The sequence below is a fragment of the Phaeobacter sp. CC-HEC084 genome, assembly GCF_059429255.1.
Window position 1 is genome coordinate 2,154,821 of sequence record NZ_JCAIJQ010000002.1, and the last position, 55,535, is coordinate 2,210,355.

The window sequence follows — 55,535 nt, forward strand, 5'->3', positions numbered from 1 at the left end:
GATTTCCTAAACACCGCTCACCGAATGGCAGCGCGGGCGTAGCTCAGGGGTAGAGCATAACCTTGCCAAGGTTAGGGTCGGGCGTTCGAATCGCCTCGCCCGCTCCATTTGGATACAAGAGACCGCCCTTCGGGGCGGTTTTTGTGTTTTTGGCCCCTTCCTCCCTACCCCTATCTCATAGGCCAATCCCCCCGCCGCCACCTTTTGATCAAATTCCTTTTGACGCCACCTGTAAAACGCGCCAATGCTTGCCGCATCCCTGCCCCGTGCAGTCCGCCGTTCCAGCCCGCCCCGCGCGTTTTTCTTCAAAGGAGTTCAGTCATGGCACCTGTCATCTATCCCACCACCAACCTGACCGCGACCGAGCAGATGTGCATTGACCACGCCCAGGGGATCTATGTCTACGACACCGACGGCAAGGAATATATCGAAGGTTTGGCAGGTCTGTGGTGCACCTCGCTGGGCTATGGCAACACCGAGCTGATCGAGGCGATCACCGAACAGCTGACCAAGCTGTCCTTTTCCCACACTTTTGGCGGCAAGACCCACGCGCCGATCCAGGAACTGGCGGAAAAACTGAAGACCATGGTGCCAATCGAGGATGCCTATTTCTTCTTCGGCAACTCCGGCTCGGATGCCAATGACACCCATTACAAGATGCTGCGTTACTACTTCAATGCCATCGGCAAACCGGAAAAACGCAAGATCATCACCCGCGAGCGTGGCTATCATGGTGTGACCGTCGCCGCCGGATCGCTGACCTCCCTGCCCGCAAACCTGGCGCATTTCGACGCGCCCGTTGAGGCTCTGCACATCCTGCGCTCGGACGCACCGCATTACTACACGGGCCGCAAGGGGAACGAGACCGAAGCACAATTTGTCGACCGTATCATCGACAATCTGGAGCAGCAGATCCTTGCCGAGGATCCCGACACCATCGCCGCCATGATCATGGAGCCGATCACCGGCGCCTCTGGCGTGATCGTGCCGCCCGAAGGCTATTACGAAAAACTGCAGGCGGTTCTGCGCAAATATGGCATCCTGGTCTGGGCGGATGAAGTCATCACCGGCTTTGGCCGCACCGGCGCCGATTTCGGCTGCACCACCATGGGCATCAAACCCGACCTGATGACCTTCGCCAAACAGCTCTCCTCGGCCTATTTCCCGATCTCCGCCTCCGTGATCCCCGGCTGGATGTACAAGGAAATGGTTGCGCCCTCGAACGAGGTCGGCGTCTTTGGCCACGGCTACACCTATTCCGGCCACCCTGCCGCCTGCGCCGCCGCCCTCAAAACGCTGGAAATCTATGAGCGTGACAACCTGTTTGATCATGCGGCCGAGGTCGGCGATTACATGCAGGCGCAACTTCGCGAAATTTTCACTGATCACCCGCTGGTGGGCGAGGTCCGCGGCAAGGGGCTGATCGCGGCGCTGGAACTGGTGTCGAACAAGACCACGGGCGCAACCGTGCCCGGCGGCAAGGGCGGCGCCCTCGCGGTCAAGGCCTGCCAGGACGAAGGCCTGATCCTGCGCGCAGTCGCGGGTAACGCGCTCGCCTTCTGCCCGCCGCTGATCATCACAAAGGCGGAAGTGGACGAAATGCTGAAACGCGCCAAATCCGCCGTGGACAGCACCTATGAAGCGCTGAAGGCCGAAGGGCTGATCGACGGCTAAACCCACCCTCGCGCGCCCCGGACTGCCCAAAGACCGGGGTGCGATCTCGGCCCTGCCGATCTGCGTCTCTTCTGCTGTATTTTCCCCTTACTCCCGCCAGCGCTTTGACCTGTAACTGAAACCGGTTTGGTATCAGTAATTGCAGGAGACATGCATATGGTTGAGTTGATCTATGAAGGCACGGAACGCTACGTGATGACCCAGAGCGGCATCGGCTGGTTCAGTTTTCATTTCAACCTGAAGGCCGAAGTCACGGACGCATCATCCACCGGGTTTACCCTGATGCGAAATACCGATCTTGGCATTCCCGGCTTTGATCCGATCCCCGACACCTCTCCCGATGTCTACAACGGGACTGGCCTGCAATTCCAAAGCATCACCCGCGACGGCCACAGTATCCTGACGCCGTATTCCGGATTGATCGAGGGCGTCACCGAAACCGGCAGCAATTTCACCACAACGGTCACCAATCTCAACATTGAGGCAGAAGATTTCTTCCGCGTGTCTGAAACAGACCGCAACCGGGACAATGTGAAATTGTTCAAACAGATCTTTTCCGGCGATGACTTCTTCGATCTGGGGTCCCGCGGAGACAAGGTCAAAGGCTACAATGGCAATGATGAAATGCTGGGCCGGGGCGGCGGTGACAAGCTTTGGGGCGGGCGTGGCAATGATACCCTCAAGGGCGGCGGCGGCCGTGACCTTTTGCAGGGCGATCAGGGCGATGACATGCTGGTGGGGGGCCGCGGCGCCGACACCTTCAAGTTCAAGGGGCGCAACATCGGCGATGATACGATCGAGGACTGGCGCGATGGGACTGACCTCATCGCCATCAAACACCGCAGCGTTGATGATTTTTCTGACCTGACGCTGACCCAGAATGGCAACGATGCCGTGATTTCCTATCGCGCGGGCAGCATTACCCTGGCCGATACCAATATTTCCGATCTGGACGGGTCGGATTTCCTGTTCTGATTTAAGTCTGCTTCAGGCGCATCGGCACAGGAACGAAAAACGCCTGATCTCCGGCAGGGGATCAGGCGTTTTGCATCAGCAATGCGGACGGCTCAGAAAACCTTGTAGGTCATCGTGGTTAGCGAGCGTTCGATATTCGGGATCACCAGCAGGTGGTCGTTGATGTATTTCCCGACATCCGCGTCCTTGGGGATGTAAAGCTTCATCAGCAGGTCGTATTCGCCGCTAGTGGAGTAGAGCTCGGAATGAATTTCGCGCAGGGCGATATCTTCGGCCACCTTGTAGGTGGTGCCGGGTTTACAGCGGATCTGGATGAAAACGCAGGTCGACATGGGCGCCCCTTCATTGGGTTTTCTTGAGTAACGATTTGGCCGCTAAGCTGGCACGGCGCGCAGGCAGGCGCAATCCCACAGATGCAGCTGCAACAGGGTCTGAGTTTCGACTTACGCGCTCTTGAGTGAGACAGCCCCAGCACCCTATAAGCGCAGCACCAGCCCATGGGCGCCATATGGCCCAAGGGGCAGTTTGACGAAGGATGGCCCGCAGATGCGCAGCGCTCAGATCACCCGCTCCACCGCCGAGACCGAGATTTCGGTGGAGATCAACCTCGATGGTACCGGGGCATATGACAACCAGACCGGTGTCGGCTTTTTCGATCACATGCTGGACCAGCTGGCGCGGCACTCGCTGATCGACATGACCATTCGTGCCAAGGGTGATTACCACATCGACGATCACCACACGGTCGAGGATACGGGCATTGCGCTGGGTCAGGCGCTGGTCGCCGCGCTTGGCGACAAGAAAGGTATCCGCCGCTATGGCGAATGCCACCTGCCGATGGACGATGCCCAGGTGCGCTGCGCGCTGGACCTGTCGGCGCGCCCCTTCCTGATCTGGAACGTGACCCTGCCGACGCCCAAGATCGGCACATTCGATACGGAACTGGTGCGTGAGTTTTTCCAGGCGCTCAGCACCCATGGCGGCATCACCCTGCATATCGACCAGATCCACGGGTTCAACAGCCACCACATCGCCGAAGCGGCGTTCAAGGCCGTGGCCCGCGCCCTGCGCGATGCGGTCGAAACTGACCCGCGCAAGGCAGACGCCATCCCGTCGACCAAGGGCGCACTCTGACCCCGTATCAGACCGAAATCAAACCGTGGCGGCCAGCGGCGCGCCGCGGTCCCGGCGCAGGATCCATTCCGCCAGCAGCAGATTGGGCACCCAGGCCAGCCAGCAGATAATCGGATAGCTGGCCTCGAACCCCACGGTCGCCACCCCGATCGGCAGATAGATCCGCAGCGTTACCGCCGCCAGCGTCAGTGCGGCAGATCGGATCATCCAGACCCGGTGCTGCGCGATCCGGCGGTTCCAGACGTGCCAGATCGCCGTGCCCGTCACCCACAGCCAGAGCAGCGACAACAGCCCAAGGCCCGCTGCGGCCACCGGCCCCTCTTCGGTCGTATAGGCCAGCCAGATACCGCTGGTCCCGGCCAGCAGGATCGCGACGCCGTATAAACGCCCCAGCCAGCGGTGCAGCCCCCGGCGCCGCTGCCGCAGCCTCTTGGAAAACTGCAGCGGCAAAAGCGCCAGTGAGATCGGCGCTAAGCCGATGTGCAGGTAAAGCATCACCGGTCGCTCTAGCGCGTGATGCAGCATCGCGGGCATCACCAGCGCGATATCGGCAATCAGGAACCGGTACGATCCAACCGCGATCAGCACCGCAGACCCCCACATCGTCATGACAACCCATCTGGGATAGCCCATGGCCCGGGTCTCGCTCGACATCTCATCCCTCCTTGCGCCCTTGGGCGACTCAAACTTTACACTGTCAAGTTTATATCTGACAGGCAAACTTGACGCCGTCAAGATGAAGGGCGATACCTGCTCCATGACAAAAGAAGACGTGAGAAGCCGCCATCACCACGGCGACCTGAAGGCCGCGCTGATCAAGGCGGGCATCGACCTCCTGGAGGAAGGCGGCCTCAGCGCGCTGAGTTTGCGCAAATGCGCCGCTCGCGCCGGGGTGTCGCACGCGGCGCCCGCGCATCATTTCGACGGGCTGGCGGGGTTGAAACAAGCCATCGCCGAGGAAGGCTTCCGTCTGTTCTCATCCTATCTGCAAAGCGCCTGCGACAGCGGCCCGCAGGATCCCCACGGGCGGGTCCACTCGCTGTGCCGGGGCTATCTGCAATTTGGGCTGGATCATCCCGGCATCCTCGCGGTGATTTTTGGCGATCAGGGACTTGCCGGTCTGGTCCATGGCAGCGGCAAGGAAGAGGCCGACGCCTATCTCACCTTGCGCGCTGTGGCGGCCCCCTTTGTTGCACCGGGTCAGGATCGTCTGGTGGTGGAAACCCAGATCTGGTCGCTGATCCACGGCTTCACCCTCCTTTACCTTGCCGGGGAGTTCGGCAACCCGCCCCCGCCCATAGATGAGGGACCCTTTGCGCAGGTGATTGCCCTGCTGGATGCGATGGAGCCCGCAACCGCCCCTTGACCCCGCAGCCATTTTTGGCCACTTCAAACGGGCAAGACAGGAAGGACCCCGGCAATGCTGACGGCGATCATCGATTATGAAAGCGGCAATCTCCACTCTGCCGAGAAAGCCTTTCAGCGCATGGCGCAGGAGGTCGACGCGGGCGAGGTCGTGGTCACTTCCGACGCCGATGTAGTGGCCCGTGCCGACCGGCTGGTCCTGCCGGGCGATGGTGCCTTCCCCGCCTGCGCCGACGAACTGCGCGGTCACAAGGGCATCTATGACGCCATGGTTCACGCGGTCGAGGACAAGGGCCGCCCCTTCCTTGGCATCTGCGTCGGCATGCAGCTGATGGCGACCACCGGCCATGAATACGAGGACACGCCGGGTCTGGATTGGGTCGGCGGCGATGTGGTGAAGATCACCCCCGAGGATCCGACCTTGAAGGTGCCGCACATGGGCTGGAACGATCTGGTGATCGACCATGACCACCCGGTGTTTGCGGGTATTTCCACCGGCGATCACTGCTATTTCGTGCACTCCTACCATTTCCGCGTGGCGGATCCGGCCGAACGGCTGGCGCATGTGGACTATGGCGGCGATGTTACCGCTGTCATCGGCAAGGGCACCATGCTGGGCATGCAGTTCCACCCGGAAAAAAGCCAGCACGTCGGCCTTCGCATGATCGGCAATTTCCTGACCTGGGCGCCCTGAGCCTCCTGCCCCCGTCATTTTGCCTGCAGCTTAGGCTGCGCTTTTGCGCAAAGACACCGGAGCGCAGCCATAGGCCTTGCGAAAGGCGCGGGTGAAGCCTTCGGGGGAATCATAGCCATAGCGGCGTGCCACCGCCTCGACCCGATCACCGCGCAGCATGTCCTGCCGCGCCAGTGTCAGCCGCCAGCGCCGCAGATAATGCATCGGGCTTTCCCCGACCTGCTGGGAAAACAACTCGGAAAACCGTGACACGGACAGGCCCGCCTCGGTCGCTAGATCTTGCGTGGTCCAGACCCGGCCCGGATGGTCATGCATCGCCACGATGGCACGGGCCAGCCGCGCATCAGAAAGCCCCGCCAACAGGCCCGGCTCCGCCGTGCCCACCTCGATTAGGTGCCTCAACAGCCGCACCATGGCCGCCTGCCCCAGGCTAGCCAGAATACTCTCGGCGCCGCAGCGGTGCACGGCCAGCTCCTGCTGCATCAGATCCAGCACCGCGCACAGCCCTGTCGCGTCAGCCAAAGCCACTTCGACCCGCACCGGCAATGCAGCCACCAGCGGATTATGCTCCCCGGCCCAGTCCACCCGCAGCGCAAGGCTGGGTCCGTCTTCTGCCTGCGGCACCGCCCCACCGGCAAAGAACACAAGCCGCGCCAAAGCCCCGTCCGGATCGGTATAGACACGCAGGTTTGCCGCCTCCGGCGTTGCCACCTCGACCGTCATGCGAAACCGGGCCATCAGGCTCGACAATCTGTCCATTATCTCTCTCCCGTGCAGAGTTCCGGTGTTTTTGTCAGATTTTTCGGATTTTTCAAGCGCAAATCCGTTGCACAAGGCCACCACCATCACTCACGGCCGCTTATGCGGCAGCAACATTCATACTCGGAGACCTGCTATGCTGATCCCCCGCCAGAAAACCCCGAACCTGTCCCTGCCGCTGCTCGGCGGCGGCACCTTTGATCTGTCCAAGGCAGACAGCGAACGCGGCACCGTCATCTGTTTTTACCGGGGCCTGCACTGCCCGATCTGCGCCAACTACCTGAAAGAGCTGGAAAAGAAGACCGCCGATTTCGCTGAGCGCGGCGTTGCCACCATCGCCATCAGCGCCGATGGCGAAGAGCGCACCCAGGCGATGGCCGACAAGATCGAAGCCAAATCCCTGCGCTTTGCCTATGATCTGCCGCTGGACGTGGCAAAGGAATGGGGCCTCTACATCTCGACCTCGCGTGGCACCACCTCGATCGGTCTGGAAGAGCCCGCGCTGTTCTCCGAGCCGGGCCTGTTCATGGTGACCCCCGAGCAGACCCTCTACTACGGTTCGGTTCAGACCATGCCCTTCGTGCGTCCGCATTTCTCGGAACTGGTGTCGGCCCTCGATTTCGCCATCGCCAACGACTATCCGGCGCGCGGCGAATACACCGGCGCCGTCTGATAGGCCTGCCCGATAGGCCTTACCGATAGACCGGTCTGACGGAGCAGTCGGACCGGTCCCAGAGATCAACGCGCCGCGGGTGAAGCTTCCAATCTGGCGCGTTGTTCCCGCCGGGCTGCCCTCCCGCAGTCCGGCACCGGCGTTTGCGCTAGGCGAGCCGACGCCTTCCCACGCACAACCGCAATTTCCAGCCACCTTTTCTTGACAATTTTTATCTGCCTTTGTAGCACAGCCCTGCCAGGTACCGGACTCTGTGGCCCAATGCCCAGTCGCCGTGCAGCAGATCTGCCGCATCCCAGACCCAGCGAATCACTCGAATTTTGCAACGCGAACACGGTCACGCCCGGCCCCATCTGACGCTTGTCATGCGATCAGCGATGGGTCGGCACAGGAGATGCCATGACGATCACCATCACAACCGGCAACAGCCAGGTTACCGACTTCACCGCCTATATCGAAGACTTCAGCGCCAATTTCGAATCCGCCGGGCGCGGTGTCTTCTCCAACGGCCTGGGCGGCGATTACGCCGGCGCCGAGGCACAGATCACCGACACCGCAACCCCGGATGCACAGGCCTATATCCTGCGCGATGACATTGTTTACAGCATGAGCACCCACACGCTCAGCGGGACGGTCAGCGGAATTGAACTGGGCTATGGCGCCACCGCAACCGACGCGGAGAACGGCACCCAGGACATCGCGCTGGATCAGCTGGATTATTCCATCGAATTCGCCCCCGCTGTCGATGGCGCCGATGCTTCGGCGGCGCTGATCTACGGCATGCTGGATGCGGATTTCGAACCACTGATCGATCAGCTTAAAGCGCAGAACATCCGCTTCTTCGGCTCCGGTGGTGATGACAGCTTCAGCGGCTACGGCAATGACGATCGCTTGAAGGGCGGCGCGGGCAATGACGACCTGCAGGGCAACCGCGGCGAGGACGTTCTGATCGGCGCCAAGGGCCGTGACACGCTGCTCGGCGGTGCGCAGGACGACAAGCTGAAAGGCGGGCTTGGCCGTGACGTTCTGAAAGGCGGCAAAGGCGAGGATACTCTGCTGGGCGGCGCCCACGCGGACAAACTGAAAGGCGGTGCGCATAACGACGTGCTGAACGGCGGCGGCGGCCGCGACAAGCTGATCGGTGGCAGCGGCGAGGATACCTTTATCTTCAAAGGCAACTTTGGCCGCGACGTGGTCCGGGACTTCACCATTGGTGAGGACGTTCTGGACCTCTCTGCTCTAACGGATGAGGCGACCAGCCTCGACGCCTTTGTCGATGCCGCGACCGACACGGGCAGCCGCGTGATCTACGACATGGGCGATGATGGGCAGAACGTCATCATCCTGAACGGCGTCAGCCTGGATGACCTCACGGCGGATGATTTCCTCTTCTGATCACCCCTACCTCTCCGCCAGCTCCCCATTACGGGGGCTGGCCCCAGCCGATGCCACACAGCAATCAAACATACGGCAATTGTGACGGCACGGCGATGGACAGGGCGCCCGCTTCGCGGCATATGGAACCGGTGTGAAACCCGTTCAGGCCCCGCCCCTTTGCAGATCAGACTGGAAAAATTCGACCATATCGAAGGCCGCCACCGCTATTGCGTGCTGCGGCTAAGCCAGACCCTGTTTGGCGACTGGTGCGTCGAACAGGCCCTGGGTCCGATCGCCGCCCCCGGAGGTCAGGAACGGCGCGCCTATTTCAACCAGCACGCCGAGGCGATGCATCTGTTCGAAACGGTGCGGGACCGGCAGGTCCGCCGTGGTTTTGTGCCGATCCCGGTTCAGCTTGGGCTGCTATGATCCACGTCCCGGCGCGTCCATGCGGCGGGAGATCACTTCACCCGTTTCTCAGTTGACCCGTTTCCAGGTCTGTCCCCGGCAGATCAGCCCGCCTGCGACGCACCCCTTGACGGTCAGGCGGTTGCCGTCCAGCGACATCTTGGACTTGTAGGTCTTGTCCGCATCGGGCGCCCAGATCTTACCCCCGGAATAGCTGCCGCCACCATCGGCCTTCATATCCCAGATCAGCTTCTTGCCCAGATGCGCATAATCCGCCGACACGCCGCCATTTGCGTCATAGGCGGTGGCGATGGTGCCGCAAATGCTGGCTCCACAGGGCGCAATATCCACGTGCAAATAACCGCCTTCATCGCCCTCCTCGGTCTTCCATTTGCCAGCAACCTGATCGGCCAGCGCGCCGGTGGCCAGCGACATCGCCAGCGCCAGACCCAATGTGACTGTCTTCATCTCAAAACCTCCCCGTTTGCCCCACCTTGGCGCGGCATGTGGTTTTCAGGCAAGCTTGACTTTGGGTCGCGTTGCAATCCCGGCGCCGACCGTGCCATAGAACCGGCAAAACCCTGCCGCCAGCCCGGCGGCGCCCATTGATGACAAAGGCCAGCGACATGATCCTTTATCCCGCCATTGACCTCAAGGACGGCCAGGCCGTGCGCCTTCTGCATGGCGACATGGACAAGACCACCGTGTTCAACGACAACCCCGCCGCCCAGGCGCTGGAGTTCGTCGAAAAGGGCTGCGAATGGCTGCACCTCGTCGATCTGAACGGTGCCTTTGCAGGTGAGCCAGTGAACGCCGCCCCGGTCGAGGAAATCCTCAAGCAATGCAAGGTGCCCGCACAGCTGGGCGGCGGCATCCGCGACATGAAGACCATCGAAAACTGGATCGACAAGGGCCTGGCCCGGGTGATCCTTGGCACTGTAGCGGTGGAAAACCCCGATCTGGTGCGCGACGCAGCGCGCGAATTCCCCGGCAAGGTGGCCGTCGGCATCGACGCCCGCAACGGCAAGGTCGCAACCAAAGGCTGGGCCGAGGAAACCGACGTGATGGTCACCGATCTTGCGAGATCCTTCGAGGACGCGGGCGTTGCCGCCATCATCTACACCGACATCATGCGCGATGGCGCGATGAAGGGCCCCAACGTGCAGGCCACTGCCGATCTGGCCAATGCGGTCTCGATCCCGGTGATCGCCTCCGGCGGGGTCTCCTCGCTTGAGGACCTTCGAGCGCTGAAATCCTGCGGTGCACCGCTCAATGGCGCCATCTCGGGCCGCGCGCTTTATGACGGCGCCATCGACCTCGCTGAGGCGCTGGCCATCCTGAAAGGCTGATCCCATGGCGCAGGAGCCGGGACAAGGACCAGCCATCGGACGTAATGCGCATCGCATCCTTGCGTTGCTGACCCTTGGCCCCATCCTGCTCTGGGCGCTGGCCTTTGGCGCGGTCTTGTTCCTCAGCACGGTCCTTGGCTGCACCATCAACGAAGGCTTTGCCGCGCCCTGCCTCCTCCTTGGCCGCGATATCAGCGACACGGCCTATGCGCTGGGACTGTTCGCGGCCTGGGGGCCACTTGTCTTTGCCCCCTTTGTCATGGGCGCTGGTCTTTCCTGGGCCATTCTGGCATTGATCGGCGCACTCCGGAAAAGAAAGAGCTGAAGATGCTGAAAACCCGCATCATCCCCTGTCTCGATGTCGCTGATGGCCGCGTGGTCAAGGGCGTGAACTTCGTCGGCCTGCGCGATGCGGGCGATCCCGTGGAGGCGGCCAAGGCCTATGATGCGGCGGGCGCTGACGAGATCTGTTTCCTCGACATCCACGCCACCCATGAAAACCGCGGCACTATGTTCGACATGGTGCGCCGCACCGCCGAGCAGTGCTTCGTACCGCTCACCGTGGGCGGCGGTGTACGCACCAAAGAAGACGTGCGCGCCCTTCTGCTGGCCGGGGCCGACAAGGTCTCCTTCAACTCCGCCGCCGTTGCCAACCCCGATGTGGTGGCCGAGGCCGCCGCGCAATTCGGCAGCCAGTGCATCGTGGTGGCGATCGACGCAAAGACCGTCGCCCCCGGCAAATGGGAGATCTTCACCCATGGCGGGCGCCGCGAAACCGGTATCGACGCGGTGGAGTTTGCCAAGACCGTTGTGGCCAAGGGCGCAGGCGAGATCCTGCTGACCTCGATGGACCGCGACGGCACCAAATCCGGCTTTAACCTGCCCCTGACTCGCGCGATCTCGGACGCGGTGGATGTGCCGGTGATCGCCTCGGGCGGGGTCGGCACACTTGACCACCTTGTCGAAGGTGTCACCAAGGGCGGCGCCTCGGCGGTGCTGGCCGCTTCGATTTTCCACTTCGGCGAATATACCATCCAGGAGGCCAAGGAACACATGGCCGCCGCCGGTATCCCGATGCGCCTCGGCTGAGAAAGGCCCACCGCCATGACCCTGCTGCACGATCTCGAAACCACCATCCAATCCCGCAAGGGCGCGGACCCTAGCAGCTCCTGGACCGCAAAACTCCTGTCCAAGGGGCCCGAAAAATGCGCCGAGAAATTTGGCGAGGAAGCCATCGAGGCGATTATCGAAGCGGTGAAGGACGACAAGGCGAAACTCGCCAGTGAAGGCGCCGATGTGCTTTATCATTTCTTGGTGATGCTGGCCGCCCGTGATGTGGCACTGGACGAGGTCCTTGCCGTTCTGGCCGAACGTCAGGGCCTCAGCGGCATCGCAGAAAAAGCCGCCCGCCCAAAAGGCTAACCCCTGCTCCTCCAGACCCCCGCTCTGATCCGGGTCAAGGGCCGCGCCAGCGGCCGCGCAAGGCGCGGTTCACCCTTGAGGCGGAACAGATCGGATAACACTCGCCATGGCGCTTCAGGGCAGTGCTGCCCCTGAAGCGCCTCTCAGCGGATCCTTTGCCGCCGCGCGTCAGCGCGGCGCCCGGCCCAACGGGAGCCTTCACATCTTTGATGTGACGCGCGACGGGCGGGAGCCCCCCAGCGCGCTACAGTTTCGACGAAATGATACCAGTGGCAAACCCGCCCATGCGGAGTTCACCGAACAGGCGCTGGTATTCGATCTTGGGGCAGCGGTTCTGAATCACGTCAACGCCGCGCGCCTCGGCCTTGGCGGCGGCCTCGGAGTTCTCGACGCCGATCTGCATCCAGATGGTCTGCAGATCCGGGAACAGCTCGAGCGCCTCATCCACAATGGGTGGCACCGCTTCAGAGCGGCGGAAGATATCGACCATATGTACCGGTTCATCGATCTCTGACAGGCTGGCGCGCACGGTGGCGCCGAACAGCCGCTTGCCCGCATGGCCGGGATTGACCGGAATCACCCGGTAGCCCTTGAGGCCAAGGTAGCGTGCCACATAGTAGCTGGGGCGCACAGAATTCATCGACACCCCCACCACCGCGATGGTCCGGGTCCGTTTCAAAATCTTGCGCAAAAGGTCGTCGCTATAGCTGGTCATGGCCAGACCCTACTGTGCTGCCGCCGCGTGGAAAAGCCAAATTCGCGGCATTGGGCGACGGAAAACCGACGGCAATAACGAACCGGCCAGTGAGCACATCGGCATCCCCAAAAAGAAAAAAGCGCCCGGAAGGGATCCCGGGCGCGAGGTATGGAACGAGGGACAGTGAAAAAGGTCTACGGATGTTCCGTTCCGCAGCCCTGACTTATATGTGGGTCTTCGGAACAGGCTTTTAAAGGGGCTCGATGTTCGGAAGGGCTGGCGGCACCAATTGTCGCCGCAGATCCCTTTACTCGGGGTGCAAGGCAGCAGGCCAATGGGCGTCGGCTTCGGCGATCAGCTGCGCCGCCTGTGCCCGCCACCGCGTCAGCGCCCCCTCATTGTTCAAAAGGAACAGCCGCCCGTCAACAATCACCCACAGCTGCGGGTCCCCGGCCTTCAACACGCCCCGCGCCATGGCAGAGGCGCAATAGCCACCGAACATCGGTGCATAGGCGCGCGGGTTCATTTCAAACCGGATCTGATTGCTTTGAGACGCGAAACGCCAGATGACACCTTTCCACACAACGGAATAGCGTGCCTGCCCCGCCACGGCCTCTCCGACGTCGAAAAAGGCCACCGTGTCATAACCGCCAAGCGCCACCCCTTCGCGCGCCGCAAACAGGGGCGAATCCGCCAGCGCGCCCCGGGGCGGGACGGACAACAGGACGGCAGCAACCAGAACGAGCAGGCGCAGAAACAAGAGACGACTCCACAGGATCAATTTGAGATAACCCAATTCTGCCCCATGCGTATCAGGCTGAACAGGCGTGTTACGAATAAGTGAACGCCGTGTGTCTGCGGCCACAGGGCCGGTCTGATCTCATTCGGAAAGGCGTCGGGTAAACCCCACCAGCCTGCCTCAGTCGAAAATATCTTCGATCACGTCAAAGGCCTCAGACAACACCTTTTGAAACATGCTTTTGCGTTTCTTGCGCGGCTTGCTCTTCTTCGGCTTGTAGGCGGGTTTCACCGGCGCAGGCTGGTGCGAAATCTTGGACCGCGACGCGGGCACAGCCGTTGCCGGGGTTTTGGCCCCCTTGCCCGGCGCGAGTGGCCGGGCCTTTTGCGCCGAAAGCGGCGCCCCGCAGGTTCCGCATATCAGCGTGGACATGCCACGCCCACCCGGCACAAAGGCCGATTGAACGCCGCAGTAACAACAACTGAGGATCTTACCTCCGGAAATGCTGGAATGTGCGATGCCTGCCTCCTGTCTGCTTAGGATCTTTCTCTGGAAGCATATAGGGCGATTGCCGCAGCATTTGAGACGTTGAGCGATCCGAATCCCCCGGCAAAGTCGATTTTCACCAGCTGATCCACGGTTTCCTTGGTCTTTTGCCGCAGCCCCGGCCCCTCGGCGCCGAGCACCAGCGCCACTGGGCGGTCCTTGCGCCCTTCCAGCGCCTGTTCGATGGTCTGCTCTGCCTCGCCATCGAGGCCCAGCACGAGAAAGCCCATATTCTGCAGCTCGGTGATAGTATCCGAGAGGTTGCGCATCCGCAGATAGGGCTGACGTTCCAGCGCGCCGCTGGCGGTTTTCGCCAGAGCGCCGGTTTCGGGCGCCGAGTGATGGCGGGTGCCGATCACGGCGCTGGCGCCCAGCACCTCGGCCGAACGTAGAATCGCGCCAACGTTATGCGGGTCAGTCACCCGGTCCAGCAGCAGAACCCGCGGCACTTCGGCGCCAATGCAGTTTTCCGCAAGACTGCCCCAGTTGAGCGGTTTCACCTCCAGCGCCGCGCCCTGGTGCACCGAATTGGGATCCAGCGGCGCGTTGAACTTGCGCGGATCGACCACCTCGGGTTCAATCCCCGCGGCAGCGATGGCCTCTTCCAGCTTGTTCTGGGCATTCAGGGTCACGATCAGCCGCAGTTTCTCCCGGCGCGGGTTCATCAGCGCATCGCGCACCGCATGCAGGCCAAACAGCCAGACGGTTTCGCTCGCGCCTGCCTTCTTGGCCTGTTCCTTTTCGATGACCCACTGGGGTTTCTTGGTGGGTTTCTTCGACATTGCTCTCTCCGACAAAAGGAATTTCAGGCCAGCGCAGAAAACTTGGTATTTTCCTGTTGACGCCCGTTGGTGCCGCTAGTAATCACGCCTCCACGTTAGGTGCAACACTCACCTGACAGTGGGCGACAGGCCGCAAGGTGTGGCAGGGGACTGTAACTCCCTCGCGGAGACGCACGCCTGGTTCGATTCCAGGGTCGCCCACCATCTTCTTCCTTGAAATGATTGATATTTTCATCGGGAACGATGGTGGCATCCGCCCGTATCGGGTCTAGGTCTCCCAATACAGCACTGCCCACCGCTTCAGCTCTGGCAGCCGGTTTTGCCGCGTTTCCAGCCTCATATTCCCCTTCCCCTACCCCCATAACGGGCATCGGTTTCGGGTCAGATTCCCCTAAAGGCCCCGCCCCCGGCAGGATGCAAAAAGACCCGGTACAGGACCGGGTCAATCTTCAACAATCACTGATATCCGGCAGCGGAGACCGCACCCTGAGGCGTCACTCTGCCGGGGTTTTGACCGCCTGCATCACCCAGGCCTCCAGCGCATCAAGATCGGCGTCAGCCGCCTCTGCCATGCCGCCGGAGAAATCCTTGAAAGCCTCCACATTCATACGATTGACGCCAGAAACGACCGGGATACCCATGGCGAGCGCCTCGCCAATGACGGGGCGCATGCCGCGGCCATCGGCCTCGTGCTTGCCGAACTTGTTGACCAGCAGCACCTGCGGTGCGGGTGTCTGAGCAAGGCTCTCGGTGACCTGCCCTACCGCCTGCTCCAGCGCACCGGGGTTCAAGCGGCAGCCGCGGGCCTCTGGCCCCAGAGACTGGGAAATGCGGATCACCTCATCCCCCGGCAGCACCCGCACATCCATGTCGCAGAGCTTGTCATCATAGCATTCGGTATTGGTCTGGACGATTCCCGCCAGACGCAGCCCGCGCGTCTGCAAACGCTCGGCCAGCGCAGTCAGCAGCCGGTCGGTGGCGCCGCGTTCAGTGGTCATGACATAGGCCAGGCTCATCGGGAGACCTCACTTGGTTGTGGTTCTGTTCAGCGAAACAGATCCTAGCGCGGTTTCAGGGAGTGGGCCAGAGGGGCATTTGCCGCGCCACCAGAGGAGCAGCGCGGCAAGAGAGGAGACTTAGAGACCCAGCGCGTGGCGGCGTTCCTCGGCAAAGCCTTGCACGATCCGGTCGGCAATCAGCGCCAGAATCGCCATCGCCGCGCCAGCAGAGATGCCCAGCCCCACATCCGCCTGCCCCAGCGCGAGGTAGATCGACTGACCCAGACCGGTGGTGCCGATCAGCGCCGCGATCACCAGCATGGCAAAGGCATAAAGGATGGTCTGATTGAGCCCCAGAAGGATGGTCGGCGCCGCGTAGGGCGCCCGCACATCGCGCATCATCTGCCAGCGGGTCGCGCCCGAAGCGGTCGCGGCCTCGATCATCTCGGCGGGTGTCTCGGTCAGACCATGGCGGGTGTAGCGGATCATCGGAACGATGGCATAGGCCATGATGGCGAGGAAGGCCGAGAACTCGCCAATCTGGAACACCATTAGCACCGGGATCAGGAAGACAAACAGCGGGATCGTCTGCAGCATGTCACAAATGGGACGCACTACGCGCCAGACCATGGGTGAGACTGCCGAGGCAAGCCCGATGGCGCCGCCCAGGACCGCGCAGGCAAAGACCGAAGCCCCCGACAGGTACAGGGACAGCAGCGCCCGTTCCCACAGGCCAGACAACAGGATCGTTATCAGCAGAACCACAGACAGCGCCGCCAGACGCACGCCGCCTGCAACAAAGGACAAAGCCCCTACCCCGACCAGCACAAAGGGCCAGGGAAGCTGCGAAATTCCCGTTTCCAGCATGCCCGTGGCGATCAGGATCACCACCCCCAGCGTCAGCTTGCCGCGATAGGCACAGTACAATCCTGCAAAGGCGCCTGCAGCAAAGAGCGCAAGGCTCATCCCCGTGGTCCAGACAAAGCCCCAGGTGAAAGGCAGCACCGCCTGGTCAAGCCCGATCCTGAGCGGCAGCAGCACGTAGAACATCACGCCGTTCTTGACGCTGGTCAGCAGCTCGGCATTGGCACTTGTAAAGGCCGACAGGCCCGCGTCGACACGATCCGCCGTACTGTCGAACAGCGCATAGTCGCCCGGATGCTGCAGCTGGCCGTAAAAGGCCAGACTGACAATGGCACCCAGCACAAGGATCGCCAGCGACACGCGTCCGTCATAGCTGCGGCGCCTTTCATCGGCGAGCGTGCCGCTCATCCGGTCGATCAGGATGGCAAAGATCACGATCACAAAACCGGCCAGCAGGCTGGCACCGAACTGTGCCTTGCGCATGGTCAGCAGCACTTCCCAGCCGATGTCGTCAAAACCCCCGATGACGGCAGCGATGATCACCATCGATAGGGCCGCCATCAGGCATTGGTTGACACCCACCATGATCTGCGTGGCCGCGGCGGGGATTTCCACCTGAAACAGCTGCTGCATGCGGGTGCCACCAGCCATCACGGCGGCTTCCTTGATTTCCGGTTCGATCCGCTCCAGCCCCAGCATCACGTTGCGGGCCATCGGCGGCGCCGCATAGATGGCCGAGGCGATCAGCCCCACCACCGGACCAAAGCCGAAAAGCACCAAGAGGGGCGTCAGATAGGCAAAGGTCGGCACCGTCTGCATCACGTCCAGGAGCGCCTGAACCGGCGCCCGCACCCGAGGGTATTCATTGGCCAGCACGCCAATGGCACCGCCAACCAGCAGCGCCAGCGGCACCGAGACCGAGACCAGCGCCAGCGTGTTCATGCTTTCGGGCCAGTAACCCGAGGCGAGCACAGCACCCAGCCCCACCGCAGCCATCAGCGCCATCGCCAGCCCCCCAAGGCGCCAGCCCAGCGCCACCGTGGCCGCGATCAGCAATGGCCAGGGCGTTTCGCTCAAGATCCAGCCTGCGGCCTCCATCGGATAGGCCATCAGGGCAGAAAACATTCGGGCTGCCGGTTTGATCAGGGCCAGAAAACTCTCCATCCCGCTGCCGACCCAATCGGTCGCGGGAAGCACCCAGCCTTTGGGGAATGAAACAAGCCAGGGCGCGACGCCTTCCAGCGCCAGACACAGAATGCCCACCACCAGCGCGATCAGCGCGGCGCGGCTGCCTTTGCTGAGCGTCATCATGCCGCCGGATCCACCTGCAGGGCCGCCGCCAGATCTGCCGGGTTCACCACGCCCAGCAGCGCGCCATTTTCGTCACGCACCGGCACGGGTTCATACAGCTCCATGCAGCGCGCCAGCGCCGCATCCAGCGTCATGTCGCGGCGCAAACCCGGATCGTCGGGGCCATGGGACAGATCCCCGCCAGTTTGCATGACCGAGGCCACATGAGCGTGCTGCCCCTTCGCGACATCCTTGGAGAATTCACGCACGTAATCATCCACCGGGTTCAGCACGATGTCCGAAGGTGTGCCGATCTGCACGATCTTGCCATCGCGCATGATGGCGATGCGGTCGGCCAGCTTCAGCGCCTCATTGATGTCATGGGTGATAAAGACGATTGTGGTTTTCAGCTTGGCCTGAATGTCGAGGAATTCATCCTGCAACTGGCGGCGGATCAGCGGATCCAGAGCCGAAAACGGTTCATCCAGGAACCAGACGGAACAATCCGCCACGAGGGATCGCGCGATGCCGACCCGCTGGCGCTGCCCGCCGGACAGTTCGCGTGGGAAATTCTTTTCGCGCCCGCCAAGGCCGACCAGTTCGATCACCTGCTGCGCCTTCGCCAGCCGGTCCTTCTTGCGCATCCCCTGCACCCTCAGCGGATAGGCGACATTTTCGGCCACGCTCATATGCGGGAACAGGCCGAAGTGCTGGAACACCATGCCCAGCTTGTTTCGGCGCAGCTCGATCAGCCGTTTCGGGCTGGCGGTGCGGATGTTTTCGCCGTCGATCAGAATATCGCCGCCGGTGCCCGGCAAGAGCTGCGAGATACAGCGGATCAGCGTCGACTTTCCCGACCCGCTGAGCCCCATGATGACGAACAACTCGCCCTCTTTCACTTCGAATGTGGCGTCCTGCACCGCGGGCGTCAGCCCCTTGGCGCGCAGCGCCGCGGCAGCCTCTTCGGCAGATTGAGTTTCAGACAGCGCCTGTTTCAGAGCACTGTCCGCATGGGCGCCGAACACCTGCCAGACATTCTGGCAGGTGATGGCTGGTGTCGACGTGTCACTCACGGCGCTTTGGCTCACTTCAGCGCGGCGTCCACGACCGGACGCCACTTGTCCTCATTGGCCGCCATCCAGTCGGCAACCACTTCCTCGACGCTGCCACCATCAACGTCGATGGCGCCCATCATCGGCTGCTGGTCTTCAACGGCCAACGTGTAGGACGACAGGATCTCATGCGCTGCGGGCCAGGTTTCGGCCAGACCGGACCAACCCGCCTTGAAGATGCGCGAGGGGGCAAAATCGCAATCGTTGACCGCGTTGGGGTTCGGGCCCCATGCCGGATCGGTAAAGCAGGCCTCTTCGCCCTCGGGCAGGTCGACGAACTGCACGTCATAGGCGGACATCGCCCAATGGGGTTGCCAGAAGGTGATCAGCAGCGGCGTCTTGCGCTCGGTCGCGGCGCGCAGCTCGACGATCAGCGCGGCCTCGGAACCCGCGGGAACCGCCTTGAAAGGCAGATCAAGACCGGCCATGCGGTCGGCCCCGGGGGTGCCCCAGTCGGCCGGGTAATCCACCAGACGGCCCTGCGGCAGGGTTTCGGCAGTGGCGAACTGCGGCGCGCAGGCCTTCAGCGCCTCCCATGCGGGCAGACCCGGGCACAGCTCAGCCACATGGGCGGGGTAAGCAATGCCTTCCTTGGCGTCGAGTTCCAGATCACCCAGTTCCTCGACGGTGCCTTCGGCGACCTTCTTGGCGTATTCGTCCGATACGTTGGAGGACCAGATTTCCAGCGTCGCGTGGATGTCACCATCGGCAATCGCCTGGAACTGGTTCATCATGCCGGCCGAGACGTATTCGACCTTGTAGCCCGCAGCCTTCAGCATCTCACCAGCGATATGGGTGGTGACGTGCTGGCCAGTCCATTCGTTCACGGCCAGTTTGATCGGCGTGTCCACCGCACCCAGATCGGCCGCTGCCGCGGCACCGGAAAGCATGGCAGAAGCGCCCAGCGCCAGTGCAAAAGAAGTTGATTTCATGGATGTCATCCCCGTTCTGTGGGCGCATCAGGCGGACCCGAAGTCCCGCGCCCTTATGTGATTGTGGTCGTCTGGTGTCGCGGACTGCGCAGCCCATCGGCCGCCATCTGCCGTTTCGCCACCGCCGGTCCAAGCCGTTCATCTCAGCGTATTGATGATCCAGTGTGACCGGCTACAGGACAAGGTTTTGCCTTTAATACGACCATTTGTCGAGCATTCACGGCGCTGCCGACACATTTTCTTGATTTTCCATTTAAATTTTTGGATGGAAATTCAATTTTGAGACCGGATACCCCGTACCTCCGCCTGGCGATGCACGCCTCAGAAAGAATCAGGGGCGGCACAGATGATCGGTCGCCCCTTTCTAGTTTCAGGTGGTTACAGCACCCGCGCAAGCCGCAGCATCGCTGCAGTCACCGCGCTCAGCTGTTCTGGCGTGCTGATAAAGGGCGGCATCGTATAGATGTTATGTCCAAAGGGACGCAGGAATACGCCGGTGTCCGGCGCCAGCGCATGGGCGTCATCGGCGGATACCGGATGATCCATCTCGATCACGCCAATCGCCCCCAGCACCCGCACATCCCGCACCCCTGGCAGGTCGCGGGCCGGGGCCAGCTCTGCCTGCATCTGCGCCGCGATATCTGCAATGCGCCCCCGCCAATCCTGCCCGGTCAGCACATCGATCGCAGCGCAGGCAGCAGCGCAGGCCAGTGGATTGGCCATATAGGTCGGTCCATGCATGAAGATACCGGGATTGCCGCCACCGATGCCTTCCGCCACCCGGTCATTGGTCAACGTCGCCGCAAAGGAAATATGCCCCCCGGTCAGCCCCTTGCCGAGACACAGGATATCCGGCTCAACCGAACAAAAATCGGTGGCGAACATCTGTCCGGTGCGGGCAAAGCCAGTGGCGATCTCATCAAAGATCAACAGGACGCCGAATTCATCGCAGAGCGCCCGCGCCTGATTGAGGTACTCGGGGTGGTAGAAATACATGCCCCCCGTACCCTGCACCACCGGCTCCAGAATAAACCCGGCGATGCGGTCCTGCCCGGCCTCCAGCACCCGGCGCAATTCGCCGAGGCCGTTTTGCTCGGGGTCCTCGCACCACTCCTGCCCCATCGCCACCGGCGGGCGGGAGACGAAATGCTGAACGCTGAGCGCGCCCTGAAACAGGTGATGCATGCCGGTGTCGGGATCGCAGACGCTCATCGCCTTCCAGGTGTCACCGTGATAACCCGAGCGCACGGTGGCAAATTCGCTGCGCCCCGGTTGCCCCATGGCGTGCTGGTATTGCACCGCCATCTTCATCGCCACCTCGACCGAGACCGAGCCGCTGTCGCAGTAGAAGATCCGCTGCAGGCTGTCCGGCGTGATCTCCAGCAGCCGCCGTCCCAGCTCCACCGCCGGCTCATGGGTTAACCCGCCGAACATCACATGTGGCAGGGTGTCGATCTGTGCCTTCATGGCCGCCGTGATCACCGGATGCCGGTGCCCGTGCATCATGCACCACCACGAGGACATGGCGTCGATCAGACGGGTGCCGTCCTCCAGCGTGATATGGACGCCTTCGGCTTCCTTTACCAGAAAGGTCCGGCCGGGTTTGGTGACATTGGTATAGGGGTGCCAGAGGTGTTTCTTGTCAAACTCCAGCGGGGTCAGCGGCGGGGTCATCGGGATGTCCTTCCTTCAGGTCAGCGCCATGCGGATGGTGGCAAGGTCGACATGCGCGGCGCAGGCCTCGGCCAGCGTCACCGGGGTCAGCGGATCCAGGTGCGGAAGCCGTCCCAGATGCGGCACCTGCCCGAACTGGCAGATGGTGTCCTCCACCTCGGGTTCGGGATCGCCACTGAACAGCACGCCGACGACAGGGCATCCCAGATCCTTGAGCGCCATCAGCGAGAGCAGCGAATGGTTGATCGTGCCGAGCCGTGTCGCCGCGCAAAGCACCACAGGCGCATGCCAATGGGCAAAGAGATCGAGAAACAGCTCACGCCGGTTCAGCGGCACCATGACGCCGCCGGCGCCCTCGACGACCAGGGTGCCCGCGCCTTCGGGCAATGCCAGCTCCGCCAGCGAGATCTCGACCCCCTCAGCCTCGGCCGACAGATGCGGCGAAGCAGGCAGCTGCAGCCGGTATGCTTCGGGCAGAACCTGGCGCCCGGTCATGCGCGCCACGAACGCGCTGTCGGTTTCCTCCTCAAGGCCGGACTGAACTGGCTTCCAGTAACTGGCGCCAAGCGCCTGCACCAGCGCCGCCGATATCACTGATTTGCCGATCCCGGTGTCGGTCCCCGTGACAACCAATGTGCGGCTCATGGGCGCCGCTCCAGCACCTGTGCCAGATCGGTGAACATTTCCGTCACCACCGATTTTGAGGTGTTGAGCGTAATGGACACCCGCAGCCGCGAGGTGCCCGCAGGCACCGTGGGCGGGCGAATGCCGCGAATGTCATAACCAAGCGCCTGCAGATCCGAGGCCAGCTGCATCGTGCGCCCGTCCCCGCCTGTGATCACTGGTAGGATCTGACAGGCAAAGCCGGTCAGACCGCACAGGCGCGCAGCCTCGGCATGGGCATGATCAATCACCTCCCAGGCACGGTCGATGCGCGACGTATCCTGCTGCAGCAAGGCCAGCGATGCCCGCACCAGCGCGGCATTGAGCGGTGATGGCGCGGTGGCAAAGATGAAAATCCGCCCCTTGTTGATCAGCATGTCGATCAGCACCTTCGGCGCGCAGATCAGCGCGCCCGAGGCGCCCAGCGCCTTGCCGCAGGTGTGCAGGCTGATGACGTTGGGCCGATGCGCGATGTCATGCGCCAGCCCGCGGCCCTGCGGTCCGAACAGGCCGGTGGCATGAGCCTCGTCCACCACCAGAACTCCGCCAGACGCGTCGGCCAGCGCCATCAGCTCGGTCAGTGGCGCCAGATCGCCATCCATGGAATAGACCGCCTCGACCGCGATCCAGACCTGCCCGGTGCCGCCCGCCGCGCGCCAGTCAGAGATCACCCGCGCCGCATCAGCCACATCGTTATGGGCAAAGTTTTGCGTTTCGGCCCGGCCCAGCCGCATCCCTTCTCGGACGCTGGCGTGAATCAGATCGTCATATAGCACCAGATCGCCGCGCTGTGGCAGGGTCGCGAAGATCGCCACATTGGCGTTGAAACCGCCGCCCATGAACAACGCCGCCTCACTGCCGAAAAAGGCCGCGGCCTCTTCCTCAAGCTGTTGATGTTCGCTGTCATTGCCGCGCAGCAGGCGGGAACCGCCGGCACCGACGGGCACACCCCGCTGCAACGCCGCCATCGCGGCGGCGCGCATTTCATCGCTGGCCGCAAGCCCCAGATAATCGTTCGATGAAAAATCATGCCCGGCCCGCGGGATCAGGCGGCGATAACGGTCCTGATCCGCAAGAGATGTGAGCAGCGCCTGTTGAAGCGGAAACAGAGCCGTGGCGGGATCAGCGGTGGGGTCGGCTGCGGCGATATTCATTCGCCCGCCTCGCCAATCCGCCCTTCGCAATGGGCAGCCATGGCCACCAGACCCAGCCGGTCGAACAGTTGCTGATCCTTGTCTTCCTCGGGGTTGTCCGCTGTCAGCAACGTTTCCCCGACAAAGATCGAATTGGCCCCGGCAAAGAAACACATCGCCTGCAGCTCATCGCTCATGTCGGTGCGGCCTGCCGACAGGCGCACATGGCTGTTCGGCATCAGGATCCGGGCCAGCGCGATGGTGCGCACGAATTCGATGGGGTCGAGTTTCTGGACGTCTGCCAGCGGCGTGTCGGCAATCGGGATCAGCATGTTCACCGGCACCGAATCCGGGTGTTCATCCAGCGTTGCCAGAGCAAGCAGCATGTCGATCCGGTCCATCTGCTCTTCGCCCATGCCGACGATGCCGCCCGCGCAGACCTTGATACCTGCTTCGCGCACCCGATTCAGGGTCTCGATCCGGTCGGCGAATGTGCGGGTGGTGATGATCTCGGAATAGTAACGCTCCGAGGTGTCGATATTGTGGTTGTAGTAATCCAGCCCCGCATCGCGCAGGCGGAACACCTGATCCTCCTCCAGCATGCCCAAGGTCATGCAGGTCTCCATCCCCAGCTCCCGGACCCCATGGATCATCGCCTCCAGCGCCGCCATGTCGCGCTCTTTCGGGCTGCGCCAGGCCGCCCCCATGCAGTAGCGTGTAGCGCCTGCGTCCCGGGCCTTTTTCGCCTCGGCGATCACCCGCTCCACCTCGATCAGCTTGCTGGCAGAGAGTTTTGCACCATTGCGCGCGGATTGGCTGCAATAGGCGCAATCCTCGGGGCAGCCGCCGGTCTTGATGCTCAGAAGCTTGGATTTCTGTACCTGATTGGGGTCGAACGCCTGGCGATGCACGGACTGCGCCTGAAACAACAAATCCATGAAGGGCTGATTATAGATTTTCTCAGCTTCGGCACGTGTCCAGTCCGTTCTGATCGGCGCAGCATCCAGCATCTGGGACCTCTCATTTCCATTTATAGATAATTTATCCAAGGCCACCGCCCCGCTTGATTTTTTATAGATAGTTTAGACTGGCAAATACAAGCCCCGGACTATTGATTTTCGAAACGGGTTTATTCCTTTATATTTCAGCAACTTAATTCCCTCCATCAAACGAAAGACGCGAATGAAGAAACCCTCTTGACGGCGCGGGGGCAGCTCCCCTAGGTGTGAAAGCACGCAGGGGAGTCCCGCCACGGGGACTGAGAGGCTGACAGGACGGGAACACTTCCGGCCGGTGACGCGACCCTTAGAACCTGACCCAGTTGACACTGGCGTAGGAAGCTAGGATGCGCGTCGTTGCGGCCCCGTACAGGTCCAATTCCGCGCTGCCCGAACCGAACGGTAGGTACGACCGTTCCGCGTTTCCCCGTCCAAACCTCATCTGGTGTCTTTTCCGAGTTTTGGCTTCGAGGAGCACCGCATGACCCATCAGAATTCCACGATCGCGCCCAGCGTGACCACAGGCCCGCTGCCCGCATCGCGCAAGATCTACGTCTCCGGCGACATCCACCCTGAGATCCGCGTGCCAATGCGCGAAATCGCAACCCACCCCACCGCGGGCGAGGCGCCGCTGCCGGTCTACGACAGCTCCGGCCCCTATACCGATCCCGATCACACCACCGACATCCGCCAAGGCCTGCCCGCCCTGCGCCGGGACTGGATCCTGACGCGCGCCGATGTGGAGGAATACCAAGGCCGCGATGTAAAGCCCGAGGACAACGGATTTGTCCAAGGCGACCGGCTGACACCGGAATTCCCGCGACGGCCCGCGCCCTTGCGCGCCCAGGGGGACAAGGCGGTGACGCAGCTGGCCTATGCCCGCGCCGGGATCATCACGCCCGAGATGGAATATATCGCCATCCGCGAGAACCAGTTGCGCGAGACCTCGCCCTGTCATCGCGATGGCAATGATTTCGGCGCGAATATTCCCGATTACGTAACGCCCGAATTCGTCCGCCAGGAGGTCGCCGAAGGCCGCGCCATCATCCCCGCCAACATCAACCACCCGGAGCTGGAGCCGATGATCATCGGCCGCAATTTCAAGGTAAAGATCAACGCCAATATGGGCACCTCGGCGGTGACCTCCTCGATGGAGGAGGAAGTGGACAAGCTGGTCTGGGCGATCCGCTGGGGCGCCGATACGGTGATGGATCTGTCGACCGGGCGCAACATCCACAACACCCGCGAATGGATCATCCGCAACTCCCCCGTGCCCATCGGCACCGTGCCGATCTATCAGGCGCTGGAAAAGGTGAACGGCATTGCCGAGGACCTGACCTGGGAGGTGTTCCGTGACACGCTGATCGAACAGGCCGAACAGGGCGTCGATTATTTCACCATCCACGCAGGCGTGCGTCTGCACATGGTGCCAATGACCGTCAACCGCGTGACCGGGATCGTGTCGCGCGGCGGCTCGATCATGGCGAAATGGTGCCTGCATCATCACAAGGAAAGCTTCCTTTACGAGCATTTTGAGGAGATCTGCGACATCTGCCGCCGGTATGACGTCTCCTTCTCCCTGGGCGACGGGCTGCGCCCCGGATCGATTGCCGATGCCAATGACGAGGCGCAATTTGCCGAGCTGGAAACCCTAGGCGAGCTGACCAAGATCGCCTGGGCCAAGGATTGCCAGGTGATGATCGAGGGGCCGGGCCATGTGGCCATGCACAAGATCAAGGAGAACATGGACAAGCAGCTGGAGTGCTGCCACGAGGCGCCGTTTTACACGCTTGGCCCGCTCACCACAGATATCGCACCGGGCTATGACCACATCACCTCTGGCATTGGCGCCGCGATGATCGGCTGGTTCGGCTGCGCCATGCTCTGCTATGTGACACCCAAGGAACACCTGGGCCTGCCGGACCGCGATGACGTGAAGACGGGAGTGATCACCTACAAGATCGCCGCCCATGCCGCCGATCTGGCAAAGGGCCTTCCCGGCGCCCAGCGGCGCGATGATGCGCTGTCCCGCGCCCGGTTCGAATTCCGCTGGGAGGATCAGTTCAACCTCTCGCTCGACCCCGAAACGGCGCGGGATTTCCATGACGCCACCCTGCCGAAACAGGCGCATAAGGTGGCGCATTTCTGCTCCATGTGCGGTCCGAAGTTCTGCTCCATGCGGATCAGTCACGACATCCGTGCCGAGGCGCAGAAGGAAGGCATGGAGGCGATGGCCGCCAAGTTCCGCGAAGGCGGCGACCTTTACGTGCCGGTGCAAGACACCGTGGATGCGGAGGACGCGGGGGCATGATCACCATCGCAGGCGCGGGCCTTGCCGGGCTCGCCGCCGCGCATGAGCTGGCCCGGCGCGGGGCCGAGGTGACGCTTTATGAACGCAGCGCCCACATCGGTGACAAAAGCGCCTCCCGCTATGCCGGCGGCATGCTGGCGCCCTGGTGCGAGGGCGAAAGCGCCGAAGAGGAAGTGATCGCCCTCGGCAGCCGCGCCCTCGACTGGTGGGCCCAGATCACCCCGGTGGTCCGGCGCGGCACGCTGGTGCTGGCCCCCGCCCGCGACCGGGCCGAGCTGACCCGGTTTGCCCGGCGCACCCGCGCCCATGTGGCGGTCGATGAGACGCAGATCGCCGCGTTGGAGCCGGAACTGGCAGGCCGGTTCCGCGCCGGGCTGCATTTCACGAAAGAGGGCCATCTGGACCCGCGCCGCGCGATCCGGGATCTGGCGGCCCGGGTGCAGGAGATGGGCGTGACCCTGCACCGCGGCACACCGGCGCCGACGCGGGTCACGCTGGATTGCACTGGGATTGCCGCGCCCCTGCCGGGCCTGCGTCCGGTGCGCGGCGAGATGGCGATCCTGCACGCGCCCGGGGTGGAGATCAGCCGCACCCTGCGGCTTTTGCACCCGCGCAGCCCCATCTACCTGGTGCCGCGCGCCGATCACCATTTCATGCTGGGTGCCACCATGATCGAAAGCAGCGCCAGCGGCCCCCCTACCCTGCGCGCCCTCAGCGAGCTGATGAATGCGGCCTATGCGCTGCACCCCGGCCTGGCCGAAGCGGCGGTGGTGGAGATCGGCGCAGGACTGCGCCCAGCCTTTGCCGACAACCTGCCGGATCTGATCTGGCAGGACGGCACCCTGTACCTCAACAGCCTGTACCGACACGGCTTTCTTCTGGCGCCCGCCATGGCCGCGCGCGCCGCAGACATTCTGTTTCCGGAGACAAGTGATGCAGATCATCGTGAACGCAGATCCGCGTGACATCCGCGCCAACACCCTCGCTGCCGCGCTGGAAGAGCTGGGCTTTACCAGTCCGGCGATTGCCACCGCGCTCAACGGGCAATTTATCTCGCGCGCCAAACGCGATGACACCAGGCTGAAGGCGGGCGACCGGCTGGAAGTCCTCGCCCCGATGCAGGGGGGCTGAGCGATGCGGCTATATGATGTCGACCTTTCCTCGCGGCTCTTGCTGGGCACCGCGCAATACCCCTCGCCGCAGGTCCTGACCGACGCAGTGCAGGCCAGTGGCAGCGAGGTTCTGACCGTCTCCCTGCGCCGTGAAACCGCGGCGGGATCGGGCGCAGGGTTCTGGGACATGCTGCGCCAGACCGGCGCGCGCATTCTGCCCAACACCGCGGGCTGCCACACCGTGCAGGACGCCGTGACCACTGCGCAGATGGCGCGGGAAATCTTTGGCACCCCCTGGATCAAGCTGGAGGTGATCGGCCATGGCGATACGCTGCAACCGGATGTCTTTGCCCTGGTCGAGGCCGCGCGGATCCTGTCCGAGGATGGCTTTCAGGTCTTCCCCTACACAACCGAGGATCTGGTGGTCGCCGAACGGCTTGTCGAGGCGGGCTGCGACGTGCTGATGCCCTGGGGGGCGCCGATCGGTTCTGGTCAGGGGTTGCGCAATCCAGATGGGCTGCGCGCCATGAGGGCGCATTTCCCGGAGGTGCCGCTGATCGTCGATGCCGGGATCGGGCGGCCATCGGATGCGGCGGAAGCTATGGAGCTGGGCATGGATGCGGTCCTCTTGAATACCGCAGTTGCCAAGGCGGGCGACCCTGTGGCTATGGCCCGCGCAATGGATCTGGCCATACGGGCCGGGCGGGCTGGGTTCGAAGCGCAGCCAATGGAGCCGCGTGACATGGCGGTGCCTTCGACGCCGGTCCTTGGTCTTGCAGAGTTGATGTGATGGAACGTTTTTACCTGATTGTCGGCCACGTCGGCCGACTAGAGCTACTGGTGCCCCATGGGGTGAAACTGGTGCAGCTACGCATAAAGGACCAGCCGGATGCAGAAATGCGCCGCCAGATCGCCCGCGCCCGCGACATCTGCGCCGTGCATGGCGCGCAGCTGGTGGTCAACGATTACTGGCAGGCGGCGCTGGATCTCAACTGCTCCTTTGTGCATCTCGGGCAAGAGGACATGGAGACGGCCGATTTTGCCGCCCTGCGCCGCGCGGGCGTGCACTATGGGCTTTCAACCCATGACGAGGCAGAGCTGGACCGCGCCCTATCCCATGATCCGGCCTATGTGGCGCTGGGACCGGTCTACCCGACCCTCTTGAAACAGATGAAATGGGACCCGCAGGGATTGGGGCGGGTGACCCGCTGGAAGCGCCTTGCCGGTGATACTCCGCTGGTGGCCATCGGCGGGCTGACCCCCGAGCGTCTGCCGGGTGTCTTTGCCGCGGGGGCCGACAGCGCCGCCGTGGTCACCGATATCCAACAGGCCCCCGACCCCGAAGCCCGCACCCGGGAATGGATCAGGGCCTGCGCATCATGAGCCAGCCCGCAAGATATGCCCGCCAGATCGCCCTGCCCGAGGTCGGCGCCGAGGGACAGGCGCGGCTTTCGGCGGCGCATGTGCTGGTGGTGGGCGCCGGGGGGCTTGGCTGCCCGGTGCTGAGCTATCTGGCCGGGGCTGGTGTGGGCCAAATCACCCTGATGGACCCCGATGTGGTGGAGGAAAGCAACCTGCACCGCCAACCGCTGTTCGAGATGGGGGATCTCGGTACGCCAAAGGTAGAGGCAGCCCGCCACCACCTACTACGGGCGCATCCGGATCTGCGGCTGCATGCAGATCCGCACGCACTCGACCCGCTCAATGCGCCTGCCGCCGTGGCACAGGCCGATCTGGTGGTAGATGCCGCCGACAGTGTCGCCGCCTCCTATATCCTGTCCGATTGCTGCAAGGCGCAGAGTACGCCGCTGATTTCCGCCTCGGCGCTGGGACAATCCGGCTATGTCGGTGGTTTTTGCGGCGACGCGCCATCCCTGCGGGCGGTCTTTCCCGATCCCCCGGCCAGCGGCGCCACCTGCGCCAGCGCCGGGATCATGGGGCCGGTGGTGGGCAGCATTGGCGCACTTCAGGCGCAGATGACGTTGAAAGCGCTCTTGGGACATGCGCCCTCACCACTGGGGCAGTTGATCACGCTAGACATGGCGACGCTGACCCCCGGCGGCTTCCGCTTTGACGAAGCGGAAGAGCCGGAAATCGCCCTGCCCTTCATCGCCGCAGCCAACATCCAGCCAGAGGATCAAGTGGTCGAGCTGCGCGATCCGTCCGAGGCATCAGCGCCGGTGACACCGCAGGCCCTGCGCCTGCTGCCACAGGATATTCTGAGTGCCGACCTGCCAGACGACTGCCGGATCGTCCTGTGCTGTCACAGCGGGTTGCGGGCCTGGAGCGCCGCCCGCAGCCTGCAACAGCGCGGCTACAAAAATCTGGCGCTGCTGGCAGCGGGTACCACGTGATCGAGCCTGGCACTCCGCGCATTCTGGTGATTGCAGGCACGGATTCCAGTGGCGGCGCGGGCCTCACCCGGGACACGGCAATGGCGCAGCGGCTGGGCTGCAGCGTGGCGCCGGTGGTCACAGCCGTCACCGCCCAGACCAGCACCGCACTCACGTCGCTCTGGCCCGTACCGCCCGAAGATATCACAGCGCAAATCACCGCTGCGCTGCGTGAGGCTCCTGTTCAGGCGATCAAGATCGGCATGCTGGGCACACCCGAAGCTGCCCGCGCGGTCGCCGAGTTGCTACCGCCAGAGATGCCGGTGGTTCTGGACCCGGTACTGAAGACGTCTTCCGGAGGGACGCTCGGCGACCTGATCAGCCTAGCGCCGTTGCTCCGACGGGTGACGCTGCTGACCCCAAACCTGCAGGAAAGCGCATCCCTGTCCGGGCAGCCCGTGAGCGGGGCGCTGCCTGATCTGCAACTACAAGCGAAGATCCTTATGGGCTGGAATGGAAAAACGGATCCAGCCGGATCCTCAGTGCAAGTCGCCCATACTTCGGGACCAAACGCAGTTCTAATTAAGGGTGGCCACGCGAAGGGAGCAATCAGCACCGACCATCTGTTTCAACCGGGGCGGCACAATGCATATCACGCCCCACGCCTGCCCCACGGGCACCGGGGCACCGGCTGCGCGCTGGCTACGGCCATCTCCTGCCAGCTGGCGCAGGGGCACGCGCTGGAGGAAGCCTGCGCACGGGCCAAGACGGCGTTGACCGAATGGCTGGTTCAGCAGCAAATCGATTAAGAGCATGGGAAGCGGCGGCCCGATCCGGCGCTATCCGACCCGCACTTCTTCGGCCTCCGGCATGCGGGCCATCTGCAAAGTAGCCAGCGTCTGGAGAAGGACAGCCTTGCGGATCGGTTTCTGCAGGAAATGATCCATTCCCGCCTCCAGACATTCTGTGCGGTGGCTGTCAAAGGCATTGGCAGTCAGCGCCACGATCACCGGTTGCGGGCCGTCCAGAGCGCGGATTTCCCTTGTCGCCTCGACCCCGTCCAGTTCGGGCATGGACATGTCCATCAGCACGAAATCCGGCATTTGCTCCCGGCAGAGATCAACTGCTTTGCGGCCATTTTCGGCCTCGACGCACTCAACAGGAAGCCCGGCGAAATACTTCTGGATCAGCAGCCGGTTGGTCCGGTTGTCCTCAGCCAGCACGATCCGGGCGCCGGTCAGAACCTCGGTTGCCACCGCAGGAGCGGTTTCCGTTTTCTGCTGAGCCGCTGGGGTTTGTTCCGGCTCCAGTTGGACTTCGAGCCGGAAACAGGAGCCCTGTCCGGCGGCTTGTTTCGGCTGAAGCGAAATGGTACCGCCCATCCGCTCGGCCAGGATGCTGGAGATGGTCAGGCCAAGGCCGGTGCCCCCAAAGGCACGGGTAGTGGCCGCGTCCGCCTGCGCAAAACGGTCAAAGATATGCTCGGCCTGGCTTTCGGAAATGCCGATCCCGGTGTCCTCGACCTCAACCACGAGCCGGTAGGGCGCCTCCGGATCACTGGTGACACGCACGACAACCCCGCCCTGCGCCGTGAACTTGACCGCGTTGCCCACAAGATTGACCAGGATCTGGCGCAAGCGACCATCGTCACCGCGCATGCGCTGCGGCAGGGTTTCGTCGATCTCCACCTCAACCGTCAGCCCCTTGCCGTTGGCTTTGGGCCGCAGAAGGTTCACTGCCTGCACGATACAGCTGCGCAGATCGAAATCCGTCGGGGTTATGTCCAGCTTGTCGGCTTCAAGGCGCGAGAGATCAAGAATGTCGTTGATGATTTTCAGCAGAGCATTGGAAGAATCGCGGATGGTTTCCACATAAAGCTGCTCTTCATCTGGCAGTTCCGCTTCGGCCAAAAGATCTGCCATGCCAAGGATACCATTCATCGGCGTGCGGATTTCATGGCTCATATTGGCGAGGAATTCCGATTTCGCCCGGTCCGCCTGTTCGGCGTTGAGCTTGGCCTCGTGTAGCTCGCTGTTGCGCTGGGTCAGAGCCCGGTTGGCACGGATCAGCTCTTCGCGCAGGTGCACATCGCCAGAGACATCCCAGTCGACCCCGATCATGCGCAGTCGCCCGGAGGCATCGGAGAAGGCGCAGCCCAGCGCCCGGATATGCTTTTGCTCGCCGTTCTCCAGCAAGATGCGGTATTCCGAGAGGTAATTCTTGCCATCGTGCGTAGCGCGCCAGAAGGTTTCCACGGCTTGCTGGCAATCGTCCGGATGCAGGCACTTCTTCCACTCGGAGAAATTGATTTTCCCGTTCAGCGCCTCGATCCCATAAAGGTCGGACATGCGCCGATCCCAGATCAGTTCACCGGTCTCCGCGTCCAGCTCCCAGATGCCGATCTTGGAGGTCTCAACGGCAATCTCCAGACGCCGGGAAAGGGTTTCCAGATCCCGTTCGCGGCGTTTGAGTTTCTCGATCGCGTGGCTGCGGGCATCGGCCATGCGGGTGGCAAGCGCGGTGGGCACAAGGACCAGCAACCCGCCTGCGAGCAGCAGCAACCGCAAGGTCCAGAGGTTGTCCGGCATCACCTCCCAACCGCCCTTCGGCGTGGCGGCCAGCACCCAATTGCCTTCGGCCAGCGACACATCGGTGCGCACCGGGTTGTTTTCCATCACCTCTTCGGAGCCAAAGAACTGACCGCCAGCCGCGCCCTTGCCGTCTTTTCCAAGGATCGCGATATCGAGGCCAAGATCCGGGTCGGTCAGACCAACGGTCTCGTATAACCCATCGGCACTAATGACTGCTGACAAAATACCCCAGAAGCGCAAGGGACCGTCCTGCGAGGTGAAAATAGGGAAGCGCGCCACGAAGGCCTCGCCGCCCTGTACCAATTTGACCGGTCCGGCCAGAACGATTTTGCCAGTATCGCGGGCCTGCTCAGCGGCCGCGCGCTGCGCCTTGTGCTGGTTGTAATCAAGGCCCAGCGCCGCCTCGTTGCCCTTCAGCGGGTGAATGAGGGAGATCACCAGATCGGGCGCGGCGGCAAGATGGGTGATCTGCCCGTCCCGCCCGATCATCTGCGCACTCAGATCGGAAAACCGCTGCTGTGTCATGTCCGGCTCGGTCGACATCACTGCAACCAGGCCCTGCACCAACTGAATATCGGCATTGAGCGCGCCCTCAAGCCGGGATCGGATCAACCCGACCTCGCTTTGCACATCCGCGCGCAGACGCTGGCTGTAGATGGTGGAGTTCTGCTGCTCGGCAAATATCGAGGCGCCGACTAGTACCACAATGGTCACAAGCACCGACAGGTAAGAGCGATTGGACACTCCCCTGGCCACACGGCGCAAATCTGCACGTGTATTGGAACTCACGACCATCAAAAGCCTCTTAAAATTGCAATGGGTGCCGCAAAACAACCGGCAATTCCCCTTATGGCCTTAAGTGGTTCAATAGCTCTTAACGGTAGAAATATAAACATCCCCGTTGCACCTTCACCCTACCCAACGGACGTCCGCTCTCCTTTTGGCGGTACGCCATCTGGCCGCCGCAACAGCACAGCCGCCCCCTGGGAGCAAGGACAATATGGCTGAACATGCGCTCCCATACCGATAAAACCTGTGCAAAGTGACCCAAGGGAAACACCGACAAAAAATACAGTCCGCGGTCGCGTGCCGGAAGGAACGGTATTACCGCAGTTGAATCAAATCCTTACCCGAGCGTTATCCATCCCCTTGCGAAAAACAACATATATGATTTTGAAAATTTGTACTTCCCCGCCTAACATATTCAAGAACCTGCAGGAGGAAGCGGGTTCGGAACTGTCGCAAGACAGGTTTAGGGAGGAAAAAAATCATGTCAAAAATCGTAACGCGCCGCGGCGCGCTGACAGGTCTTGCCGGTCTGGGTGCAGCGGGACTAGCCGCACCCCATATCGCAACGGCGGCGAGTCACACAAAAACCTGGAAGGTGCAGACATCCTGGCCGGGCGGTGCAGGTCTGCAGATCTTCAAGGACTGGTGCGGTAGCATCGTCGAAAAGACCGGCGGTGAGCTGGCCTTTCAACCCTTTGGCGCCAATGACGTCGTCGGGGACTTTCAGCTCTATGACGCGGTGAAGAATGGGGTTCTGGACGCGGTGAACCCCTTTACCATCTATGCCCAGGGCATCATCCCGGCGGCGGTGTTCCTGTCGTCCTTCCCGCTGGGGTTGCGCAACCCGCATGAATATGACGTGTTCTACTATGGGCTTGGCGGCCTTGATATGGCGCGCGAGCTCTACAAGGCGCAGGGCATGCATTTCGTCGGCCCGATCCACCACGGCCCGAATATCATCCACTCCAAGGTGCCGATCCGCTCGATCGACGACTTCCGTGGCCGCAAGATGCGCCTGCCCGGTGGCATGGTCGCCGAGATCTTTACCGAGATCGGCGCCGAAACCACGGTTCTGCCCGGCTCGGAAATCTTCCCGGCGCTGGAGAAGGGTACCATCGACGTGGCCGACTACGTGGGTCCGGCGGTGAACTACTCGCTCGGCTTCAGCCAGGTGACCGACTATATCGTCATGGGTCCTCCGGGCTTCATGTCGCTCTACCAGCCGGTGGACATCATGGATCTGACCGTGGGCATGGAGAGCTGGAACGCGCTGTCGCCGCAGATGCAACAGTTCGTCGAAATGGAGACCCACGTCTATTCCGACATGCACCACGCTGCGATCCAGGCCGCCGACCAGGAAGCCTGGAAAAAGTTCGAGGCCGACGGAACCGAGGTTACCCGCCTCAGCCAGGACGATGTGGAGCTGATGACCGAGGTCGCCGTCCCGGTCTGGTACAAATACGCCAACCGCGACAAATCCAGCGCCCGCATCTTCAAGACCATCCTCGACTACATGCAGTCCGGCTCGCTTGGATATGTGGACCCGGCCCTGACCGAAGGCATGTCGCTGGATCTGTAATCAGACCCCAGGCGACGCTGACCAATGCGGACCCGCACATCGCGTGCGGGTCCGTTGCTCTGACCTCAAACAATCAAAAATAACGGGGGACCCCATGCCCAGCCTCGATGTCACCTTGCCCCATTGGGCCTATTGGGTGGGACTGATCGTCTTTCCGCTGGTGGCCATGGTCCTGGCCAGGCGGCCACGGACCGGCCCCAGCAAATATACCAACGCGCTTGGCTATTTCATTCTCGTGACCGGCGGCATGCTGGGTCTGCACCGGTTCTATCTGCGCAGCCTGATGGGCCTGGCCTTCATCCCGGTCTTCATTCTGATCCTGATCTCAAACTCCAACGGCCAGGAAGCCCGCAGCGTGCTGTCGGATGCCTCCAACGTGGTGCGTCAGGCGGAACGGACGCTGGAGCGCGAAACCGGCCGGATCGAAGCCGCCGAGGCGGACCTGCCCAAGATGCGCGCGGATCTGGCCGAGGCCGAAGAAGGCACCTTTGCCAAACGCCGCGCCGAAAAGAACATCGCCCGCGCCGAACAGCGGCTGAGTGACGGGCGCGAAAGGATCGCGCAGGCAACTGAGGATCTGAAAACCGCCACCCCCGCGCTGGAAGCGGCAGGCGACAATCTGGCCTTCTGGAACAAGGTGGGCGCCTATGCGCTTTATGTGCTGCTGGCGGCGATGCTGGTCGATGCAGTGCTGATGCCGGGTCTGGTGCGCCGCGCCAATCAGAACCTGCCCGAGGAAGAACCCGAAAGCGAAGCAGAAAAGGCCCTGCGGGAGCTGGAAGAATCTGAGCGGGTCGAGGATTCCAGCCATGTGTCGACGGGCTGGACAGGCTGGATCGACCGGACATCCCTGATGGCGGGTGAATTCGTCAGCTATTGGGCGGTAATCGCGGTCTTCGTCTATTACTTCGAAGTGATCAGCCGCTATGTCTTCGGCTCGCCCACCAACTGGGCACACGAGGCGATGTATCTGATGTTCGGCATGCAGTACCTGATTGCCGGCTCTTATGCGATGCTGACCGAGGCGCATGTACGCGTCGACATCTTCTATGCGCCGCTCAGCCGTCCGAAACGGGCCTGGGCGGATCTGTTTACCTCGATCTTCTTCTTCATCTTCGCCTTCACCCTGCTCTTCACCGGCTACAAGTTCGCGCTGGACGCAAACGCGGTGGCGACCGGCAACGGGGTCATCTCGGAATGGGCGCGCGGCAATATCGGATTTGGTGAAATGCTGGGTAGCATGAGCCTGGCGCAATGGACCGATCCGAATATCCGCTGGGGCGAAATCAGCTTCAATGAATGGGAAATCCCGCTGTGGCCGATGAAATGGGTCATGGTGATCGGCGGCCTGCTGCTGGTTCTGCAGGGTATTTCCAAGCTTGCGCAGGACGTGCGCGCAATCGTGAAGGGGGCCTAAGACATGGGTCTGGAAATCGGAATTGAATGGCTGACACTCATCATGTTCGGCTCGCTGCTGGCGCTTTTGCTGGCGGGGCTACCGCTGGCCTTTGTCACCGGCGGTCTGGCCTGCGTGTTCCTCTATGTGCTTGGCGATGAGAGGGCACTGAATATCGTGCCCAGCCGGATCTTCCCGCTGATGACCAATTATCAGCTCTCGGCGATCCCACTCTTTATCTTCATGGCCTCGATGCTGGAACGGGCCGGGATCATCAACGACATGTTCGATGTGATCTACAAGGTGCTGGGCGGCGTCAAAGGCGGCCTTGCCGCCGCGACCATCATCGCCTCAACCGTTCTGGCGGCCATGGTGGGCGTCATCGGCGCTGCGGTGGTAACCATGGGCATCATCGCCCTGCCCGCGATGCTGAAACGCGGCTATGATCCGAAGATCGCGATGGGGTCGATCATGGCGGGCGGCACGCTCGGCATCCTGATCCCACCGTCGATCCTGGCGATCATCTATGCCGTGGTGGCCGAGCAATCGGTGGGTGAGCTGTTCATCGGCGCGGTGTTTCCGGGGCTGATGCTGTCGGGCACCTATGTGCTCTATGTGATCCTGCGCTCCACGATCAATCCCAAGCTTGGCCCGCCGATCCCGGTGGAAGAACGCGTCAGCTTTGCAGAGAAGATGCGCCTGATGGGCAATATGTCGGCGCCTATCGCTCTGATCGTCATCGTTCTGGGGGTGATCTTTACCGGTGTTGCTACCCCGGTTGAGGCGGCCGGCATCGGCACCTTCGGTGCCTTCATCGTTGCCGCGATCCACCGAAAGCTGGACTGGCAGACCGTGCGCGAGGCTTCGATCGGCACACTCAAGGCCAGCGCCATGGTGATCTGGATCATGTTCGGCGCCACCATCTTTGTCGGTCTCTACGTCCTCGAAGGCGGCCAGCAGTTCGTGCAATCGGCGCTGGAGGCAACCGGCTTTGGTCCCTGGGGTATCCTGATCATCATGATGATCGTCCTGGTGGTCCTTGGCATGTTCCTTGACTGGGTGGGTATCCTGCTGCTCTGCGTGCCGATCTTTGTGCCGATCATCAAGGCGATGGGGCCTGAACCCTTTGGCCTCACCTCCGAGGCGGATCTGGTGCTGTGGTTCGGGGTGCTCTACCTCGTCAACATGCAGATGAGCTTCCTGTCGCCGCCCTTTGGCTATGCGCTGTTCTACCTGCGCGGCGTGGCTCCGGCAGAAATCCCGATGACGGATATCTTCAAATCGGCGCTGCCTTTCCTTGGCCTGCAGATCCTCGGCCTGATCCTCTGCATGGTCTTCCCTGAGATCATCACCTGGCTGCCGCGCCTGGTTTACGGCTAAGCAAGACTGTCGCCCAACCGGCCAAGACACCCAACCATGAGCCGCTCCGCCCCGGGGCGGCTCATATTTTTGTGACTTTGTGCCCTTGCGGCGCATTGTCTCTGCCAATCCCCGGCCCAGCAGAGAAGCACGACCTGCTTTATCCTTCAAAATCAGCTGGTTGAATGTGTTCTTGGCCGGATTTCACGCCGCAAAGGCGCCCGCATAGACCATGACCGCAGTTCCTGTTCCAGCAAAGGAGTTTCAAATTTCGCTTGCCATACCCATCTGCTAGGGTATCGGGACAATCAAGAAGCAATAATACAGCAGGCGCATGACCGACACGACCGACCTACACAGCACCCCCCGGGGTGCAACTCCTGCACGCGACTGGGTGAAAACCCTTGCCGGCTACCGGGATCCCAACCAGCTGCGCAGCGCCTTTGAACTGGGTGCAACCGTCATTCCCTTCGTGATTCTCTGGGCGCTGGCCTGGTGGAGCCTGTCGGTCAGCTACTGGCTGGCCTTCGGCATTTCTCTTTTCAACGCCGCCTTCCTGCTGCGGCTCTTCGCCATTCAGCACGACTGCGGCCATGGCGCCTTCTTCCCCAACCGGACCTTCAGCGACTGGATCGGGCGCGTTATGGGGGTTGTCACACTGACGCCCTATGATGTCTGGCGCCGCACCCATTCGGTGCACCACAGCGCCACCGGCAACCTCGACAAACGCGGCATGGGCGACGTCCACACGCTGACCGTCGCCGAATACCGCGCGCTTGGTCCGTTTCAGCGCCTTGTCTACCGGCTGTATCGCAATCCACTGGTGCTGTTCGGCCTTGGCCCCAGCTATCTGTTCCTGCTGCAAAACCGGGTGCCGTTGGGACTGATGGACAGTGCGAAATACTGGGTCAGCGCCATGCTCACCAACCTGGCCATTGCGGCGGCGCTGCTGACGATCTGGTATTTCGGCGGCTGGCAACCGTTGCTGCTGATCTTCCTGCCGACCACCCTGCTGGCGGCCACCATCGGCGTCTGGCTGTTCTACGTGCAGCACCAGTTCGAACATACAAACTGGGACAGCAACGAAGACTGGCAGCTGCATGACTCCGCCCTGCATGGCAGTTCCTACTACCAGCTGCCCGCCGTGCTGCAGTGGTTCAGCGCCAATATCGGCATCCACCACGTGCATCACCTTTACAGCCGTATCCCGTTCTACCGGCTGACCGAAGTGTTGCGCGACCATCAGGAACTGGCCGAAAGCAACCGCATGACCATCCGCGAAAGCCTGGCCAATGCGCGGCTGCACCTCTGGGACGAAGACAGCCGCCGCCTGTTGTCCTTTGCCCAGGCCCGCCCGCTGCTGGCGGCGGCCTGATCCAGGTCAAAGCCACCCTGTAACCGCGTCTTTCACGAGCAAAGACGCGGTTCACTCAGCTTAATACTCCGAAAACTCTCGCTATTTTTCCGGATCGCCGGAAACTCTCTGTTTGCAACGCGCATGCCAGGGTTTTCCGATCTGTGGACGTGGGGTCTGATCAACATGCATCAATTGCTCGAAAAAGAAGAGGCTGCGCTGCGGCGCAGGGCATTGTTCCGGCTGCTGCGCCGGTTCGATTTCGACGCGCCGGAATTCAAGGGAGAGGCGATCTCTGATCCGGTGCCTGCCAGCATCAGCGCGGCAGAATATCAGGCAGCCTCCCCGCCCTGTTCATATCCGCGCAAAGGCATAGTCCCCGGCGAAGGGGCCGCAGCAACAGCTGTTGCAGGTCCTGCCTCATGGCGCCCTACCGCCCCGGCGCCCGGTCGCGAAACAGGGTCACCACCAGCAGGCCCGTAAGGATCATCACCACGCCGGTCAGACCGCCCGGCGTTACCGCCTCTCCCACCACTATGGTGGCGAGGAACCATGCGGTGACCGGCTCGGCCAGCGCCAGGGTAACGGCGGTGGATGCGGTGACACGGGTCAGCCCCCAGGTATAAAGCGCGTAGGACAGCGCCGTGGCCCCGACACCTAGGAATACCAACCCGGTCCAGGCGGAGGGCCCCGCCAGCCAATCGAGCGGCACCATGAACAGAACCGGCGCAGTTACCAGCGCCGCAACGGTAAAGGTCGAAGCCGCGATCACGGTCGAAGGCAGCGTGCCGCCTATGCGACTGGTGGCCAGCGAATAGGCCGCATAGCAGCCGCCCGAGAGCAGCGCCAGGATAACCCCCGACAGTGCGCCGCCCTCGCCTGCGCCCGCATAGCCCAGAAGACCAACGCCCAGAACCGACACCCCCTGCCCCATGAGCCGCAGAGGACCGGGCCTGCGCCCCTGCGCAAACCGCTCCCACAGCGTGGCCCAGATCGGCGCACTGCCGATGGCGACCGCGGTACCGATCCCGACCCCGGCCAGCGCGACCGCGTAGAAGAACAACAGGTTGTAGCTGCCGATCGCCACACCAGCGAACAGGACACCCGACAGCGGCAGATGCCGCAGGGCCAGTCGGTTCTTGGGTTGCATCAGTGCCAGCAGGCACAGGGCACCGGCGCCGAACAGCAGGCGCAGCGCCCCCACAGCAAGCGGATCACGGCCCGCAGGCAACAGGGCCTGCACTGTCCCGGTGGTACCCCAGAGCATCGCTGCCAGGATCACCGCCCCCAGCCCCATCCATCTGAAAGACCCCATGTCCGCCCCTGCGTGCTGCCTCTGCACGATCTATCGCCGCAAAGCCCGCAACTTGCAACGCAGAGCCGCCCGCGCAGGATCCCCGGCACAAAGAAAGGGCGCAGGTCAGCGACCCACGCCCTTTCGTACCCCATCGGTTCTGGGATCGGGGTGTTATCCGCCGTGTTTGGCGATCAACGCCTTGGCCTGTTCAATCAGGGCTTCTCCGTCGATGCCCTTGCTGCCGACCTCATCAATCCAGCGAGCGATCACAGGCTGTGCCTTTTCCTTCCAGCGGGCCACTTCGGCCTCGTCGAGAACGACGATCTCGTTTCCCTTGTCCTCGGCGATTTCCCGGCCCGGCGCATCGCGCTCCAGCATGACCTTGGCAGCAAAGGCCGAAAGTTTCTGGCCCGATTCCGCGTCGAGAATAGCCTTCAGATCATCCGGCAGGGCGTTGTACTTGTCGCGGTTCATCACCAGCACGATGGTCGCGGTATAAAGCGCCTCCTTGCCACTGAACTCGGTGTGGTGTTCCACTAGATCGGTCAGCTTGACCGCCGGAGTGACCTCCCAGGGGATGACGGTGCCGCTGATCACGCCCTTGGAGAGCGCCTCGGGAATGGCGGGGAGCGGCAGGCCAACTGGGGTGGCGCCCAGTTCCTTCAGCATATCGGTGATGATCCGGGTCGGACCGCGCAGGGTCTGACCTTCCATGTCTTCCAGCTTGCTCACACCGCTTTCGGTGTGGATCACGCCGGGGCCATGCACCCAGGCGCCCAGCACCTTGACGTCCTTGTACTCGCCTTCCTGTAGATCGGTTTCAACCAGTTCCATGAATGCCTTCGAGGTGGCCACCGGATCGGTCATCATGAAGGGCAGCTCGAACACTTCGGTCTTGGGGAAGCGGCCGGGCGTATAACCCACCACGGTCATCACCATATCAGCGACCCCATCAGCCGCCTGATCCATCAGACCCGGCGGGGTTCCGCCCAGCGACATGGCATCGAAATGCTCAATCTTGATCCGCCCGCCAGAGGCTTCCTCCACCTGCGCGCCCCAGGGTTTCAGGATCATCTTTGGCACGGTGGCGGGGGGCGGCAGGAACTGGTGCAGCCGCAGCGTCACCTCCTGCGCCTGTGCCATCAGTGGTGACAATGCGGTGGCCGCGGCAAAAAACGCGGCGCCCAGCAGGGTATGTTTCATCATGTTTCCTCCCAGATGATGATGAAGACCGGGGCGGCATTAGATCACCACCCCTTTGTTATACGTGTGTGGCTGTCAGTTCAGCGTGACCGGCAGATTCCGGGGGCCGCGGAAGCCGAAGCCGTAGAAATTGACTGGCTCGCTGTCCGACAGGGTCATGTTGGGGAAGCGGTCGAACAGCATCGGCAGCATGATATTGGCCAACATGCGCCGGGCAATATGTGTGCCCTGACAGAAATGCGGCCCGTTGCCAAAGGCCTGATGCGGTTTGCGCTCGCGGAAGATATTGAAGCTTTCGCCATCCTCGAAGATCTCTTCGTCGCGGCAGGCCGAGGCCTGGATGGTCATCACCGTATCGCCCTTGGGGATCAGGTGTCCGCGGATCTCGGTATCCTCCAGCACAAGGCGCGAACTGGCCTGGATCGGCGCAACCCAGCGCACTCCCTCCTCAAAGGCCTGGCCCCATAGCTCCTTGTCCTTTGCCTCGGACAGCTGTTCCGGATTGGTGAACAGCCCGTAGAGGATGGTCAGCAGCGCATCGCGCGGCTCATTGATGCCGCCGCCGATAGCGATCTTGATGTTGGAGAAGATCTGGCTTTCGGGGATCGGATCTTCGGCATTCACCATCACCGACAGGGCGCTGGGGTTGGGGTCAGCCTTATGGCGCGGGATGGCAGCGCGGAACAGCGCGTCCATTTCATCGTTCGCCGCATCGCACTGGGCAAACAGCTCATCGGTGAAGCCGAAATTGCCGGCCCCGTCGATCAGGATCTGGCTCCAGCGCTGCATGTCATCGTCGCTGGCTTCGGGGATACCCAACAGGTGTTTCAGGCAACGTGCCGCAAAGGGGCCCGCCAGCGCCGGGAACAGGTCCACGGTTTCGCCGCGTGGCAGCCCCGCGACGAAATCCTCGGCAATCTTGGTATAGATACCCTCCCAGCAACCCTTGATATTGCGCCCGGTAAAGGTCGGCGCCATCGCCTCGCGCTCCCGCGCGTGTTCGGCGCCATCCTTGCGCATCAGCGTATGCGCTCTGAAGGCCCGCTGCATCGGCGTCTTGGGATCGTTGGAGCTGAAGATGCCTGGGTTGTCCTTGACGTATTTGGTGTCCTCGGCGCGGGTCAGCATGGTGCGGCCCAGCGATTTTACCCGCACTACGGGCGCCTCCCGGCGCAGGCGCTGGTAAATCGGATAAGGATCCAGGGTCAGGTCCCGGATCGTAATCGTCTCCTCCTGCGGTGCCTGTTGCAGCATCGAAACCGTCATCTTCTCCTCCCCGAGTGCGACGTGATCCGAACGAGCCTAAAAGCTCCGGCCAAAATGAGGCAATCCGATTTTGTTGATTTTGAACATGCAATTTTTCAATACAAGAGGTGTACAAACGGGTTAGACTGCGAAAATGAAATCCAATCCCGATCCACTCAGCATTGATTTCGCTGCTTTGCGCACCCTGCGGCTGGTGCATGGCTACCGGTCGTTTTCCCGGGCGGCCGAGACGCTAAACATCAACCAGTCGACCGTTAGCTATACCATCGACCGACTGCGCCGCGCCTTTGGCGATCCGCTGTTCGTGCGCCAGGGCGGGCGCATGGTCTCGACCGAGCGCTGCGAGGAAATCGTCGCCACCTCCAGCCGGATGCTGGACGAGGTGCTGCAACTGGCCGAACCGCGCGCCTTTGACCCTGGCCAAGCAGAGGCCGAGATCACCATCTCCTGTAACTACTACGAACGCGCCACCATCCTGCCGCAACTGATGCGCAACCTGCGCCGCAGCGCGCCGGGGCTGCTCATTTCAATCCTGACCTCAACCGTGGAAGGCAAGCAACATCTGGACCGCGGCGAAAGCGATCTTCTGATCGGGCCGGTACGGATCGAGGGCAGCAATTATTTCCGCCGCACGTTGCTGAGCGAACATGCGGTCATGGTGATGGCCCGCGATGCCCCGCCCGACCGCATGCCGCGCTCCGAAGCGGAATTTCTGGCCGTTCCGCAAGTGGTTGTGAACTATGGTGATTCCTGGCGGTCCCGATTTCTGATGGAAATCGCGGCGGCGGGGAAATCGCTCAATCAGGTGATGTCGATTCCCAGCCCCGCCACCCTGCCGGAGTTGCTGGAAGGCACCGATATGATCGCTACGCTGCCCTCGCGGCTGGCCGAACATTTCAAGGATAGGGTTCAGGCCGCGCCCTGCCCCTTTCCCGGGCAGTTCGAAATCGACCTGACCTGGACATCGCGTACCCATCATTCAGCGATGCACGTCTGGCTGCGCGACCAGATCGCCCGCGTCTGTTGACCCGCGCGACCTTGGGTCATCAGCGCATCCACAGACCTTCGGATTTGATGCGGTTGCGGATCGCCTGTTCACGCCGTGGAAGGTTCGCCTGATCAAACAGCGCACGGACCTTTTCGCCCCGCCCCTGATAGATCATCCGCTTCATCGGCTCGTAGGTTTTCAGCACCTTCTTGATCCAGTTCGGGGCCGATGCCTCGTGCAGGACCTTAATGACGCAATCGGTTTCGCGCGCATAGAGCAGCGGAAACAGCCGATAATGACAGCTGGTCTGCCCATCAAGATACCCCGAAGGCAACGCATCGCGCCCACCACCAAAGGAATGGATCACCAAAGGCAGCGCGATCTGATCCAGCCAGGGATCCAGCGACTGGCCGACCAGTTCGACTGGCAGATCATCCCGGATCGAGGTGGCATATTCGGCAAAGCGCGCGCCAAACCGGCGCGGGCAAGCGCCGTAGAAGAATCCCGCGTTGAAATAAAGATAGTGCCGCCAGTATCCCTCGGGCTGCGACAGATCGAGGCTGCTTTCGAAATCGAGCCCGAAGCGGTCATAAAGTGCCCGCCAGATCCCGGTGTAGCCCGGCCCATAAAGCGTTGGCTTGGGCCAGGTCCCTTCGCAGCGCAAAGAGGCCGAGGGGCGGCTGAAATCGAACGGCACCTCGGAGAGCTCACCGGTGATCAGCGTGTCGCTATCGAAAAACACGAATGGCTCGCCCTCGGGCAATGCCTGCAAGGCCTCGATCTTGTTGCCATAGGCATAGTTTTCCCCGAACAGCTGACTGTCAAAGGGCAGGATCTCTGCGCCAAGCCTTTCCAGCACCGACAGAACCTGCTGGCTGCGCAAAGACGGATCCTTTTTCCACAGCGGACCGGGCCGGGGCGTAGCCACGAACAGGCGGCCTGTGAACCCGGGCGAGGCATGGCGGAGCGAGGCCGCAAACAGGATCGCCTCGTATTGCAACCTGCCGTTCTGAGCGACGATTACGATGTTGAAGGGCGGCTGCTCTGCCATCTGAAACCTCTTTGCCCGCCTGCTCAAGATGGCTGTGCGGGGTGCATTTCTTCAGTATAATCCCATGCAGACAGGGTCAAAACTATTCTGCCCCGCCGGGCGTGCTGGCTCTGGACGCTGTTGCAAAGGGGGCGTCTTCGCAATGCTCTGCTATGCTAAATGGCCCGTTTTGTTGAAGGCCCTCATGTTGAAGGAAAGAGTATGATGTTTACCCCCCTGTCCCGAAATCTTCTGGTTCCGCTGGCCTGTGCCCTGACACTGGCCACGCCCGCCCTGGCCGATCCGCCCTTTACCACCGCGGCAGAGGTCAAGCCGATCTTGGCAGCCACCCGCGCCAACTGGATCTCGGTCCGGGATTTCAACGGGCAGGATCTGGTCTATGTCACCCACCTGTGGTCCTGGCGCTGCGGGCTGGCACGGATCCGGCTATCGATCAACGATGGCGGCCCGGAAATCTGGCCTCTGCCGCCCTGCCATCTGGATCAGGCCGCCCCGAACGCCATTCATGAGGAAGACGGCCTGCCCTACCGCGCCTTTGCCCCAGGCAGCGTCGAGACGATCACGATCGAGCTTACCTATGATGATATGACGGTCGAGACCCAGACCGTGAACCGGCAAGGGCAACCGGCCAGCCCCTGAGCAGACGGGCCCCGGGCCAATGGCCCCGGATCAGGCCGACAGCAGGGTCACGCCGGGGATCTGTGCGATCTGTTCCAGATCTTCCTCATAGAGGTCTGACAGGGTGTCCATCAGATCCTCGGTCCAGCCCGGCAGATCGATTTCCTCTTCGATCGCCTCGTCGATGGCATATTTGCCTAGGAAGGCGGCGATCACCCGCTGTTTATGCGCCTCGGTCATGTCCCGGTGTTCATGCAGATAGGCGCGCAGCCGTTTCATGCCTTCGGTGGACATGATCGAGGACAGCAGATCCATACCTCCCGAAATCCGCTCTTCCGAATTAAAGCCCATCATCTGCCGCAGGATCTGCGCCCAGATCAGCGGCATATCCTCGTAACACCAGACGGTTATCGGCACATCCGGCACCGCGGTACGCAGGCGCAGCAGCAGGTTCGACCAGCGCAGGGTCGCCGGGTCGCTGCTTTGCAGAACCTGATCGACACGCTGCGGACTGGCATCCGCCAGAAGGGTCGGCAACAGGCTGCCGGGATCGCGCAGCCCCATATGGATTTCCAGCTGATCTTCCGGGAACAGCCGCGCAAGCGCCCCCATACGCATTTCCGCTTCGGGGTAGAAGTTATGCCCCTCAAGCGCCTGCCGCTGCGAGCCGAAGAAATGCGGGTTGGACAGGATCACCCGGTCTGCATGTTCCTGCTCCAGGATCGAATCCCAAAGGACCTCGCCAGAGTCCGGCGCCGGAGTTCCAGTCAGAAGCGCCCCCATGCAATCCTTCAGCAGGTAACGGTACTTTCCGGGACCGGGAATAGCGACACCGCGTTTCGCCGCCGCCTCCTTGTTGTTCAAAAGTGTCTTCAGCAACCGGTCTTCTTCGGTGCCATGTGCACCCACGTGGAGGATGACCTGCATGAAATCGGGGCCTTGCTTGTGCGATGATTTAACGGGTTAAAGGCTTACTCCGCCTGCGTTCAAAGGTCAAACGAAGCGCCCTATGCCCGGCAGGCGCGCGCGGCCAGTGGCCTGCACAGACAAGACGCAGGAATTGCGCATTGCTTGCGTTTTCCATCTTGCAGGCTGCGCCCAATATCGCTAATTCCCCGGCAGCGCCCCTATAGCTCAGCTGGTAGAGCAACTGATTTGTAATCAGTAGGTCCGCGGTTCGAGTCCGTGTGGGGGCACCACTCCTTCATATAAGATATTGTTTTACGTTAGCTTTTAGCCTGATCAAGGCGAGGCGTAGAACAAATTGGAGACCATTTCGCACAGCTATGTCTTCGTGAAGGAAGGTATCTACTACTTACCCCCCATATGCCGGTGGACCTCCGACAGCACTACTCTTCGGGAAAAATCTCCTACTCCCCGCGGACCAGGTCCCGCGTTATCGCTCTCTCGCGGGCAAACAGGGCTGCCTTCAAACTCCACGAAAGCTAGTATCGTCTCCGCACTCAGGATGCGGAACTCCCAGGCAACCACTTTCTTCGGCATAGTCTGACCCCGCAAGCTCCTCTCTCGTCGGAAGACGCCTCTGTCACGTATGATGTTCTGACGCTGTCGGAGGCGATGTTGACGTATCTGCGTCTCAAAGGTCAGCCGTGAACGGATCGTTCTCCTTGTCGGCTCGGCAGCATGGGCATCGCAGAGGGGCTATGGGTGGACCGATCACGCGCTGTGCTCTCCCCTGTCCCGCACAGCATTCAGAGCAAAAACATCTCAGCGCCGGACCGCGATCAAATGGACACCCCATGCCGATCAGGCCGGTCTGAGCGCCGAGACACGCGGCAGCAGTCAATGAAGCATTCACAGCTTCGTTAGTTCAGCTTTACCCTTTGTTAGACGCGTCTGCGCAATATGGGATCAATCGCATTTGCATCAAATAAGGAAATCTAAAAGTTGGCCGAAAATCAGATGCCGCATTCGCCTCAGGACAACACCTCTCAGGTTGCGCACGGCGCAGAGAAACTTGTAGAGCTCGCAAAATCCATGCCTCTGACCGATGGGGGCCGCAGGACGTCGCAGATGCTGTCCCAGGCCCTTGCGCTTGATCCCCGGAACCACGAGGCGCAGATTTTCCAGGAACGGCTGCACCAGATGTTCGTGCCGCGCTGGCATTTCCCGATGCTGGCGGATACGGCCCGCAACAGCGCCTATGCCAAGGCGATCGCAGCGAAGGTAAAACCGGGCGATGTGGTGCTGGACATCGGCTGCGGCGCCGGTCTGACGGCGATGCTGGCCGCGCGCGCCGGGGCGAAACACGTCTACACCTGCGAACAGCAGCCGCTGATCGCCGAGGCCGCAACCCGCGTCATCGCTGACAATGGTCTCTCTGACCGCATCACCGTGATCCCGAAATGGTCGCATGAGATCGTCATTGGTGAGGACATGCCAGAAGCGGCAGATGTGGTGATTTCGGAAATCGTCGACACGGTTCTTTTGGGCGAAGGCGCGCTGGCAACACTGACCCATGCCATGGGCGCTCTGGCCAAGCCCGAGGCGCGCGCCATCCCCGAACGCGGTACCCTGGTGGCGCAAGCAGTGGAAAGCGATCAGTTGCTTGATCTGTGGCGCCCGCAACGGGCGGAAGGCTTTGATCTCAGTGCCTTTCACCACTTTGCCCGCGTTGCGCAGATCACCCCGAACGATTTCGCGGCCTGCAACCTGCGCCCGCTGGGGCCGACGACGGAGCTGTTCCACTTCGATTTCACCCGGCCCAGCCTCAAACCGGCCCGCACCACGGCGGATCTGACCTGCACGGAGGCAGGCACCCTGCAGGCCGTTCTTGTCAGCTTCGAGATGGAGCTGGCTCCGGGAATCCAGGTGGACAACGGACTGGCATCTGACGGCCATTGGGGCCGAACGGCCTATCTGCTGGATCAGCCCGCCAAGGCCTGGCCGGGGCTGCAGTTTGCCGTGACCGCCCAGCATGATTCCGCACAGCTGAGCCTGTCGGTCAATGAGGACGAGCTGCGCACAAAAGTAGCCGATCAGGCTGCCGTCTGGATGCACCCGGCCTGGAACCTGCGCCCCGCACCGCAGGCGGATGCCGCTCTTGCCGCCGATGCCGCCCCGATCTGGGGGCAGACCCCTTCCAAGGGTATCGAGCATCAGGGCCCCTCTTTCCACTAGGCCCGCTTCTCACGAAGAATACCCCCATGCAGCGCCGCGGCCCCGCCCCGGCGCTGCATTCACTTGGACCGCATGTGTTTCGGAGCCAATGCCAGAGGCGCCATCCCCTTCTCACGACGGCCTCCCCGGCAAAGGCTAGGAATAATTTCCCACGACCTGCGCGGGTTGCAGGTAGCCTGTCCCGATTTCACCGGTTTGCGTTGTGTGGGCGCCCGTGCTGCCCTACACCTGTGGCAAGTCACGATTTCAGGGAGAGAGACATATGACCGATGCCCCCAGCTACGGCTTTGATACATTGCAAATTCATGCCGGTGCACGACCCGATCCGGCCACTGGCGCCCGCCAGACCCCGATTTACCAGACCACCTCTTACGTCTTTCGCGACGCGGACCATGCGGCCGCTTTGTTCAACCTGCAGGAAGTCGGCTATATCTATTCGCGCCTGACCAATCCAACGGTTGCGGTGCTGCAAGAACGTCTGGCGACGCTTGAAGGCGGCGTCGGCGCGGTTTGCTGCTCTTCCGGCCATGCGGCGCAAATCCTGGCCCTGTTCCCGCTGATGGCGCCGGGCTGCAACGTGGTTGCCTCGACCCGGCTTTATGGCGGAACCGTCACCCAGTTCAGCCAGACAATCAAACGCTTTGGCTGGTCTGCGACCTTCGTCGACACCGACGATCTGGACGCCGTGCGAGATGCCATTGATGAGAACACCCGCGCGGTGTTTTGCGAATCCATCGCCAACCCGGGCGGCTATGTCACCGACATCCGCGCCCTGGCCGATGTGGCCGACGCCGCTGGCGTGCCGCTGATCGTCGACAACACCACCGCCACGCCATACCTGTGCAACCCGATTGCCCAGGGTGCCGCGCTGGTGGTGCATTCCACCACAAAATACCTCACCGGCAATGGCACCGTCACCGGCGGCGCGGTGATCGATTCCGGCAATTTCGACTGGTCCGCCTCGGACAAGTTCCCCTCCCTGTCGGCGCCGGAACCGGCCTATCACGGGCTGAAGTTCCACGAGACCTTCGGCTCGCTGGCCTTCACCTTCCACGGCATCGCCATCGGACTGCGCGATCTGGGCATGACGATGAACCCGCAGGCGGCGCATTACACCCTGATGGGGATCGAGACCCTGTCCCTGCGCATGCAGCGCCATTGCGACAACGCCATCAAGGTTGCCAGCTGGCTGGAGCAGGATGATCGCGTTGATTATGTGACCTATGCCGGCCTGCCCTCTTCGCCCTATTACGAACGGGCGCTGGCCTGCTATCCCAAGGGCACCAGCGGCTTGTTCACCTTCGCAGTGAAAGGCGGCTATGAGGCCTGTATCAAGCTGGTCGATGCGCTGGATATCTTCAGCCATGTGGCCAATCTCGGCGACACCCGCTCGCTGATCATCCACTCGGCTTCGACCACCCACCGCCAGCTGACACCCGAGCAGCAAGAAGCGGCCGGTGCAGGCCCCAACGTAGTGCGCATTTCCATCGGCATCGAAGATCCCGATGATCTGATCGCTGATCTGGATCAGGCCCTGACCAAAGCCTGCGGTTGATCCCGCGCCGCAGTTTGCAAACACAACAAAGGCCGGGCAAATCGCCCGGCCTTTTCATATCTGGCACGTACTTTGTCCGCTACCAGTGTCATTCCAACCCCGGCACCCGCAGGTCGAAGACAACCGAGACGCTGTGTTCAAAACCAAGGCTTCCGGCCTCGACCGGCATCGACGATGAGCGGGCCATTTCCATCATCTTCATCGGACGCGGACCGCCACTGCCGCCATGTTCGGTAATCGAGCGTACCGGCCCCAGCTCCATCTCAGCCGCCTCGGCCAGTTGCCGCGCCTTGCGGATGGCATCGCGCACCGCATCGCCCCGGATCTGGTCAATGACCGCCGCGGAATCCGCAACGCCAAAGCTCAAACCTCTGAAATTATTGGCTCCGGCGGCAAGTACCCCGTCCAGAACCGGTCCCAGATTATCCAGCTCCCGCACCCGGACCGCCAGCGTATTGCTGGCAACAAACCCGGTGATCTCGCGCTGTTCCCGGCCATCGGATGTGCGCCGGGCACTCCAGACCGGATCAATCGAAATCGATTGGGTCTGCATGTCCTCTGCGGCAATGCCCGCCTCACGCAGCCCGGCAATCACCGCCGTCATGTCCTCCGACACCTGACGCATGGCTATAGCCGCCTCTTCCGCCTCGGCGGTGACGCCCAAAGTGATGGTGGCCCGGTCCGGCGCAACCTCGGTGTGTGCCTCTCCGGTGACCACGATCTGGCGCGGGCCCGCTGCCTCCGCCAGCACCGCCCCGGTGGAGCAGGTCCAGATCATCAATGATGCAAGTATCGCCTTCGTCTTCATCTCAGCGTCTCCTGTGTTGTGCCCCAAGATGGGAGCGTTTCCTTGCCACAGACAAGGGCTCTTCCCGTCTTTTCCTTTTCCTCGGCGAACTCCTGCTTTAAGGTCTGCCCGCAAGGCCAGACGGGCACTTAGCGGTCCGGGCACATGGAATTTGGATGGTTTGACCGCACTATGAAACCGGGGTTTGCTCTCTCTCTGTCTTCGGAAGGCATTGCCTTTCTGCGCCGCGCCGCCGGCGGCTGGCGCAATATTGGCAAGGTGCCGCTGAGCCACCCGGATCTGCCTCGGGCGTTGGCCGATCTGCGCACAGCCGGGGAGGCGCTGGCGGAGGGCGGCTCCACCTGTTGCAAGGTGGTGATTCCGAACGATCAGATCCGTTATCTGACCGTTGAAACCGGTACTGCCGACGCTCCCACCCGGCGCGAGATGGCGAAAAAGGCGCTGGAAGGCGCCACGCCCTACGCTGTGGCGGATCTGTCCTTTGATATCTCCGAAGACGGGCCGCTGACCCATGTGGCAGCCGTCGCCCGCGAAACCCTGGAAGAGGCCGAAGGCTTCGCGCTGGAACACGGGTTCATCCCGGCCAGTTTCGTGGCCGTACCCGGCGATATGGATTTTCTCGGGGAGCCGTTCTTTGGCGCCTCCACCGCGATCGGAGACGCCCCGATTGAGCCGGATGGCATCGCGGTTGTCGACATCGGGCCGGTCATTCCGCGGGCGCCCAAAGCCGCCGAAAAGAGCGCGCCGCAGGCCAAGAAGATTAGCGAGCCTGCCGGAAAAGAAACCGAGCCCCCCGCCGAGGCGACCCCAGTTCTCGCCGACGAAGCAGCGCCTGCAGCAGGCGCGCCGGATGAATCTCAGGAACCGGCCCCGGAGACTGTTGAGGAAAATCCAGCCGCAAAACCGGGTGTCCCTGACCAAGGCGCCGACAAAGACGCTGTTTCCGTTGTTGATACGCAGGCGCCCCCCCCCGATGATGGCAAGACCGAGGCCCAGCCTCTACGCCCCGAGGACAAGACTGCCGGGGATAAGTCCCCGCGGGTCGAAATCTCTGCGAAGGCTGGCGCCGAGGGCGCAGCAGAGGAAGACCCCGGCGAAGATCAGGGACCGGCCATGGGTTTCAGCACCCGGCGCCGGAAGGCCGACAGCGGCGCTGCGGCCCCTGCCCTCGCTGGCGCCACCCGCGCAGCACCGACGCCGGTGGCCGATCACAAGATCACCGCTCAGAAAGGGGGTCAGGGACCGCAGAAAACCGGTACCCCCGAGGGGCCTGCCGCTCCGGTCTCTAAGAAACAGCCCGACTCTGCCAGCGCGGCGCCTGCAACCCCGATCACGCCACCGCCAGGCCAGCCGCAAAGCGGCAAAAGCGAGAGCACAGTTCCGGGTTTGCTGGCCCGCCTGTTGGGACAGAAAGCCGGATCCGGAAAACCGGCACCAAGCCGCGCCCCGGCAAAACCGCGCAACATGGGACTGGTCCTGACGGTCCTCTTGGTGGTTTTCATGGTGACCGTCGCCGCGCTCGCCTATGTGTCCCCGGGCGGATTGTTTGGCCGGTTCTCGGATCAGCCCGCTGCCGAGGATACCCCCCTGCGTGGCAGCACCCCGGAACCGGCAGCGGAACCAGAGGCACCGCAGCCAGGCGATGCAACTCCGGCAGAAACCACAGTGCCAGAGATGCCGGACGAAGCACCTTCTGTGCCGCTGGCCTCCGCGGAGCCTGCTGAAACCACACCGGCAGATGTATTGACGGCAGACACCGAAGACCGGCCCATTGCGCCGCAGGTCAGCGCCCTGCCGGACCAGCCGGACCCGGGTGTGACCTTCCTTCCCGACACCGAGGACACCCCCGGTACCGCAGACGCGCAGGATCAAGCCGATATCGAGACCGCACGGCTTGACCCCGAAGCCATCGCCGATGGTGTGCTGGATGACACCGCGACCGAAACAGAACCTGAAGCTCTCAGCGCCGAAGACCGCGCCTTGGAGCAGGCCGCGCAATATGCCGCCACCGGCATCTGGCAGGCGGTGCCCGAAATCGCGCAGGTCCCGGCGGTGGTGGATCTGGACGGTATCTATGTGGCCTCGATCGACGATACCGACCTGTCGCAGGACGCCGTCGCGCTGCCACCGCAACCGGATGCGAGCACCGATGACGCCCCGGATGTCGTCAGCTCTCCCGCCGCCGCAGGCAGTGCCATCGCGCTGGATCGGCGCGGGCTCGTCGAAGCCACGCCCGAAGGCACCGTGAACCCCGACGGCGTGATGGTTTTCCTGGGCCGCCCGCCAGTCGTGCCACCGCCTACACCGGAACGTATCGATCCCGCCGTGGCCGAGGCGGCAGCAGCCGCTGAGGCCGAAGCGGCCCGGCTTGAAGCCCTGTCGCAACTGCGCCCGCGTGCCCGGCCCGCCGACCTCACCGAACAGGTGGAACGGGCACAGCTGGGCGGGCGCAGCCGCGCCGAGCTGGCCAGCCTGCGCCCGCGCATCCGCCCGGCCTCGCTGAAGACCGAAGAACAGGAAAGCCAACCCGCCACGGCACTGGCTGTTGCCACCTCTGTCACCCCGCGGGCGCGGCCGACGAATTTCTCCAATATCGTTGACCGGGCTCAGCGCAGCACAACAGCCGTGGCCACCGCCGCAGCCGTGCCTGCCACCGTCACCCCGCGCCTGCCGAGCTCGGCCTCGGTGTCGCGGCAGGCCACCATCACCAATGCGATCAACCTGCGCCGCCTGAACCTGATCGGCGTCTATGGCACCTCTGCCGACCGTCGCGCACTGGTGCGCCTGCCGAGTGGCCGCTATCGCAAGGTCCAAGTCGGCGACCGTCTCGACGGTGGTCGTGTGGTCGCCATCGGCGATGCCCGGCTGCAATACCAGAAAAGCGGCCGCAACCACACGCTGGAAATGCCCGAGTAATACTGGCCTGCAGCCGGTTCTTTCCGCCGTTCCTCCCTGCCCGCCCAAAAACTCCTCACGAAGGCATGCAAGAGCCAGTGTTGCGCTGACCACCTGGCATCATGTCCTCTACCGGACATTCACATGCGCTCCCGACATGAAAAAACCGGCTCCCAAACAGGAGCCGGTCCAATCACTCTTTACACAATCAGACCAGACCGCGAGACCGCCAAAGGCAGCCCCGGATCCGCGCCGGATTACTCGGCGGCCTGGATTTCGCCGTTGTTGATCTGCTCCTGCTCGATGGATTCGAACAGCGCCTTGAAGTTGCCCTCGCCAAAGCCATCGTCGCCCTTGCGCTGGATGAATTCGAAGAAGATCGGGCCGATCACGGTCTTGGAGAAGATCTGCAGCAGGATCTTGGTCTCACCGCCATCCACGACGCCTTCGCCATCGATCAGGATGCCGTGTTTTTTCATGCGCTCGATCGGCTCTTCGTGGCCCACGACGCGGTCATGGCTGAGGTCATAGTAGGTTTCCGGCGGGGCCGGCATGAAGTTGATGCCACGCTCGGAAATCTCGTCGGTGGAGTCGTAGATATTCTCGGTGCCCACGGCGATGTGCTGGATGCCTTCGCCCTTGTACTTTTTCAGGTAGGCGACGATCTGGCCGGTCTCGCCACGATCCTCGTTGATCGGGATACGGATGCGGCCGCAAGGCGAGGTCAGCGCGCGGCTCAGAAGACCGGTGAATTTGCCTTCGATGTCGAAAAAGCGGATTTCCTTGAAGTTGAACAACTCGCCGTAGAACTTGAACCACTTGTCCATGTTGCCCTTGTAGACATTGTGGGTCAGGTGATCGAGATAATAGAACCCCACGCCGCGCGGCTTGGATTGTTTCAGCCACTCGAATTCCTCGTTGTAGGGCGAGGTCTCATAGTACTGGTCGATGAAGTAGATCAGCGAGCCGCCGATGCCCTTGATCGCGGGCACATCCATGGTCTTGTCATCGCCTTCATAAGGCTCGGCGCCCTTGGCAACAGCGTGATCAAATGCCTTTTGCGCATCCACAACGCGCCAGCCCATCGAAGGGGCGCAGGGGCCGTGCTCTTCGACGAACTTCTCGGCAAAGCTGCCCTTTTCGGCGTTCAGGATATAGGTGATATCGCCCTGCTGCCACAGCTCGATCCCCGGCTTGGTCTTGTGGCGGCCCACCAGCTCGTAGCCCATCTTGGTGAAAAGGTCGCGCAGCTCCTGCGGCTCCGGACTGGCGAATTCGACGAATTCAAAACCATCGGTGCCTGCGGGGTTCTCTTCGCTGATGACGGATTTCGGGGCATTATGCGGGAACGGTCCCATGGGTGCTCCTCCTGATTGCGCGTTTCAATTCTGCTCTAAAGATAGCGCGTTCGATACGCAGTGTTTGCGCATTCATCGACCTCTTGCTAGGATTTCATGCGCAATGACCGCATGCTTTCCAATCTTTTCGGGAATACCACGCATATGCTCGATTCTACCGACACCCGCCTTCTGGCCGCGTTGCAGAAGAACGCCCACCTCACAGCACAGGAGCTGGGGGAGCTTTTGAACCTGTCACCCAGTCAGGCCGGACGGCGGCGGCAAAGGCTGGAG

Annotated in this window: 54 protein-coding genes and 3 tRNA genes (1 of these 57 cut by a window edge); 33 read left to right on the forward strand and 24 right to left on the reverse strand. The window is 62.2% G+C overall.

The annotated features are described in order from the left end of the window. Positions 1–32: 32 nt before the first annotated feature. From AC5SSZ_RS10465 to AC5SSZ_RS10475, 3 genes are all read left to right on the forward strand, one after another. Positions 33–107, forward strand: a tRNA-Gly gene (locus tag AC5SSZ_RS10465). A gap of 214 nt (positions 108–321) precedes the next feature. Further along, the gene (locus tag AC5SSZ_RS10470; protein ID WP_274837707.1) at positions 322–1,674 is read left to right on the forward strand and encodes an aminotransferase; all 1,353 of its coding nucleotides are present in this window, start codon (positions 322–324) and stop codon (positions 1,672–1,674) included. A gap of 156 nt (positions 1,675–1,830) precedes the next feature. Beyond that, complete coding sequence (locus tag AC5SSZ_RS10475; protein ID WP_495438142.1) at positions 1,831–2,649, forward strand: calcium-binding protein; 819 nt, start codon at positions 1,831–1,833, stop codon at positions 2,647–2,649. 92 nt (positions 2,650–2,741) lie between these two features. On the opposite strand, the gene AC5SSZ_RS10480 is transcribed toward AC5SSZ_RS10475, so the two are convergent. After that, positions 2,742–2,981: an Lrp/AsnC family transcriptional regulator gene (locus AC5SSZ_RS10480; protein ID WP_065273027.1), complete on the reverse strand. Its 240-nt coding sequence runs from the start codon at positions 2,979–2,981 to the stop codon at positions 2,742–2,744. 214 nt (positions 2,982–3,195) lie between these two features. On the opposite strand from AC5SSZ_RS10480, the gene hisB reads away from it, so the two are divergent. Continuing rightward, entirely contained in the window at positions 3,196–3,783 is a 588-nt protein-coding gene (gene hisB / locus AC5SSZ_RS10485) for an imidazoleglycerol-phosphate dehydratase HisB (RefSeq protein WP_274830035.1), read from the forward strand. A gap of 18 nt (positions 3,784–3,801) precedes the next feature. Here the strand turns inward: hisB and AC5SSZ_RS10490 are convergent, their stop codons facing one another. Then, a complete protein-coding gene (locus AC5SSZ_RS10490; protein ID WP_495438143.1) occupies positions 3,802–4,437 on the reverse strand; it encodes a DUF2306 domain-containing protein in 636 nt (211 codons plus the stop codon). 103 nt (positions 4,438–4,540) lie between these two features. On the opposite strand from AC5SSZ_RS10490, the gene AC5SSZ_RS10495 reads away from it, so the two are divergent. Both AC5SSZ_RS10495 and hisH read left to right on the forward strand, forming a co-directional pair. Beyond that, positions 4,541–5,149: a TetR/AcrR family transcriptional regulator gene (locus AC5SSZ_RS10495; RefSeq protein WP_495438144.1), complete on the forward strand. Its 609-nt coding sequence runs from the start codon at positions 4,541–4,543 to the stop codon at positions 5,147–5,149. A gap of 54 nt (positions 5,150–5,203) precedes the next feature. Beyond that, positions 5,204–5,842, forward strand: a complete 639-nt coding sequence (gene hisH, locus AC5SSZ_RS10500) for an imidazole glycerol phosphate synthase subunit HisH (RefSeq protein WP_495438145.1) — start codon at positions 5,204–5,206, stop codon at positions 5,840–5,842. A 30-nt stretch (positions 5,843–5,872) separates the two neighbouring features. On the opposite strand, the gene AC5SSZ_RS10505 is transcribed toward hisH, so the two are convergent. Continuing rightward, positions 5,873–6,601: a helix-turn-helix transcriptional regulator gene (locus tag AC5SSZ_RS10505; protein ID WP_495438146.1), complete on the reverse strand. Its 729-nt coding sequence runs from the start codon at positions 6,599–6,601 to the stop codon at positions 5,873–5,875. Positions 6,602–6,737: 136 nt separating this feature from the next. Here AC5SSZ_RS10505 and AC5SSZ_RS10510 point away from each other — a divergent pair, with 136 nt between their 5' ends. From AC5SSZ_RS10510 to AC5SSZ_RS10520, 3 genes are all read left to right on the forward strand, one after another. Beyond that, the gene (locus AC5SSZ_RS10510; protein ID WP_065273024.1) at positions 6,738–7,274 is read left to right on the forward strand and encodes a peroxiredoxin-like family protein; all 537 of its coding nucleotides are present in this window, start codon (positions 6,738–6,740) and stop codon (positions 7,272–7,274) included. A 399-nt stretch (positions 7,275–7,673) separates the two neighbouring features. Then, positions 7,674–8,669, forward strand: coding sequence for a calcium-binding protein (locus AC5SSZ_RS10515; RefSeq protein ID WP_370570955.1), 996 nt, complete (start codon positions 7,674–7,676; stop codon positions 8,667–8,669). Between the two features lie 159 nt (positions 8,670–8,828). Then, on the forward strand, positions 8,829–9,080 hold the full coding sequence (locus tag AC5SSZ_RS10520) for a WGR domain-containing protein (protein ID WP_274830041.1): 252 nt from the start codon (positions 8,829–8,831) through the stop codon (positions 9,078–9,080). A 48-nt stretch (positions 9,081–9,128) separates the two neighbouring features. Here the strand turns inward: AC5SSZ_RS10520 and AC5SSZ_RS10525 are convergent, their stop codons facing one another. After that, positions 9,129–9,527 carry a DUF2147 domain-containing protein gene (locus AC5SSZ_RS10525; protein ID WP_495438147.1) on the reverse strand — a complete coding sequence of 133 codons (399 nt, stop codon included), beginning with the start codon at positions 9,525–9,527 and terminating at the stop codon, positions 9,129–9,131. Between the two features lie 158 nt (positions 9,528–9,685). Between AC5SSZ_RS10525 and hisA the strand changes: the two genes are divergently transcribed. Genes hisA through AC5SSZ_RS10545 form a run of 4 tightly spaced genes read left to right on the forward strand, consistent with a single transcriptional unit; the run spans position 9,686 to position 11,830 of the window. Further along, positions 9,686–10,408, forward strand: a complete 723-nt coding sequence (gene hisA, locus AC5SSZ_RS10530; RefSeq protein ID WP_274833024.1) for a 1-(5-phosphoribosyl)-5-[(5-phosphoribosylamino)methylideneamino]imidazole-4-carboxamide isomerase — start codon at positions 9,686–9,688, stop codon at positions 10,406–10,408. A 4-nt stretch (positions 10,409–10,412) separates the two neighbouring features. Next, a complete protein-coding gene (locus AC5SSZ_RS10535) occupies positions 10,413–10,733 on the forward strand; it encodes a hypothetical protein (protein WP_495438148.1) in 321 nt (106 codons plus the stop codon). Between the two features lie 2 nt (positions 10,734–10,735). Then, complete coding sequence (hisF, locus tag AC5SSZ_RS10540; protein ID WP_274830045.1) at positions 10,736–11,497, forward strand: imidazole glycerol phosphate synthase subunit HisF; 762 nt, start codon at positions 10,736–10,738, stop codon at positions 11,495–11,497. A 15-nt stretch (positions 11,498–11,512) separates the two neighbouring features. After that, positions 11,513–11,830 (forward strand): phosphoribosyl-ATP diphosphatase, encoded by a 318-nt coding sequence (locus tag AC5SSZ_RS10545; RefSeq protein WP_065273020.1) that lies wholly within the window; start codon positions 11,513–11,515, stop codon positions 11,828–11,830. A gap of 244 nt (positions 11,831–12,074) precedes the next feature. Here AC5SSZ_RS10545 and AC5SSZ_RS10550 read toward each other — a convergent pair whose 3' ends face one another. The 4 genes from AC5SSZ_RS10550 to rlmB all read right to left on the reverse strand — a co-directional run bounded on the left by AC5SSZ_RS10550 (position 12,075) and on the right by rlmB (position 14,594). Further along, positions 12,075–12,545, reverse strand: coding sequence for a CoA-binding protein (locus tag AC5SSZ_RS10550; protein ID WP_495438149.1), 471 nt, complete (start codon positions 12,543–12,545; stop codon positions 12,075–12,077). Positions 12,546–12,834: 289 nt separating this feature from the next. Beyond that, positions 12,835–13,287, reverse strand: coding sequence for a YHS domain-containing (seleno)protein (locus AC5SSZ_RS10555; RefSeq protein ID WP_495438150.1), 453 nt, complete (start codon positions 13,285–13,287; stop codon positions 12,835–12,837). A gap of 159 nt (positions 13,288–13,446) precedes the next feature. After that, entirely contained in the window at positions 13,447–13,698 is a 252-nt protein-coding gene (locus tag AC5SSZ_RS10560; protein WP_274833000.1) for a hypothetical protein, read from the reverse strand. A 104-nt stretch (positions 13,699–13,802) separates the two neighbouring features. Further along, positions 13,803–14,594: a 23S rRNA (guanosine(2251)-2'-O)-methyltransferase RlmB gene (gene rlmB / locus AC5SSZ_RS10565; RefSeq protein ID WP_065273016.1), complete on the reverse strand. Its 792-nt coding sequence runs from the start codon at positions 14,592–14,594 to the stop codon at positions 13,803–13,805. Between the two features lie 120 nt (positions 14,595–14,714). Here rlmB and AC5SSZ_RS10570 point away from each other — a divergent pair. After that, positions 14,715–14,798, forward strand: a tRNA-Tyr gene (locus AC5SSZ_RS10570). 290 nt (positions 14,799–15,088) lie between these two features. On the opposite strand, the gene AC5SSZ_RS10575 is transcribed toward AC5SSZ_RS10570, so the two are convergent. The 8 genes from AC5SSZ_RS10575 to bioB form a co-directional block, all read right to left on the reverse strand. After that, positions 15,089–15,610 (reverse strand): DUF2478 domain-containing protein, encoded by a 522-nt coding sequence (locus tag AC5SSZ_RS10575; RefSeq protein WP_274834978.1) that lies wholly within the window; start codon positions 15,608–15,610, stop codon positions 15,089–15,091. A 120-nt stretch (positions 15,611–15,730) separates the two neighbouring features. Continuing rightward, positions 15,731–17,767 carry an ABC transporter permease gene (locus AC5SSZ_RS10580; RefSeq protein WP_495438151.1) on the reverse strand — a complete coding sequence of 679 codons (2,037 nt, stop codon included), beginning with the start codon at positions 17,765–17,767 and terminating at the stop codon, positions 15,731–15,733. Then, positions 17,764–18,819 (reverse strand): quaternary amine ABC transporter ATP-binding protein, encoded by a 1,056-nt coding sequence (locus AC5SSZ_RS10585; RefSeq protein ID WP_274830052.1) that lies wholly within the window; start codon positions 18,817–18,819, stop codon positions 17,764–17,766. The genes AC5SSZ_RS10580 and AC5SSZ_RS10585 overlap by 4 nt, the downstream gene beginning before the upstream one ends. A gap of 11 nt (positions 18,820–18,830) precedes the next feature. Next, entirely contained in the window at positions 18,831–19,790 is a 960-nt protein-coding gene (locus AC5SSZ_RS10590; RefSeq protein WP_274837714.1) for an ABC transporter substrate-binding protein, read from the reverse strand. A gap of 378 nt (positions 19,791–20,168) precedes the next feature. After that, on the reverse strand, positions 20,169–21,464 hold the full coding sequence (gene bioA, locus AC5SSZ_RS10595) for an adenosylmethionine--8-amino-7-oxononanoate transaminase (RefSeq protein ID WP_495438152.1): 1,296 nt from the start codon (positions 21,462–21,464) through the stop codon (positions 20,169–20,171). Positions 21,465–21,479: 15 nt separating this feature from the next. Beyond that, on the reverse strand, positions 21,480–22,109 hold the full coding sequence (gene bioD / locus AC5SSZ_RS10600) for a dethiobiotin synthase (RefSeq protein ID WP_495438153.1): 630 nt from the start codon (positions 22,107–22,109) through the stop codon (positions 21,480–21,482). After that, positions 22,106–23,281: an 8-amino-7-oxononanoate synthase gene (locus AC5SSZ_RS10605; protein ID WP_495438154.1), complete on the reverse strand. Its 1,176-nt coding sequence runs from the start codon at positions 23,279–23,281 to the stop codon at positions 22,106–22,108. Before AC5SSZ_RS10605 ends, bioD begins: the two co-directional genes overlap by 4 nt. Beyond that, positions 23,278–24,270, reverse strand: coding sequence for a biotin synthase BioB (gene bioB, locus AC5SSZ_RS10610; RefSeq protein ID WP_369001992.1), 993 nt, complete (start codon positions 24,268–24,270; stop codon positions 23,278–23,280). The genes AC5SSZ_RS10605 and bioB overlap by 4 nt, the downstream gene beginning before the upstream one ends. 469 nt (positions 24,271–24,739) lie before the next feature. On the opposite strand from bioB, the gene thiC reads away from it, so the two are divergent. Genes thiC through thiD form a run of 7 tightly spaced genes read left to right on the forward strand, consistent with a single transcriptional unit; the run spans position 24,740 to position 30,823 of the window. Next, complete coding sequence (thiC, locus tag AC5SSZ_RS10615; RefSeq protein WP_495438155.1) at positions 24,740–26,569, forward strand: phosphomethylpyrimidine synthase ThiC; 1,830 nt, start codon at positions 24,740–24,742, stop codon at positions 26,567–26,569. Further along, complete coding sequence (locus AC5SSZ_RS10620; RefSeq protein WP_495438156.1) at positions 26,566–27,534, forward strand: FAD-dependent oxidoreductase; 969 nt, start codon at positions 26,566–26,568, stop codon at positions 27,532–27,534. The genes thiC and AC5SSZ_RS10620 overlap by 4 nt, the downstream gene beginning before the upstream one ends. Then, the gene (thiS, locus tag AC5SSZ_RS10625) at positions 27,503–27,700 is read left to right on the forward strand and encodes a sulfur carrier protein ThiS (RefSeq protein ID WP_495438157.1); all 198 of its coding nucleotides are present in this window, start codon (positions 27,503–27,505) and stop codon (positions 27,698–27,700) included. The genes AC5SSZ_RS10620 and thiS overlap by 32 nt, the downstream gene beginning before the upstream one ends. A 3-nt stretch (positions 27,701–27,703) precedes the next feature. Further along, positions 27,704–28,471 carry a thiazole synthase gene (locus tag AC5SSZ_RS10630; protein WP_495438158.1) on the forward strand — a complete coding sequence of 256 codons (768 nt, stop codon included), beginning with the start codon at positions 27,704–27,706 and terminating at the stop codon, positions 28,469–28,471. Then, a complete protein-coding gene (locus AC5SSZ_RS10635) occupies positions 28,471–29,064 on the forward strand; it encodes a thiamine phosphate synthase (RefSeq protein WP_495438159.1) in 594 nt (197 codons plus the stop codon). The genes AC5SSZ_RS10630 and AC5SSZ_RS10635 overlap by 1 nt, the downstream gene beginning before the upstream one ends. After that, positions 29,061–30,035, forward strand: a complete 975-nt coding sequence (locus tag AC5SSZ_RS10640; protein WP_495438160.1) for a ThiF family adenylyltransferase — start codon at positions 29,061–29,063, stop codon at positions 30,033–30,035. The genes AC5SSZ_RS10635 and AC5SSZ_RS10640 overlap by 4 nt, the downstream gene beginning before the upstream one ends. Beyond that, complete coding sequence (gene thiD / locus AC5SSZ_RS10645) at positions 30,032–30,823, forward strand: bifunctional hydroxymethylpyrimidine kinase/phosphomethylpyrimidine kinase (protein WP_495438161.1); 792 nt, start codon at positions 30,032–30,034, stop codon at positions 30,821–30,823. The genes AC5SSZ_RS10640 and thiD overlap by 4 nt, the downstream gene beginning before the upstream one ends. Positions 30,824–30,853: 30 nt before the next feature. Here thiD and AC5SSZ_RS10650 read toward each other — a convergent pair whose 3' ends face one another. Further along, positions 30,854–33,349: an ATP-binding protein gene (locus AC5SSZ_RS10650; RefSeq protein ID WP_495438162.1), complete on the reverse strand. Its 2,496-nt coding sequence runs from the start codon at positions 33,347–33,349 to the stop codon at positions 30,854–30,856. A gap of 526 nt (positions 33,350–33,875) precedes the next feature. Between AC5SSZ_RS10650 and dctP the strand changes: the two genes are divergently transcribed. The 4 genes from dctP (at position 33,876) to AC5SSZ_RS10670 (ending at position 39,103) form a co-directional block, all read left to right on the forward strand. Further along, positions 33,876–34,973 (forward strand): TRAP transporter substrate-binding protein DctP, encoded by a 1,098-nt coding sequence (gene dctP, locus AC5SSZ_RS10655; protein WP_065273001.1) that lies wholly within the window; start codon positions 33,876–33,878, stop codon positions 34,971–34,973. A gap of 94 nt (positions 34,974–35,067) precedes the next feature. After that, entirely contained in the window at positions 35,068–36,390 is a 1,323-nt protein-coding gene (locus AC5SSZ_RS10660) for a TRAP transporter small permease subunit (protein WP_495438163.1), read from the forward strand. 3 nt (positions 36,391–36,393) lie between these two features. After that, positions 36,394–37,749 (forward strand): TRAP transporter large permease, encoded by a 1,356-nt coding sequence (locus AC5SSZ_RS10665; RefSeq protein ID WP_065272999.1) that lies wholly within the window; start codon positions 36,394–36,396, stop codon positions 37,747–37,749. A gap of 313 nt (positions 37,750–38,062) precedes the next feature. Further along, positions 38,063–39,103, forward strand: coding sequence for a fatty acid desaturase (locus tag AC5SSZ_RS10670; protein WP_065272998.1), 1,041 nt, complete (start codon positions 38,063–38,065; stop codon positions 39,101–39,103). A gap of 409 nt (positions 39,104–39,512) precedes the next feature. Here the strand turns inward: AC5SSZ_RS10670 and AC5SSZ_RS10675 are convergent, their stop codons facing one another. From AC5SSZ_RS10675 to AC5SSZ_RS10685, 3 genes are all read right to left on the reverse strand, one after another. Further along, positions 39,513–40,397, reverse strand: a complete 885-nt coding sequence (locus AC5SSZ_RS10675; protein WP_495438164.1) for a DMT family transporter — start codon at positions 40,395–40,397, stop codon at positions 39,513–39,515. 153 nt (positions 40,398–40,550) lie between these two features. Further along, positions 40,551–41,582 (reverse strand): TRAP transporter substrate-binding protein, encoded by a 1,032-nt coding sequence (locus AC5SSZ_RS10680; RefSeq protein WP_065273778.1) that lies wholly within the window; start codon positions 41,580–41,582, stop codon positions 40,551–40,553. A 75-nt stretch (positions 41,583–41,657) separates the two neighbouring features. After that, the gene (locus AC5SSZ_RS10685; RefSeq protein WP_495438165.1) at positions 41,658–42,848 is read right to left on the reverse strand and encodes a cytochrome P450; all 1,191 of its coding nucleotides are present in this window, start codon (positions 42,846–42,848) and stop codon (positions 41,658–41,660) included. 133 nt (positions 42,849–42,981) lie between these two features. Here AC5SSZ_RS10685 and AC5SSZ_RS10690 point away from each other — a divergent pair, with 133 nt between their 5' ends. Beyond that, the gene (locus AC5SSZ_RS10690) at positions 42,982–43,875 is read left to right on the forward strand and encodes a LysR family transcriptional regulator (protein ID WP_495438166.1); all 894 of its coding nucleotides are present in this window, start codon (positions 42,982–42,984) and stop codon (positions 43,873–43,875) included. Positions 43,876–43,894: 19 nt separating this feature from the next. Here the strand turns inward: AC5SSZ_RS10690 and AC5SSZ_RS10695 are convergent, their stop codons facing one another. Next, positions 43,895–44,887, reverse strand: coding sequence for a GT-B fold glycosyltransferase domain-containing protein (locus AC5SSZ_RS10695; protein ID WP_274832979.1), 993 nt, complete (start codon positions 44,885–44,887; stop codon positions 43,895–43,897). A 201-nt stretch (positions 44,888–45,088) separates the two neighbouring features. Here AC5SSZ_RS10695 and AC5SSZ_RS10700 point away from each other — a divergent pair, with 201 nt between their 5' ends. Then, positions 45,089–45,526, forward strand: a complete 438-nt coding sequence (locus tag AC5SSZ_RS10700) for a hypothetical protein (protein ID WP_274832978.1) — start codon at positions 45,089–45,091, stop codon at positions 45,524–45,526. 30 nt (positions 45,527–45,556) lie between these two features. Here AC5SSZ_RS10700 and AC5SSZ_RS10705 read toward each other — a convergent pair whose 3' ends face one another. Beyond that, the gene (locus AC5SSZ_RS10705; RefSeq protein WP_274832977.1) at positions 45,557–46,432 is read right to left on the reverse strand and encodes a hypothetical protein; all 876 of its coding nucleotides are present in this window, start codon (positions 46,430–46,432) and stop codon (positions 45,557–45,559) included. A 196-nt stretch (positions 46,433–46,628) separates the two neighbouring features. Between AC5SSZ_RS10705 and AC5SSZ_RS10710 the strand changes: the two genes are divergently transcribed. The 4 genes from AC5SSZ_RS10710 (at position 46,629) to AC5SSZ_RS10725 (ending at position 50,201) form a co-directional block, all read left to right on the forward strand. Continuing rightward, a tRNA-Thr gene (locus tag AC5SSZ_RS10710) sits at positions 46,629–46,704 on the forward strand. Positions 46,705–46,831: 127 nt separating this feature from the next. Beyond that, the gene (locus AC5SSZ_RS10715) at positions 46,832–46,954 is read left to right on the forward strand and encodes a DUF6538 domain-containing protein (RefSeq protein WP_495438167.1); all 123 of its coding nucleotides are present in this window, start codon (positions 46,832–46,834) and stop codon (positions 46,952–46,954) included. Positions 46,955–47,413: 459 nt separating this feature from the next. Further along, positions 47,414–48,646 (forward strand): class I SAM-dependent methyltransferase, encoded by a 1,233-nt coding sequence (locus AC5SSZ_RS10720; RefSeq protein WP_495438168.1) that lies wholly within the window; start codon positions 47,414–47,416, stop codon positions 48,644–48,646. 262 nt (positions 48,647–48,908) lie between these two features. Further along, on the forward strand, positions 48,909–50,201 hold the full coding sequence (locus AC5SSZ_RS10725; RefSeq protein WP_065272991.1) for an O-acetylhomoserine aminocarboxypropyltransferase/cysteine synthase family protein: 1,293 nt from the start codon (positions 48,909–48,911) through the stop codon (positions 50,199–50,201). An 88-nt stretch (positions 50,202–50,289) separates the two neighbouring features. On the opposite strand, the gene AC5SSZ_RS10730 is transcribed toward AC5SSZ_RS10725, so the two are convergent. Beyond that, the gene (locus AC5SSZ_RS10730; protein ID WP_495438169.1) at positions 50,290–51,009 is read right to left on the reverse strand and encodes an SIMPL domain-containing protein; all 720 of its coding nucleotides are present in this window, start codon (positions 51,007–51,009) and stop codon (positions 50,290–50,292) included. Between the two features lie 144 nt (positions 51,010–51,153). On the opposite strand from AC5SSZ_RS10730, the gene AC5SSZ_RS10735 reads away from it, so the two are divergent. Continuing rightward, the gene (locus tag AC5SSZ_RS10735; protein ID WP_495438170.1) at positions 51,154–53,925 is read left to right on the forward strand and encodes a hypothetical protein; all 2,772 of its coding nucleotides are present in this window, start codon (positions 51,154–51,156) and stop codon (positions 53,923–53,925) included. A gap of 236 nt (positions 53,926–54,161) precedes the next feature. Here the strand turns inward: AC5SSZ_RS10735 and hppD are convergent, their stop codons facing one another. Then, positions 54,162–55,262, reverse strand: a complete 1,101-nt coding sequence (hppD, locus tag AC5SSZ_RS10740) for a 4-hydroxyphenylpyruvate dioxygenase (protein WP_274830076.1) — start codon at positions 55,260–55,262, stop codon at positions 54,162–54,164. 144 nt (positions 55,263–55,406) lie between these two features. Between hppD and AC5SSZ_RS10745 the strand changes: the two genes are divergently transcribed. Next, on the forward strand, positions 55,407–55,535 hold the beginning of the coding sequence (locus AC5SSZ_RS10745) for an Lrp/AsnC family transcriptional regulator (RefSeq protein WP_065272987.1). The gene runs 327 nt beyond the window's last position; 129 of the gene's 456 nt are visible here — the first part of the coding sequence; the start codon lies at positions 55,407–55,409; its stop codon lies off the right edge, out of view.

Bases quoted from the DNA above. Each gene is read 5' to 3' on its own strand.
- thiC (WP_495438155.1), top strand. From the start codon at position 24,740: ATGACCCATCAGAATTCCACGATCGCGCCCAGCGTGACCACAGGCCCG.
- hisA (WP_274833024.1), top strand. From the start codon at position 9,686: ATGATCCTTTATCCCGCCATTGACCTCAAGGACGGCCAGGCCGTGCGC.
- AC5SSZ_RS10510 (WP_065273024.1), top strand. From the start codon at position 6,738: ATGCTGATCCCCCGCCAGAAAACCCCGAACCTGTCCCTGCCGCTGCTC.
- thiS (WP_495438157.1), top strand. From the start codon at position 27,503: ATGCAGATCATCGTGAACGCAGATCCGCGTGACATCCGCGCCAACACC.
- AC5SSZ_RS10550 (WP_495438149.1), bottom strand. From the start codon at position 12,545: ATGACCAGCTATAGCGACGACCTTTTGCGCAAGATTTTGAAACGGACC.
- hisB (WP_274830035.1), top strand. From the start codon at position 3,196: ATGCGCAGCGCTCAGATCACCCGCTCCACCGCCGAGACCGAGATTTCG.
- AC5SSZ_RS10605 (WP_495438154.1), bottom strand. From the start codon at position 23,281: ATGAATATCGCCGCAGCCGACCCCACCGCTGATCCCGCCACGGCTCTG.
- bioB (WP_369001992.1), bottom strand. From the start codon at position 24,270: ATGCTGGATGCTGCGCCGATCAGAACGGACTGGACACGTGCCGAAGCT.
- AC5SSZ_RS10690 (WP_495438166.1), top strand. From the start codon at position 42,982: ATGAAATCCAATCCCGATCCACTCAGCATTGATTTCGCTGCTTTGCGC.
- hisH (WP_495438145.1), top strand. From the start codon at position 5,204: ATGCTGACGGCGATCATCGATTATGAAAGCGGCAATCTCCACTCTGCC.
- AC5SSZ_RS10725 (WP_065272991.1), top strand. From the start codon at position 48,909: ATGACCGATGCCCCCAGCTACGGCTTTGATACATTGCAAATTCATGCC.
- AC5SSZ_RS10470 (WP_274837707.1), top strand. From the start codon at position 322: ATGGCACCTGTCATCTATCCCACCACCAACCTGACCGCGACCGAGCAG.
- bioD (WP_495438153.1), bottom strand. From the start codon at position 22,109: ATGAGCCGCACATTGGTTGTCACGGGGACCGACACCGGGATCGGCAAA.
- AC5SSZ_RS10635 (WP_495438159.1), top strand. From the start codon at position 28,471: ATGGAACGTTTTTACCTGATTGTCGGCCACGTCGGCCGACTAGAGCTA.
- AC5SSZ_RS10715 (WP_495438167.1), top strand. From the start codon at position 46,832: ATGCCGGTGGACCTCCGACAGCACTACTCTTCGGGAAAAATCTCCTAC.
- AC5SSZ_RS10730 (WP_495438169.1), bottom strand. From the start codon at position 51,009: ATGAAGACGAAGGCGATACTTGCATCATTGATGATCTGGACCTGCTCC.
- AC5SSZ_RS10670 (WP_065272998.1), top strand. From the start codon at position 38,063: ATGACCGACACGACCGACCTACACAGCACCCCCCGGGGTGCAACTCCT.
- AC5SSZ_RS10735 (WP_495438170.1), top strand. From the start codon at position 51,154: ATGGAATTTGGATGGTTTGACCGCACTATGAAACCGGGGTTTGCTCTC.
- AC5SSZ_RS10675 (WP_495438164.1), bottom strand. From the start codon at position 40,397: ATGGGGTCTTTCAGATGGATGGGGCTGGGGGCGGTGATCCTGGCAGCG.
- AC5SSZ_RS10580 (WP_495438151.1), bottom strand. From the start codon at position 17,767: ATGATGACGCTCAGCAAAGGCAGCCGCGCCGCGCTGATCGCGCTGGTG.
- AC5SSZ_RS10705 (WP_274832977.1), bottom strand. From the start codon at position 46,432: ATGCAGGTCATCCTCCACGTGGGTGCACATGGCACCGAAGAAGACCGG.
- rlmB (WP_065273016.1), bottom strand. From the start codon at position 14,594: ATGTCGAAGAAACCCACCAAGAAACCCCAGTGGGTCATCGAAAAGGAA.
- AC5SSZ_RS10545 (WP_065273020.1), top strand. From the start codon at position 11,513: ATGACCCTGCTGCACGATCTCGAAACCACCATCCAATCCCGCAAGGGC.
- AC5SSZ_RS10495 (WP_495438144.1), top strand. From the start codon at position 4,541: ATGACAAAAGAAGACGTGAGAAGCCGCCATCACCACGGCGACCTGAAG.
- AC5SSZ_RS10665 (WP_065272999.1), top strand. From the start codon at position 36,394: ATGGGTCTGGAAATCGGAATTGAATGGCTGACACTCATCATGTTCGGC.
- AC5SSZ_RS10620 (WP_495438156.1), top strand. From the start codon at position 26,566: ATGATCACCATCGCAGGCGCGGGCCTTGCCGGGCTCGCCGCCGCGCAT.
- AC5SSZ_RS10680 (WP_065273778.1), bottom strand. From the start codon at position 41,582: ATGAAACATACCCTGCTGGGCGCCGCGTTTTTTGCCGCGGCCACCGCA.
- AC5SSZ_RS10480 (WP_065273027.1), bottom strand. From the start codon at position 2,981: ATGTCGACCTGCGTTTTCATCCAGATCCGCTGTAAACCCGGCACCACC.
- AC5SSZ_RS10535 (WP_495438148.1), top strand. From the start codon at position 10,413: ATGGCGCAGGAGCCGGGACAAGGACCAGCCATCGGACGTAATGCGCAT.
- AC5SSZ_RS10505 (WP_495438146.1), bottom strand. From the start codon at position 6,601: ATGGACAGATTGTCGAGCCTGATGGCCCGGTTTCGCATGACGGTCGAG.
- AC5SSZ_RS10560 (WP_274833000.1), bottom strand. From the start codon at position 13,698: ATGTCCACGCTGATATGCGGAACCTGCGGGGCGCCGCTTTCGGCGCAA.
- AC5SSZ_RS10475 (WP_495438142.1), top strand. From the start codon at position 1,831: ATGGTTGAGTTGATCTATGAAGGCACGGAACGCTACGTGATGACCCAG.
- AC5SSZ_RS10640 (WP_495438160.1), top strand. From the start codon at position 29,061: ATGAGCCAGCCCGCAAGATATGCCCGCCAGATCGCCCTGCCCGAGGTC.
- AC5SSZ_RS10590 (WP_274837714.1), bottom strand. From the start codon at position 19,790: ATGAAATCAACTTCTTTTGCACTGGCGCTGGGCGCTTCTGCCATGCTT.
- AC5SSZ_RS10700 (WP_274832978.1), top strand. From the start codon at position 45,089: ATGATGTTTACCCCCCTGTCCCGAAATCTTCTGGTTCCGCTGGCCTGT.
- AC5SSZ_RS10515 (WP_370570955.1), top strand. From the start codon at position 7,674: ATGACGATCACCATCACAACCGGCAACAGCCAGGTTACCGACTTCACC.
- AC5SSZ_RS10490 (WP_495438143.1), bottom strand. From the start codon at position 4,437: ATGTCGAGCGAGACCCGGGCCATGGGCTATCCCAGATGGGTTGTCATG.
- hppD (WP_274830076.1), bottom strand. From the start codon at position 55,262: ATGGGACCGTTCCCGCATAATGCCCCGAAATCCGTCATCAGCGAAGAG.
- bioA (WP_495438152.1), bottom strand. From the start codon at position 21,464: ATGACCCCGCCGCTGACCCCGCTGGAGTTTGACAAGAAACACCTCTGG.
- dctP (WP_065273001.1), top strand. From the start codon at position 33,876: ATGTCAAAAATCGTAACGCGCCGCGGCGCGCTGACAGGTCTTGCCGGT.
- AC5SSZ_RS10685 (WP_495438165.1), bottom strand. From the start codon at position 42,848: ATGACGGTTTCGATGCTGCAACAGGCACCGCAGGAGGAGACGATTACG.
- AC5SSZ_RS10630 (WP_495438158.1), top strand. From the start codon at position 27,704: ATGCGGCTATATGATGTCGACCTTTCCTCGCGGCTCTTGCTGGGCACC.
- hisF (WP_274830045.1), top strand. From the start codon at position 10,736: ATGCTGAAAACCCGCATCATCCCCTGTCTCGATGTCGCTGATGGCCGC.
- AC5SSZ_RS10525 (WP_495438147.1), bottom strand. From the start codon at position 9,527: ATGAAGACAGTCACATTGGGTCTGGCGCTGGCGATGTCGCTGGCCACC.
- AC5SSZ_RS10695 (WP_274832979.1), bottom strand. From the start codon at position 44,887: ATGGCAGAGCAGCCGCCCTTCAACATCGTAATCGTCGCTCAGAACGGC.
- AC5SSZ_RS10660 (WP_495438163.1), top strand. From the start codon at position 35,068: ATGCCCAGCCTCGATGTCACCTTGCCCCATTGGGCCTATTGGGTGGGA.
- AC5SSZ_RS10575 (WP_274834978.1), bottom strand. From the start codon at position 15,610: ATGAGCCTGGCCTATGTCATGACCACTGAACGCGGCGCCACCGACCGG.